The 53,753-nt window shown below is 59.8% G+C and carries 55 protein-coding genes, 3 tRNA genes, 1 other RNA gene, 1 pseudogene and 1 riboswitch (1 of these 61 running past the window's edge); of the genes and pseudogenes, 29 read left to right on the forward strand and 31 right to left on the reverse strand.

Features of this window, described 5'->3' with window-relative positions; translation table 11 throughout:
• Nucleotides 1–628: D-alanyl-lipoteichoic acid biosynthesis protein DltD (locus ACOTXT_RS14550; protein ID WP_421625333.1), on the reverse strand; the 628-nt coding region annotated here is incomplete at its 3' end.
• 278 nt (nt 629–906) lie between these two features.
• On the opposite strand from ACOTXT_RS14550, the gene ACOTXT_RS14555 reads away from it, so the two are divergent.
• A tRNA-Ser gene (locus ACOTXT_RS14555) sits at nt 907–994 on the forward strand.
• A 44-nt stretch (nt 995–1,038) separates the two neighbouring features.
• Here the strand turns inward: ACOTXT_RS14555 and ACOTXT_RS14560 are convergent.
• The 3 genes from ACOTXT_RS14560 to hpxO are packed head-to-tail and all read right to left on the reverse strand — an operon-like array spanning nt 1,039 to nt 4,192.
• Nucleotides 1,039–1,974, reverse strand: coding sequence for a PDR/VanB family oxidoreductase (locus ACOTXT_RS14560; protein WP_023292848.1), 936 nt, complete (start codon nt 1,972–1,974; stop codon nt 1,039–1,041).
• A gap of 11 nt (nt 1,975–1,985) precedes the next feature.
• Entirely contained in the window at nt 1,986–3,020 is a 1,035-nt protein-coding gene (hpxD, locus tag ACOTXT_RS14565) for a molybdenum cofactor-independent xanthine hydroxylase subunit HpxD (protein WP_023292847.1), read from the reverse strand.
• A gap of 17 nt (nt 3,021–3,037) precedes the next feature.
• Complete coding sequence (gene hpxO, locus ACOTXT_RS14570; RefSeq protein WP_023292846.1) at nt 3,038–4,192, reverse strand: FAD-dependent urate hydroxylase HpxO; 1,155 nt, start codon at nt 4,190–4,192, stop codon at nt 3,038–3,040.
• Between the two features lie 239 nt (nt 4,193–4,431).
• Between hpxO and uraD the strand changes: the two genes are divergently transcribed.
• Together uraD and uraH are read left to right on the forward strand one after the other, a co-directional pair.
• The gene (gene uraD, locus ACOTXT_RS14575) at nt 4,432–4,932 is read left to right on the forward strand and encodes a 2-oxo-4-hydroxy-4-carboxy-5-ureidoimidazoline decarboxylase (RefSeq protein ID WP_032663850.1); all 501 of its coding nucleotides are present in this window, start codon (nt 4,432–4,434) and stop codon (nt 4,930–4,932) included.
• Nucleotides 4,929–5,252, forward strand: a complete 324-nt coding sequence (uraH, locus tag ACOTXT_RS14580) for a hydroxyisourate hydrolase (RefSeq protein ID WP_008499857.1) — start codon at nt 4,929–4,931, stop codon at nt 5,250–5,252. Before uraD ends, uraH begins: the two co-directional genes overlap by 4 nt.
• On the opposite strand, the gene guaD is transcribed toward uraH, so the two are convergent.
• Nucleotides 5,232–6,548: a guanine deaminase gene (gene guaD / locus ACOTXT_RS14585; RefSeq protein ID WP_023292844.1), complete on the reverse strand. Its 1,317-nt coding sequence runs from the start codon at nt 6,546–6,548 to the stop codon at nt 5,232–5,234. The genes uraH and guaD overlap by 21 nt on opposite strands.
• Before the next feature lie 102 nt (nt 6,549–6,650).
• Nucleotides 6,651–8,147, reverse strand: a complete 1,497-nt coding sequence (locus ACOTXT_RS14590) for an NCS1 family nucleobase:cation symporter-1 (RefSeq protein WP_055322196.1) — start codon at nt 8,145–8,147, stop codon at nt 6,651–6,653.
• A gap of 144 nt (nt 8,148–8,291) precedes the next feature.
• On the opposite strand from ACOTXT_RS14590, the gene ACOTXT_RS14595 reads away from it, so the two are divergent.
• The 3 genes and pseudogenes from ACOTXT_RS14595 (at nt 8,292) to puuE (ending at nt 10,695) form a co-directional block, all read left to right on the forward strand.
• Nucleotides 8,292–9,008, forward strand: a complete 717-nt coding sequence (locus ACOTXT_RS14595; RefSeq protein WP_021240830.1) for a GntR family transcriptional regulator — start codon at nt 8,292–8,294, stop codon at nt 9,006–9,008.
• Nucleotides 9,008–9,875: pseudogene (locus ACOTXT_RS14600) on the forward strand (aspartate/glutamate racemase family protein); the annotation flags it as partial. The gene ACOTXT_RS14595 and the pseudogene ACOTXT_RS14600, both read left to right, overlap by 1 nt.
• Nucleotides 9,763–10,695: an allantoinase PuuE gene (gene puuE, locus ACOTXT_RS14605; RefSeq protein ID WP_055322194.1), complete on the forward strand. Its 933-nt coding sequence runs from the start codon at nt 9,763–9,765 to the stop codon at nt 10,693–10,695. The pseudogene ACOTXT_RS14600 and the gene puuE, both read left to right, overlap by 113 nt.
• Before the next feature lie 115 nt (nt 10,696–10,810).
• On the opposite strand, the gene hpxZ is transcribed toward puuE, so the two are convergent.
• From hpxZ to hpxW, 4 genes are read right to left on the reverse strand one after another with little or no spacing between them, the layout of a single operon-like run.
• Complete coding sequence (gene hpxZ, locus ACOTXT_RS14610; protein ID WP_008499851.1) at nt 10,811–11,197, reverse strand: oxalurate catabolism protein HpxZ; 387 nt, start codon at nt 11,195–11,197, stop codon at nt 10,811–10,813.
• Complete coding sequence (locus tag ACOTXT_RS14615) at nt 11,194–12,591, reverse strand: AtzE family amidohydrolase (protein WP_055322193.1); 1,398 nt, start codon at nt 12,589–12,591, stop codon at nt 11,194–11,196. The genes hpxZ and ACOTXT_RS14615 overlap by 4 nt, the downstream gene beginning before the upstream one ends.
• Nucleotides 12,588–12,776 (reverse strand): oxalurate catabolism protein HpxX, encoded by a 189-nt coding sequence (hpxX, locus tag ACOTXT_RS14620; RefSeq protein ID WP_045334723.1) that lies wholly within the window; start codon nt 12,774–12,776, stop codon nt 12,588–12,590. Before hpxX ends, ACOTXT_RS14615 begins: the two co-directional genes overlap by 4 nt.
• A 10-nt stretch (nt 12,777–12,786) precedes the next feature.
• Nucleotides 12,787–14,370, reverse strand: coding sequence for an oxamate amidohydrolase (gene hpxW, locus ACOTXT_RS14625; protein ID WP_333165988.1), 1,584 nt, complete (start codon nt 14,368–14,370; stop codon nt 12,787–12,789).
• Nucleotides 14,371–14,512: 142 nt separating this feature from the next.
• Here hpxW and hpxU point away from each other — a divergent pair, with 142 nt between their 5' ends.
• The 7 genes from hpxU to hpxK all read left to right on the forward strand — a co-directional run bounded on the left by hpxU (nt 14,513) and on the right by hpxK (nt 20,851).
• Nucleotides 14,513–15,352 (forward strand): MurR/RpiR family transcriptional regulator HpxU, encoded by an 840-nt coding sequence (gene hpxU, locus ACOTXT_RS14630; protein ID WP_032674501.1) that lies wholly within the window; start codon nt 14,513–14,515, stop codon nt 15,350–15,352.
• Between the two features lie 191 nt (nt 15,353–15,543).
• Nucleotides 15,544–16,326, forward strand: a complete 783-nt coding sequence (locus tag ACOTXT_RS14635; RefSeq protein WP_008499846.1) for a transporter substrate-binding domain-containing protein — start codon at nt 15,544–15,546, stop codon at nt 16,324–16,326.
• 4 nt (nt 16,327–16,330) lie between these two features.
• Nucleotides 16,331–16,996 carry an amino acid ABC transporter permease gene (locus ACOTXT_RS14640; RefSeq protein ID WP_023343724.1) on the forward strand — a complete coding sequence of 222 codons (666 nt, stop codon included), beginning with the start codon at nt 16,331–16,333 and terminating at the stop codon, nt 16,994–16,996.
• Nucleotides 16,996–17,652, forward strand: coding sequence for an amino acid ABC transporter permease (locus ACOTXT_RS14645; protein WP_219283756.1), 657 nt, complete (start codon nt 16,996–16,998; stop codon nt 17,650–17,652). The genes ACOTXT_RS14640 and ACOTXT_RS14645 overlap by 1 nt, the downstream gene beginning before the upstream one ends.
• On the forward strand, nt 17,633–18,370 hold the full coding sequence (locus tag ACOTXT_RS14650; protein WP_023327069.1) for an amino acid ABC transporter ATP-binding protein: 738 nt from the start codon (nt 17,633–17,635) through the stop codon (nt 18,368–18,370). The genes ACOTXT_RS14645 and ACOTXT_RS14650 overlap by 20 nt, the downstream gene beginning before the upstream one ends.
• A 13-nt stretch (nt 18,371–18,383) precedes the next feature.
• On the forward strand, nt 18,384–19,625 hold the full coding sequence (locus ACOTXT_RS14655; protein ID WP_333165985.1) for an alanine--glyoxylate aminotransferase family protein: 1,242 nt from the start codon (nt 18,384–18,386) through the stop codon (nt 19,623–19,625).
• Nucleotides 19,622–20,851, forward strand: a complete 1,230-nt coding sequence (hpxK, locus tag ACOTXT_RS14660) for an allantoate amidohydrolase (RefSeq protein WP_023327071.1) — start codon at nt 19,622–19,624, stop codon at nt 20,849–20,851. Before ACOTXT_RS14655 ends, hpxK begins: the two co-directional genes overlap by 4 nt.
• 85 nt (nt 20,852–20,936) lie before the next feature.
• On the opposite strand, the gene ACOTXT_RS14665 is transcribed toward hpxK, so the two are convergent.
• Nucleotides 20,937–21,938 carry a magnesium transporter gene (locus tag ACOTXT_RS14665; RefSeq protein ID WP_021240818.1) on the reverse strand — a complete coding sequence of 334 codons (1,002 nt, stop codon included), beginning with the start codon at nt 21,936–21,938 and terminating at the stop codon, nt 20,937–20,939.
• 60 nt (nt 21,939–21,998) lie between these two features.
• Nucleotides 21,999–22,168, reverse strand: a riboswitch (M-box (ykoK) riboswitch).
• 159 nt (nt 22,169–22,327) lie between these two features.
• Here ACOTXT_RS14665 and ACOTXT_RS14670 point away from each other — a divergent pair.
• Complete coding sequence (locus ACOTXT_RS14670; RefSeq protein WP_045354428.1) at nt 22,328–22,831, forward strand: DedA family protein; 504 nt, start codon at nt 22,328–22,330, stop codon at nt 22,829–22,831.
• Between the two features lies 1 nt (nt 22,832).
• Here ACOTXT_RS14670 and ACOTXT_RS14675 read toward each other — a convergent pair whose 3' ends face one another.
• Entirely contained in the window at nt 22,833–23,582 is a 750-nt protein-coding gene (locus ACOTXT_RS14675; protein WP_021240816.1) for an SDR family oxidoreductase, read from the reverse strand.
• Between the two features lie 100 nt (nt 23,583–23,682).
• Here ACOTXT_RS14675 and ACOTXT_RS14680 point away from each other — a divergent pair, with 100 nt between their 5' ends.
• On the forward strand, nt 23,683–24,042 hold the full coding sequence (locus tag ACOTXT_RS14680; protein WP_055322187.1) for a winged helix-turn-helix transcriptional regulator: 360 nt from the start codon (nt 23,683–23,685) through the stop codon (nt 24,040–24,042).
• A 1-nt stretch (nt 24,043) separates the two neighbouring features.
• Here the strand turns inward: ACOTXT_RS14680 and ACOTXT_RS14685 are convergent, their stop codons facing one another.
• A complete protein-coding gene (locus tag ACOTXT_RS14685) occupies nt 24,044–24,838 on the reverse strand; it encodes an SDR family NAD(P)-dependent oxidoreductase (protein WP_023292827.1) in 795 nt (264 codons plus the stop codon).
• Nucleotides 24,839–24,963: 125 nt separating this feature from the next.
• On the reverse strand, nt 24,964–25,407 hold the full coding sequence (locus ACOTXT_RS14690; protein ID WP_008499834.1) for a winged helix-turn-helix transcriptional regulator: 444 nt from the start codon (nt 25,405–25,407) through the stop codon (nt 24,964–24,966).
• A gap of 152 nt (nt 25,408–25,559) precedes the next feature.
• Here ACOTXT_RS14690 and agp point away from each other — a divergent pair, with 152 nt between their 5' ends.
• Nucleotides 25,560–26,801 carry a bifunctional glucose-1-phosphatase/inositol phosphatase gene (gene agp, locus ACOTXT_RS14695; protein WP_008499833.1) on the forward strand — a complete coding sequence of 414 codons (1,242 nt, stop codon included), beginning with the start codon at nt 25,560–25,562 and terminating at the stop codon, nt 26,799–26,801.
• 35 nt (nt 26,802–26,836) lie between these two features.
• Here agp and ACOTXT_RS14700 read toward each other — a convergent pair whose 3' ends face one another.
• Together ACOTXT_RS14700 and wrbA are read right to left on the reverse strand one after the other, a co-directional pair.
• The gene (locus ACOTXT_RS14700; protein ID WP_008499832.1) at nt 26,837–27,064 is read right to left on the reverse strand and encodes a YccJ family protein; all 228 of its coding nucleotides are present in this window, start codon (nt 27,062–27,064) and stop codon (nt 26,837–26,839) included.
• A 20-nt stretch (nt 27,065–27,084) separates the two neighbouring features.
• The gene (gene wrbA / locus ACOTXT_RS14705; RefSeq protein ID WP_008499831.1) at nt 27,085–27,681 is read right to left on the reverse strand and encodes an NAD(P)H:quinone oxidoreductase; all 597 of its coding nucleotides are present in this window, start codon (nt 27,679–27,681) and stop codon (nt 27,085–27,087) included.
• Nucleotides 27,682–28,072: 391 nt separating this feature from the next.
• On the opposite strand from wrbA, the gene ACOTXT_RS14710 reads away from it, so the two are divergent.
• The 4 genes from ACOTXT_RS14710 to ACOTXT_RS14725 all read left to right on the forward strand — a co-directional run bounded on the left by ACOTXT_RS14710 (nt 28,073) and on the right by ACOTXT_RS14725 (nt 30,130).
• On the forward strand, nt 28,073–28,243 hold the full coding sequence (locus tag ACOTXT_RS14710) for a general stress protein (protein ID WP_013097201.1): 171 nt from the start codon (nt 28,073–28,075) through the stop codon (nt 28,241–28,243).
• A gap of 119 nt (nt 28,244–28,362) precedes the next feature.
• Nucleotides 28,363–29,280, forward strand: a complete 918-nt coding sequence (locus tag ACOTXT_RS14715) for a DMT family transporter (protein ID WP_023292825.1) — start codon at nt 28,363–28,365, stop codon at nt 29,278–29,280.
• A gap of 61 nt (nt 29,281–29,341) precedes the next feature.
• Nucleotides 29,342–29,611 (forward strand): DUF1778 domain-containing protein, encoded by a 270-nt coding sequence (locus tag ACOTXT_RS14720; RefSeq protein ID WP_008499829.1) that lies wholly within the window; start codon nt 29,342–29,344, stop codon nt 29,609–29,611.
• A gap of 6 nt (nt 29,612–29,617) precedes the next feature.
• A complete protein-coding gene (locus tag ACOTXT_RS14725) occupies nt 29,618–30,130 on the forward strand; it encodes a GNAT family N-acetyltransferase (RefSeq protein WP_032663845.1) in 513 nt (170 codons plus the stop codon).
• Nucleotides 30,131–30,212: 82 nt separating this feature from the next.
• Here ACOTXT_RS14725 and rutG read toward each other — a convergent pair whose 3' ends face one another.
• Genes rutG through rutA form a run of 7 tightly spaced genes read right to left on the reverse strand, consistent with a single transcriptional unit; the run spans nt 30,213 to nt 35,647 of the window.
• A complete protein-coding gene (rutG, locus tag ACOTXT_RS14730; RefSeq protein WP_008499826.1) occupies nt 30,213–31,535 on the reverse strand; it encodes a pyrimidine utilization transport protein G in 1,323 nt (440 codons plus the stop codon).
• 21 nt (nt 31,536–31,556) lie between these two features.
• Nucleotides 31,557–32,051 carry an NADH-dependent FMN reductase RutF gene (gene rutF / locus ACOTXT_RS14735; RefSeq protein WP_023292823.1) on the reverse strand — a complete coding sequence of 165 codons (495 nt, stop codon included), beginning with the start codon at nt 32,049–32,051 and terminating at the stop codon, nt 31,557–31,559.
• A 9-nt stretch (nt 32,052–32,060) separates the two neighbouring features.
• Nucleotides 32,061–32,651: a malonic semialdehyde reductase gene (locus ACOTXT_RS14740; RefSeq protein WP_023327079.1), complete on the reverse strand. Its 591-nt coding sequence runs from the start codon at nt 32,649–32,651 to the stop codon at nt 32,061–32,063.
• A 9-nt stretch (nt 32,652–32,660) separates the two neighbouring features.
• Nucleotides 32,661–33,461 (reverse strand): pyrimidine utilization protein D, encoded by an 801-nt coding sequence (gene rutD, locus ACOTXT_RS14745; RefSeq protein ID WP_023292821.1) that lies wholly within the window; start codon nt 33,459–33,461, stop codon nt 32,661–32,663.
• A 7-nt stretch (nt 33,462–33,468) separates the two neighbouring features.
• Nucleotides 33,469–33,855: a pyrimidine utilization protein C gene (gene rutC / locus ACOTXT_RS14750; RefSeq protein WP_055322186.1), complete on the reverse strand. Its 387-nt coding sequence runs from the start codon at nt 33,853–33,855 to the stop codon at nt 33,469–33,471.
• 11 nt (nt 33,856–33,866) lie between these two features.
• Nucleotides 33,867–34,556 carry a pyrimidine utilization protein B gene (gene rutB / locus ACOTXT_RS14755; protein ID WP_055322185.1) on the reverse strand — a complete coding sequence of 230 codons (690 nt, stop codon included), beginning with the start codon at nt 34,554–34,556 and terminating at the stop codon, nt 33,867–33,869.
• Entirely contained in the window at nt 34,556–35,647 is a 1,092-nt protein-coding gene (gene rutA / locus ACOTXT_RS14760) for a pyrimidine utilization protein A (RefSeq protein WP_055322184.1), read from the reverse strand. Before rutA ends, rutB begins: the two co-directional genes overlap by 1 nt.
• Nucleotides 35,648–35,892: 245 nt before the next feature.
• Between rutA and rutR the strand changes: the two genes are divergently transcribed.
• Nucleotides 35,893–36,531, forward strand: a complete 639-nt coding sequence (gene rutR, locus ACOTXT_RS14765) for an HTH-type transcriptional regulator RutR (RefSeq protein ID WP_008499819.1) — start codon at nt 35,893–35,895, stop codon at nt 36,529–36,531.
• On the opposite strand, the gene ACOTXT_RS14770 is transcribed toward rutR, so the two are convergent.
• Nucleotides 36,528–36,923 (reverse strand): lysozyme inhibitor LprI family protein, encoded by a 396-nt coding sequence (locus tag ACOTXT_RS14770; protein WP_333165996.1) that lies wholly within the window; start codon nt 36,921–36,923, stop codon nt 36,528–36,530. The two genes, rutR and ACOTXT_RS14770, sit on opposite strands and share 4 nt — an antisense overlap.
• Nucleotides 36,924–37,024: 101 nt before the next feature.
• On the reverse strand, nt 37,025–40,987 hold the full coding sequence (gene putA / locus ACOTXT_RS14775; protein ID WP_023292814.1) for a trifunctional transcriptional regulator/proline dehydrogenase/L-glutamate gamma-semialdehyde dehydrogenase: 3,963 nt from the start codon (nt 40,985–40,987) through the stop codon (nt 37,025–37,027).
• Between the two features lie 423 nt (nt 40,988–41,410).
• On the opposite strand from putA, the gene putP reads away from it, so the two are divergent.
• Complete coding sequence (gene putP / locus ACOTXT_RS14780) at nt 41,411–42,919, forward strand: sodium/proline symporter PutP (protein WP_008499815.1); 1,509 nt, start codon at nt 41,411–41,413, stop codon at nt 42,917–42,919.
• A 116-nt stretch (nt 42,920–43,035) separates the two neighbouring features.
• Nucleotides 43,036–43,455, forward strand: coding sequence for a DUF3574 domain-containing protein (locus ACOTXT_RS14785; protein ID WP_023292812.1), 420 nt, complete (start codon nt 43,036–43,038; stop codon nt 43,453–43,455).
• 70 nt (nt 43,456–43,525) lie between these two features.
• Here ACOTXT_RS14785 and ACOTXT_RS14790 read toward each other — a convergent pair whose 3' ends face one another.
• Nucleotides 43,526–44,710 carry a NupC/NupG family nucleoside CNT transporter gene (locus ACOTXT_RS14790; protein ID WP_021240801.1) on the reverse strand — a complete coding sequence of 395 codons (1,185 nt, stop codon included), beginning with the start codon at nt 44,708–44,710 and terminating at the stop codon, nt 43,526–43,528.
• Between the two features lie 251 nt (nt 44,711–44,961).
• Between ACOTXT_RS14790 and efeU the strand changes: the two genes are divergently transcribed.
• The 4 genes from efeU to phoH all read left to right on the forward strand — a co-directional run bounded on the left by efeU (nt 44,962) and on the right by phoH (nt 49,541).
• Nucleotides 44,962–45,795 (forward strand): iron uptake transporter permease EfeU, encoded by an 834-nt coding sequence (efeU, locus tag ACOTXT_RS14795; protein ID WP_008503506.1) that lies wholly within the window; start codon nt 44,962–44,964, stop codon nt 45,793–45,795.
• A gap of 40 nt (nt 45,796–45,835) precedes the next feature.
• A complete protein-coding gene (gene efeO, locus ACOTXT_RS14800; RefSeq protein WP_021240800.1) occupies nt 45,836–46,963 on the forward strand; it encodes an iron uptake system protein EfeO in 1,128 nt (375 codons plus the stop codon).
• Nucleotides 46,964–46,968: 5 nt separating this feature from the next.
• Entirely contained in the window at nt 46,969–48,252 is a 1,284-nt protein-coding gene (efeB, locus tag ACOTXT_RS14805) for an iron uptake transporter deferrochelatase/peroxidase subunit (RefSeq protein WP_047747681.1), read from the forward strand.
• 500 nt (nt 48,253–48,752) lie between these two features.
• Nucleotides 48,753–49,541 (forward strand): phosphate starvation-inducible protein PhoH, encoded by a 789-nt coding sequence (phoH, locus tag ACOTXT_RS14810; protein WP_008503509.1) that lies wholly within the window; start codon nt 48,753–48,755, stop codon nt 49,539–49,541.
• A gap of 153 nt (nt 49,542–49,694) precedes the next feature.
• Here phoH and ACOTXT_RS14815 read toward each other — a convergent pair.
• From ACOTXT_RS14815 to ACOTXT_RS14825, 3 genes are all read right to left on the reverse strand, one after another.
• Nucleotides 49,695–49,782, reverse strand: a tRNA-Ser gene (locus ACOTXT_RS14815).
• A gap of 147 nt (nt 49,783–49,929) precedes the next feature.
• Nucleotides 49,930–50,607, reverse strand: coding sequence for an isochorismatase family protein (locus ACOTXT_RS14820; RefSeq protein WP_023327087.1), 678 nt, complete (start codon nt 50,605–50,607; stop codon nt 49,930–49,932).
• 20 nt (nt 50,608–50,627) lie between these two features.
• On the reverse strand, nt 50,628–51,488 hold the full coding sequence (locus ACOTXT_RS14825; protein WP_023292809.1) for a pirin family protein: 861 nt from the start codon (nt 51,486–51,488) through the stop codon (nt 50,628–50,630).
• Nucleotides 51,489–51,597: 109 nt separating this feature from the next.
• On the opposite strand from ACOTXT_RS14825, the gene ACOTXT_RS14830 reads away from it, so the two are divergent.
• On the forward strand, nt 51,598–52,503 hold the full coding sequence (locus ACOTXT_RS14830) for a LysR family transcriptional regulator (protein ID WP_025912992.1): 906 nt from the start codon (nt 51,598–51,600) through the stop codon (nt 52,501–52,503).
• Nucleotides 52,504–52,636: 133 nt separating this feature from the next.
• Here ACOTXT_RS14830 and ACOTXT_RS14835 read toward each other — a convergent pair.
• Nucleotides 52,637–52,772, reverse strand: a non-coding RNA gene (locus tag ACOTXT_RS14835) — RtT sRNA.
• A 46-nt stretch (nt 52,773–52,818) separates the two neighbouring features.
• Nucleotides 52,819–52,906, reverse strand: a tRNA-Ser gene (locus ACOTXT_RS14840).
• Between the two features lie 232 nt (nt 52,907–53,138).
• Here ACOTXT_RS14840 and ghrA point away from each other — a divergent pair.
• Nucleotides 53,139–53,753, forward strand: partial view of a glyoxylate/hydroxypyruvate reductase GhrA gene (ghrA, locus tag ACOTXT_RS14845; protein ID WP_055322336.1) — the 5' portion only. It continues 324 nt past the right edge of the window; 615 of the gene's 939 nt are visible here — the first part of the coding sequence; its start codon is at nt 53,139–53,141; its stop codon lies off the right edge, out of view.

The following is a 53,753-nucleotide window of genomic DNA, read 5'->3' on the forward strand; positions in this document are numbered from 1 at the left end:
CCAAAATCAGCCACGAAGAGACGATTTTGGGCTGAAAATTGGAAAATTGAGCCACAGGACGTCGATAAAGGACGGTTTGGGGCGTCATATCGGGAGCTGCGGACCACTTAATCGCAACTTCCTTAACCAATATTGGGCGTGCCTGCGGATCCTTCATTAAAGGATTAAAAACAGAACCCGGGAAATTATCGGCATAGATAGCGGGAGGCAGGCCTTTTGAGTAAAAGCTGTCAGGTGCCAGCAGCAAAACAACTTTACTGTTTGCGTTAAGGCTATTTTTAAAACGTGAGAACAGTAAAAACTGCGTTTCGTCATCGACAAACGCATCGCCATACGCCACGACGGGTTTGTGCAATTGCTTATTAAAGTAATTATAGACAGCGTAATGTTCATCTTCTGAGGTCGCCACCTCAGACGCACCAATGAAGAATATCGCATTCCCTTCTAAGGCATGAGAAATAGTGGCAATTTTTTCCGCCTGTTCTTTAGGCGTGCCCGCCATTGATTTAATCAGCGGCTGGAAGGTAAGCGGCGGATCGAAGCTCGCCACCAGCGGGTGAATACAAAGAAACAAAATGGCCAGAAACGCCATCAGAAAATGTAAGCAAAGCGTATTTTTGATTTTCATCATCAACCAGTAACACTGCATGGCAGTAATGTCTTAAATCTGCGGAAATTCAGATTTATAACAATTACACAACAAATGGCCGTCTATTTTTGTGGCATTCTATACCAGAGCGATTTAAAAGGATGAGCGTTGCTATGTTACGGTATGTACAAGGTCGCGGAGAGTGAGTGGATATCAGCGTTTGGGTGACTTTTTGCGCAGTCAAACGCCCGTGGGGAAAAATCGAAAAATTCCTGCTTTACAAGGCGCTAATAGATGTTTATAGTGCGCCTCACTTTGGAAGCGTGGCCGAGCGGTTGAAGGCACCGGTCTTGAAAACCGGCGACCCGAAAGGGTTCTAGAGTTCGAATCTCTACGCTTCCGCCAAATTCGAAAACCCTGCGATAGCAATATCGCAGGGTTTTTTCGTTTTACAGCCCAATCACCAGCTCCCCGGAATAGCTTCGCGAACAGCACAGCGCCACCTGCTGGTCCGTTGCGTCTTTTTCCGCCTCCGACTGCACGCTATCCCGGTGATCCACCACACCGTCAATCACCGGCGTCAGGCAGGCGCCGCAGATCCCCATCTCACAGGAAAGCGGGACCGCCACGCCATTTTCCTGCAGCACCTGGGCGATGGTTTTATCCGCAGGCACCGGCCAGCGCTCCCCGGTGGAGGCCAGTTTGACCGTGAAGATCTCCCCGGCTTCACCGCCTGCGGCGGGCGCAACGGGCTGAAACGCCTCGCGGTGAAGATGGGCGTCATCCCATCCCTTTGCCGTGGCGACCTCACGCACTTTTTCCATAAAACCCGCTGGACCACAGACCCAGGCGTGAAGGCCCGATTCGGCCGCGGGGAGATGTGCCGCCAGCGCTGTGCGCGGGCTGGCGGTATGAATGAGGCACTCACCGAGCCGGGAGAGTTCGCGCTCAAACGCCGCGCTTTCCCGGTTTCTGACGTAATAATGCAGCGTGAACGGCGTTCCGGTCGCCTTCAGCTGCAGGGCCATCGCATACAGCGGCGTAATGCCAATTCCCGCCGCCAGGAGCAAAACCCGCTCTGCCTGCTGCAGCGGAAACAGGTTGCGTGGAGCCGATATCATCAGCTTCTGCCCGGGACGCAGCGTCTCGTGAACGTAGCGCGACCCGCCGCGCGAGGCGGTTTCACGCCCCACGCAAATAAGATAGCTCTCGTCCCCACATGCTCCGGTCAGGGAATACGGGCGCACCACGCCGCAGGGCAGGTGGACATCAACGTGCGCCCCGGGCTGCCACGGCGGCAGCGCTTCGCCGTTATCAGCCACCAGCCTGACGGCGAGGCTTTTGTCGCCCTCGCGCCACAGCCCGTCAACAATTACGCTCAGCATATTGGCCTCCGTCATACCAGGAAAAACTCGCCAAAGCCCATTTTCTTCAGCCCCCGACGATAGGCAATCGAGCTTTTATCCGCGGGGATATGCGCTTCCAGCGTCAGGTCCAGCGGCAGGTTTTCCGGGCGCTGGGTTTCCACCATCAGGCGATCCTCTTCAAAAATCCGCAGGTTAAAGGCATGCACATCCTCCACCGGAATATGCAGGTCAAAGTTGCGGGCAATAGGGGCGAACATGCGGGTCACGCGCGATGACACCGGCGACGCGGCGTTCATGATCACCAGCCGCGATTCACCCGGAAAATGAATCGTCAGGGTGGCGGTGAACGGCAGGTGCATTTCAAAATGGCGCAACCACTGGAACCCTTCTGGCGCCTGCACGGGGGAACTGGCGGGATAGTTGCTCACGGCGCTCCAGTAATCCGCCACGAAGCCGAACGGCGTCTCCTGTGGCTGATAGGCAGGCACAAGCTGATTATTGGGATCGGCAAAGGTTTCGGTGTGGATCCACGCAAAGTGCGCCACGTCCAGAAAACCCTCTACCTGACGTCCGGCAAAGCCGTTCACCTCAAACGCCGGGCAGTTAATCTGCTGAAATCCGTCGTCATCCCAGTGCGGCATGGTGGGCAGCGGCGCAGGGTTATCCGGATCAAAGGCCAGGCAGGTCCAGATCAGCCCGAACCGCTCTTCGACCGCGTAGTTAATCAGGTTCAGCTTCGCCGGAACGGGCTGGTCGGGGCTGGACGGAATACGGTTGCAGCGACCGTCTTCCCCAAAGCGTAAGCCATGATAGGGGCAGATAATCCCGTGCTCGTCGTGAAAGCCGAGCGTCAGCGGCACGCCGCGGTGCGGGCAAACGTCACGGGCGACCACGACCTGGTCGTTAATGCGGTAAATCACCAGCTGTTCATCCAGCAGCGTCGCTTTGACCGGCGCCGGACCGACGTCGCAGGCGCGCGCGACCGGATGCCAGCATTTCGCCAGACGCAGCCAGTCCTCTGGCTCAAACGTACAGTGGGCGGGTGGGGTCGGTTCTCTTTTCATCGTTGTCCCTCTTGCGTTCAGCCTAACGGGCCGCCCTGAATGGTCTCGCACAGACCGTTGATGATGCGCTCTCCGGTCTCCTCTTTGAGCTCCTGATACCAGGCCTGCGTCAACGCCATATCTTTGCCGTGGGTGACGTCGCAGCGCTTGCGCGCCTTCAGCACCAGGTCGCGTACGCGGTCGCAGCGCAGCGCCTCGTACTGCCGCAGCGCCAGCGTGGTGTTGTGGTTTTCACGCAGGCATTCCCCCAGCACCACGGCATCTTCCATCGCCGCGCAGCCGCCCTGGCCGATATCCGGCGTGGTGCTGTGCCCGGCATCGCCCAGCAGCGCGACGTTGCCGCGCACCAGGTTGTCGAACGGCTCAATGTCGTGGATTTCAATCCGATTGGTCGTTTCAGGATCCAGCGCCGCGATAAGCTTCTGCACCGGCGGCGCCCAGCCGCGGAAGTAGCCCGTGAGATCGGCGCGCAGGGTGGTGCGATCCTCCGCCAGGCCTGCGGGCAGCGGCACGTCAAAAAAGAAATAGAAGCGTCCGCCGGAGACGGGCATCAGCGACACGCGTTTGCCTTCGCCAACGAAGGTGGTCCACTGGTGCGCCGGGGCGATCTCTTCGTCAATCTTCACCAGCCCGTTCCAGTTCACATAGCCCGCGTAGCGGCGCTCCGGGGTGTATCCCAGCACGTACGGGCGAACCGCCGAGTGGCTGCCGTCGGCGGCAATCAGGAAATCCCCGGCGGCGGTGGTGCCATCGGTGAAGGTCACGCTCACGCCCGCGTCGTCTTCATGGACGCCTTCGACGCGCTTGCCGAACTGCACCTTGTCGCGACCCCAGAAGTCCAGCATTTCGCGCTGAAGCTCAGCGCGCGAGACGGGGCAGGGGCGTCCGCCGGTACGCTCAACCAGCGGGGCAAGGCTAAAGCGGGTCAGGGTATCGCCGCGCCGGTAATCCTTGTAGGCCATAAAACGCATCGGCCCGCCCCAGGTCTCGATGATGTCGCCCATGCCGAGGTGCTGCATGCATTTCACGCCGTTAGGCCAGATGGAGATGGCCGCCCCGACGGGCCTGATCTCCTTTACGGCTTCAAACACGGTACAGTCGATGCCCGCTTTCTTCAGCGCGACGGCGGCGCTCAGGCCGCCAATACCCGCGCCAATAACGATTGCTTTCATGCTTCTCTCCTTTTGCAGGGTGTAAAGACAGTCAGCAATTTGCGTACCAGGCTGCAGCATGGCGAAAACGGCGTTGTAAGGGAGACGTTTGCACTGCTAAGGTGCGTAAACGCGGTGAGCGTGCCTTTTTATGAATCAAAAATTTCCTGGTCGACTTTGTGGAATCGACTGTTTCACGTCTGTGCTCAGGGTGGCGTGGTTTGTGCAATAGCCAGGAGAAGGACAATAAAGGAGACACTATGATCGCACTGCACGACTTCAATCATCTTCCCCATGAACAGGCGTTAGCGCTGATTCACCCCTGCGTGGCGCTTCCCTGCTGGGCCGATGCGCTGGTTCACGGGCGGCCTTACGCCAGCCGGGACGAATTGTTCAGTACGGCGAAATCGCTGATGCAAAACTGGGACGAAGCGGCGCTGGCGCAAGCCCTGAGCGCCCATCCGCGCATCGGGGAAAAGCCAGCGGGTACAGCGGCGGAGGCGGCGCTGTCGCGCCAGGAGCAGGGGGCGGTGAATGACCGCGATGATGCTCTTGCCCGGGCGCTGCGTGAAGGCAACGCCCGCTACGAAGCCCGCTTTGGACGTGTCTTTCTGATCCGCGCGAAGGGCCGCAGCGGCGAGGAGATATTACAGGCCCTGCACGCGCGGCTGGAGAACAGCGACGCGCAGGAAATCCGTGCCGCGCTGGAACAGCTGCGGGAAATTACGCTGCTGCGTCTGGAAGGAGTCATTCACGAATGAGCACACTCAGCACCCATATTCTCGATATTTCGACGGGCAAGCCCGCGGAGGGCGTGACGGTTCATCTGCAACAGGACGGGAAGACGCTGGCCACGGGCGTGACCAACGCCCAGGGGCGCATCGCCGCGTTCGTTCCCTCTCTGCCCGCGGGCCGCTATCGGCTGGTGGCGGAGATCGGGGCGTGGTTTAGCGATACTGGCCGGAAGACGATCTATCCCTGCGCGCACATTGAGTTTGTCACGGGAGAAACGGCAGACGAACACTTCCATCTGCCGTTTGTGATTGCCCCCGGCGGATGGTCAACCTACCGGGGCAGTTGACCACACCCGCTCGCCGTTGACCCAGGTCTCGCTGATGTTGCGCTCGTCGCCGAGGGTTATCAGCACGAAAAGCTGCTCGTAGATATCCTGACAGCGCCGATTGCGCAGGCGCTGCAGCGGCGTGACGTTGGGGTCGATAACCACGAAATCCGCCTCTTTGCCTGCCGCGAAGTTGCCAATCTTGTCATCCAGCCGGAGGGCGTGCGCGCCGCCCAGCGTGGCGTGATAAAACGCCTCGCTGGCGCGCAGGCGATAGCTCTGAAGCTGGCCGACCTTGTAGGCCTCTCCCAGGGTGCGCAGCATGCTGAAGGTGGTGCCCGCGCCGACGTCGGTGCCGATGCCCATCCGCACCCTGTGCTGCCAGCAGGCGGGCAGGCGAAACAGCCCGCTGCCGAGAAACAGGTTTGAGGTGGGGCAAAACGCCACCGCCGAGCCGGTGTCATGCAGGCACTGCCACTCGCTGTGGTGCAGATGGATCGCGTGGGCAAACACGCTGCGCTCGCCGGTCAGGCCGTAGTGGTGATACACGTCCAGATAGCGCTCATGCTCCGGCCAGAGATCGCTCACCCAGGCCACTTCGTTGGGGTTTTCGCTCAGGTGGGTCTGCAGCCAGGTATCCGGGAACTCCTCTCTGAGCAGGCTGACCGCCGCAAGCAGCTCGGGTGATGAGGTCGGGGCAAAGCGCGGCGTTATCGCATAGCCCAGCCGCCCACGGTGATGCCAGCGCTGGATCAGCGCCCGCGTCTGCCGGTAGCTCTGCTTCGCGTCTTCGCTCAGGTAGTCCGGCGCGTGCCTGTCCATCATCACCTTGCCGGCGATAAGGCGCATGTTCAGGCGCAGGGCCTCGGTAAACAGCGCCTCAACCGATTCCGGATGCAGCGTGCAAAACACCAGCGCGGTGGTGGTGCCGTTGCTCACCAGCTGCTGTATGAAAAATTCGGCGATCTCTTTCGCGTAGGCCTCATCGGCAAACTGGCTCTCCACCGGGAAGGTGTAGGTGGTCAGCCACTCCAGCAGCTGTTCGCCAAAGGCGCCGATCATCTCCGTTTGCGGATAATGGACGTGGGTGTCGACAAAGCCGGGCAGCAGCAGCCTGCCGCGCAGGTCGGTATAGCCTTTGTGCGGATCAAGATACTGCTCGCCCTCCTGCCACGGCATGTGCGCCAGAATTTTTCCGTTCTGTATAAACAGCAGGCCGTCCTCAAGGTAGCGCGCGTGCCGGGCAATGGCGTCTGCGCTGTCGCAGACCCGGGCAATATCAAAAAATGCACCGCGTATCGCAGTCTGGTATTCCATCATGGTTCCTGCCTTAGTGTGTGCGTAGCGGGGTGGGAAAGCTCAGCAAGAACGGTGCCAGAATGAACGGGCCGCAGATACGCTGCGGCCAGAGGGGAGGGGTTACTCTTTTTGCGTCGCCACGCGGGAGCCAAACGACGTCGCGCCTGCCGTCTCGCGCTCTTCCCGCGCCAGCCAGCGGTAGGTCACGCCGCCGAGGAAGACGCCGATAAACCAGCTGAAGTTTGCCACCTCATGCAGGGCCGGGATAAAGCTAATGACCAGGCCCACGGCAACGGACGGGATCAGGGCGCCAATGGCTTTCGGGTTAAAGCCGTTGCGGTACCAGTATTTGCCCTTTGGCGTGTCGTCGAACAGATCGTCAACCGATACCTTGCCGCGTTTAATCAGGTAGAAATCGGCGATCAGAATGCCGAACAGCGGGCCGATAAACGCCCCGAGCACGTCCAGGGTGTAGTGGATAAGCTCCGGCGAGTTGAACAGGTTCCACGGGGTGAGCAGGATCGAGCCGACGGCGGCAATCATTCCTCCGGTGCGGAAGCTGATTTTCTGCGGCGAGCAGTTAGAGAAATCAAACGCCGGTGAGACGAAGTTCGCCACGATGTTGATCCCGATGGTGGCGGTGATCATCGTCAGCAGGCCAATCGCCACGGCCAGATCGTTACCAACGCGGCTGACGGTCTCAATCGGGTCGGTGATCATGCGGCCAAACAGCGACTGGGTGCCGGAGACAATCACTACGGTGACGATGGAGAACAGCAGGAAGTTAAACGGCAGCCCCCAGCGGTTGCCGCGGCGGATCTCACCCATGCTTTTGCCGTAGCGGGAGAAATCGCCAAAGTTGAGCAGCGGACCGGAGAAGTAGGAGACCACCAGCGCCGTGGCGGTGATCATCTGCCAGGTCTGCTCGCCCGCGCTCAGGGATTTGCTGGCGAGGGTAAAGGAGATCCCGTCAAAACCGGTCTTGTATACAATCCAGCCGGCAAGGGCCAGCATTACCACATAGACCGCCGGACCGGCGATATCAATAAAGCGCTTGATGGCGCTCATGCCGTGCCAGAAGACCATCGCCTGCAGGACCCACATAATCGCAAAGCAGATCCAGCCCAGATGCGACAGGCCCAGGAATGCGCCGGTAGTGAGTGAAGAGAGCGATGGCCAGAACTTCAGCGCCACCAGCATCAGGGCGTTGGCGGCGAGATAGGTCTGAATCCCGTACCACGCAAAGGCAATCAGCCCGCGGATCACCGCCGGAATATTGGCCCCGAACACGCCGAACGCCTGACGGCTGATCACCGCATAGGGCACGCCCGCCATCTGGCTCGGTTTGGCCACCAGGTTGGCGCACAGCTGCACGAGGCAAATCCCCACCAGCAGGCAGAGCAGCACCTGCCAGCTTGCCAGCCCGAGCGTAAAGAAGCTCGCGGCGACCACATAACCCCCCATGCTGTGAACGTCCGACATCCAGAACGAAAAGATGTTGTACCAGCTCCAGTTCTGGTCACGCGTCGGTGCCAGATCCTCATTGCAAAGACGTGGGCTGTAAACCGCACCGGAATCAGCGGCCGTACCCTGCTGCGCGTTTTGACTGTTTGGCATGAAACCTGCTCCTGTGAATGAAAACCCGTTGAGTGGGAGTGCAAACGGTGTTGCAGGATCCAGGCCAAAATAATAAATCTTGTATGCAATATTTTATTTTTATGTATACGATTCGATAACGGAAAGTAAAATTCGGAATGGTGAATGAACAACATAAACGCCCTGCAGACCGCGCCAGACCTGCATGACAAAGACGAAACCATCTTCCAGGCGCTGATGACCGCGATAGTCGAACACCAGCTGCTGCCGGGGAGCAAATTGCCGGAAGAGGCGCTGGCCGAGGTGTTTGGCGTGAGCCGCACGGGCATCCGCAAGGTGCTTCAACGACTCGCCGCTGTGCAAATGGTCACCCTGACGCCCAAGCGTGGTGCACACGTCGCCAGCCCCACGGTGGAAGAGGCGCGGCACATCTTCCGCACCCGCGCGCTGCTGGAGGTCGCCAACCTGCCGGACGTGCTGGCGCACTGTCAGCCGCCGCACCTTGCCGCGCTGGAGGCCATTATTCGCCAGGAGCAGCAGGCGCACGAGGCCTATGACGGTCCGGCGGCAATTCGCCACTCCGCCAATTTCCACATTCAGCTGCAGGCTATCTCCGGCAACCAGGTGCTCACGGAGATGGTGACCGGCCTGAGCCAGCGTTCTTCGCTAGTGATCGCCACCTGGGGCGCGCCGTGGCGTCAGGGATGCCGCTGCAACGATCACGAACAGCTGGTGGATCTGCTGCGCCAGAAGGCCCTTGAGCCACTAAGCGATGCCCTCATGCACCATTTTGAACATATCGTCGCCAGCCTCTGCTTCGAGCGGGCGGGCGAGTGCCTGCCTGATTTTGCCCGGCTGTTTGCCGGCCACAAGGAGTCGTAATGTCTGTCTGTATACAAGTGATCAACCCCAACACCAGCCTCGCCATGACGGAAACCATCGGCGCGGCGGCCCGCGCGGTGGCGGCGCCGGGGACGGAGATCCTCGCGGTCTGCCCGAGCGCGGGCGTGCCGTCCATAGAAGGCCACTTCGATGAGGCCATCGCCGCCGTCGGTGTCCTGGAACAGATCAAAAAAGGCAGGGAGCAGGGCGTGGATGGTCACGTCATCGCCTGCTTTGGCGATCCGGGCCTGCTGGCGGCGCGCGAGCTGGCGCAGGGGCCGGTAGTCGGCATTGCGGAAGCCGCCATGCATATGGCGACGCTGGTGGCGACGCGCTTTTCGGTAGTTACCACGCTGCCGCGCACGCTGATCATTGCCCGTCATCTGCTGCACCAGTATGGCTTTCAGGACCATTGCGCGGCGCTGCATGCTATCGATCTCCCGGTGCTGGCGCTGGAAGACGGCAGCGGACTGGCGCAGGAGAAAGTACGCGCGCGCTGTATACAGGCGCTGCAAGAGGATGGCTGCGGTGCCATCGTGCTGGGCTGCGGCGGCATGGCGACCCTGGCGCAGGAGCTGACCCGCGAACTGCGCGTGCCGGTGATCGACGGCGTCAGCGCGGCGGTGAAGATGGTGGAATCGCTGGTGGCGCTGGGGCTGTCGACCAGCAAGCACGGCGATCTGGCGTTCCCGGAGAACAAAGCGTTAAGCGGACAATTTCAGGCATTGAATCCATTTTAAATTTTGGGGGTGGCATGGGGCTTTTCGAACAGGATTATCCGCGGGATCTGCGCGGCTACGCGGGCAACCCGCCGCACGCGCGGTGGCCGAATCAGGCGCGCATCGCCGTGCAGTTTGTGCTCAATTACGAAGAGGGGGCGGAAAACCACGTTCTGCACGGCGATGCCGGGTCCGAGCAGTTCCTGTCGGACATCATCGGCGCGGCCAGCTACCCGGACAAACACATGTCGATGGACTCCCTCTACGAATACGGCAGCCGCGCCGGGTTCTGGCGAATCCACAATGAATTTCAGAAACGCGGCCTGCCGCTGACGGTCTTCGGCGTGGCGATGGCGCTGGCGCGTCACCCGGAGATTGTTGAGGCGATCAAAGCGGCGGATTACGACGTGGTCAGCCACGGCTGGCGCTGGATCCACTATCAGAATATGGACATCAGCCAGGAGCGCGAACACCTGCACAAGGCGGTGCACGTTCTGACCGACCTGTTCGGCAAGCCGCCAACCGGCTGGTACACCGGGCGCGACAGCCCCAACACGCGCCAGCTGGTGGTGGAGCATGGCGGCTTCGACTACGACAGCGACTACTACGGCGACGATTTGCCCTTCTGGACGGAAGTGGCCTGCAGCGACGGCACCCGCAAACCGCACCTGATTGTGCCCTACACGCTGGATGCAAACGACATGCGCTTCGCGACGGCGCAGGGATTTAACACCGCCGAGCAGTTTTATACGTATCTGAAGGACAGTTTTGACGTGCTGTACGAAGAGGGGGAAAGCGCGCCGAAGATGATGTCCATCGGCATGCACTGCCGCTTGCTGGGACGACCGGGGCGTTTTCGGGCGCTGCAGCGGTTCCTGGATTATGTGCAGCAGCACGAGCGGGTGTGGGTCTGTACCCGCCAGCATATTGCCGACCACTGGCGGGAAGTGCATCCGTTTCAGAAGTAAGTGTGCGATGTTTTGCCGGGTGGCGGCTGCGCCTTACCCGGCCTACAGGGCCCACAGGGCATACGGAACATCGTAGGCCCGGTAAGCGCAGCGCCACCGGGCAGGTTTTTCAGCGTTACACCATCAAACTCACCTGCGCCGCCACGATGCGCCAGCCGTAGGCAAACCGCACCCACGTCTGCTGCTGGCGGCCAATGCGTTCCGTGCTCTCGCGGGTAAACTCGGTGCTGCACACGGCATAATCCTCCCCGAAGGTGGTGATGACGGTGTGGCGCAGCGTCCGCTGCAGCCCGGCGGCGGGGCGCGCCGCACGAAAGGCGCGGATTTCATCGATCCCGTACAGGTTTTCACCCGCCCCCAGCCGCACCGTGTTTTTGTCGTGCCAGAACAGCTCGTCCAGCACCGCAACATTATTGCTCACCAGCGCGTCCTCATAGCGGTAAAACGCGGCCGTCACCTCGGCAACCACCCACGGAAGGTTAATGTCATCGTGATTCATCATGCTGCTATCTCCGCCGGGTGGGCATCGGTGATGCCGCTCTCTTCCAGAACCCGCGCGACGCGCAGGCAGGCCTGCTCGTTAAACGGCGCGGCAATCAGCTGCAGGCCAATGGGCGCGCCCTGCGCGGTGCGCAGCGGAACGGTGGTCACGGGCAGGCCTAAAAACGAAATCGGCTGGGTCAGCATCCCCATGCTGGCGCGGATGGGAAGCGGCTGACCGTTAATCTCCATGGTTTGCTCGCCGATCCGCGTGGCGCTGCGCGGCGTTGCCGGGGCAATCAGCACGTCGGCCCGTGCAAACAGCGCGTGAAACGCCTGCCGTGCCTGCGCGCGAAACCGCTGGGCCTGAATGTACCAGGCAGAGGGGATCATCGCCCCGGCCAGCAGGCGTTCGCGGGAGTGCGGCTCAAAACGCTCGGGCTCCCGGCGAAGCGCGGGCAGGTACTGATTTCCACCCTCGGAGGCGCTGATGATAAACGCCGCGGAGCGCGCCAGATCGGCGTCAGGAAACTGAAGCTCATCCTGCACGTCGAGCGCCTTCGCCACCCGCGCCACGGCGTCTCTGGCGTCCGCGTCGCACCAGGTGGTGAAGTAGCCGCCGAGCACCGCGCAGCGCAGGCCGTCAAGCCCGCGGTCAAGCAGGGGGCGCGTCTGTTCGCGCGAGCTCTCTGCCTGAAAACCGTCGCTGGTGTCCCGGCCCTGCAGCGCGTCGTACACGGACGCCAGGTCGCATACGCGGCGCGCAAAGGGCCCGATATGATCCAGGCTCGCGACAAACGGATGGCTGCCGGATCGCGACAGGCGGCCAAAGGTGGGCTTCAGGCCGTAGATGCCGCACAGGGAGGCCGGAACGCGAATCGAGCCGTTGGTGTCGGTGCCGAGCGAAAAGTGCACCAGCCCGGCGGCCACCGCGGCGGCTGAACCGCCGGACGACCCGCCCGCAATACGCGTCAGATCGTGCGGGTTACGCGTCGCGCCGTAGTGGCTGTTCTCGGTGGTAAAGCCGTAGGCGTAGGCGTCCATATTGACCATCCCGGTCAGCAGTCCGCCCGCGCTGCGCAGCTGGCGCACGGCGAAGCTGTCGGCGGCCGCGGCTGGGCGCTGGCTGAACAGCTCTGCCCCCGCGAGGGTGGTATGTCCGGCAACGTCGAACAGGTTTTTCACCGCGTAGGGCACGCCCGCCAGCGGCGGCAGGGGGCGCTTCTCGCGCCGCAGGGTGTCGATGTTCTCAGCCTCGGCGAGCATGCGTGCTTCCGTCACGGCGGTCCAGGCGTTGATCTGCGGGTTAACGCGCGCAATGGCCTCCAGCGTCTGGCGGGCAATCTCGCGAGCGCTCAGCTCGCCCGCGCTCAGCGCCTGCTGGATCGCGCTGATACTCATCTCGTGTAGCGTCATGCTTTATACACTCCTGCAATCTCCAGACGGTCGTCGAGCGGCAGCGCCATCAGCGGGGCGGCCATGGTGGCTATGCGGCTAAACTGCAGCTGCAGCTCGGCGCGGCGGGCGTCATCCAGCGTCACGCCGAGTACGGTTTCCATCTGCGCCAGGTACGCCTGCCAGTCGGGTTGGTGTGTCGTCATTATTTTCTCCTCAGAATCCGGCGGCCGTGCCGTTGCTGCGCGGGTCAAATGCCCCTTCAAACAGCCCGTTGGGGTGGCGAACAATGGCGCCCGCGTGGCCCATGGCTTCACTAAAGTCAGGGAATAGCTCCACCTCGTGACCGAGTGCCCGCAGGCGCGCGACCGTCTCGGGTGAAAAACGCCCTTCAAGCTTTAAGGTGTCCGAGGTTTGCCCCCAGGTGCGCCCCAGCAGCCAGCGTGGGCGGGAAATGCTTTCCTGTAAAGGCACGCCCTGAATCGCGTAGCGGGTAAAGAGCGCGGCCTGGGTTTGCGGCTGGCCGTCGCCGCCCATCGATCCGTACACCATCACGCGCCCGTCCTTCAGACGCGCCGCCGCCGGGTTCAGGGTGTGGAACGGCTGTTTGCCCGGCGCGAGGGCCAGAAGATGGGCGGGATCGAGGCTGAAGGATGCGCCGCGGTTCTGCCAGACGATGCCGGTATCGGGCAGGACAACGCCGCTGCCGAACTCGTGATAAAGGCTCTGGATAAACGACACGGCAAGCCCGCTGCTGTCCATCACCCCCATCCACACCGTATCGCCGGGGCCTTTTCCGGTTCCCCACGGCGCGGCGCGGCCGTCGTCAACCCTGTCGGCAAGCGCCTGCAGGGCGGCGGGATCCAGCAGTTTCTGAACATCGGTTTTCAGCGCGCGCGGGTCGGTGATGTGGGCATCGCGCAGGCCAAAGGCCAGCTTGGTGGCTTCCACGATGCGGTGAAGGGTGTCGGCGTCGTCGGCCTCCGCCATGTTCAGGCGGTCGGTGATGCCGAGTATCGCCAGCGAGACCAGCCCCTGCGTTGGCGGGGCGTGGTTAAAGATCTCTCCCTGCTGATGCTCCAGCTTCAGCGGCGTGGTGCGCCGGGCCGCGTGGGCGTTGAGATCGGCCAGCGTTACGGGGAGACCCAGCGTCTCCATGCCGTGCGCCAGGACTTCCGCCAGCGGGCCGCGATAAAAGCTGTCGAGACCCTCTTCCGCCAGGCGCGTCAGGGTCGTGGCCATGGCGGGCTGGTAAAACCGGCTCCCGACCTGCGGCGGCTTACCGTCCACCAGCCAGGTTTCCGCGAATCCGGGGACGTCCTTCAGCTCGTCGAATTTGCTGGCCGTGGCGTGGGCCTGAGAGGCCGTGACCGGCGTGCCGTTCTGCGCATAGTCAATGGCGTCGGCCAGCAGGCGGGCCAGCGGCAGCGCCTTGCCTGTCATCTCACGCGAGACCTTCAGCGCCTCGTCCCAACCGCTTACCGTGCCGGCGACGGTCAGCGCCGCACGGGGCCCGCGATGGGGGATATGCGCCAGACCGTCGTAGGCGGCAAGCGTGGCGCGCGAGCCCGCCGCGCCGCTGGCATCGATGGCGATGGGGTCGCCTTCCGGCGGCACGATAAGCCAGAAGCCATCGCCGCCCAGCCCGTTCATATGCGGGTAAACCACGGCGATGGTGGCCGCTGCCGCGACCATCGCCTCTATCGCGCTGCCGCCTTCGCGCAGCACCGCCAGCGCGCTCTGGCTGGCAAGATTGTGGGGCGCAACGGCCATGCCGTGCGTGGAGACATTACTTTGCATGAAGCGTCCTCGTAACTCTTAAAGTCACAAGGTGCTGCAAAAGCTGTTCCAGTTCTGAAAGAAAAGTTTCAGTAAACTGGCACGTATAATGAATACATACAAAAAAGGTACAATGTAATGAAACAAAAGTTACAGAGGCGCTATGGAACAGTTAGATGAACGTCTGAAAGCACAATACCCGTCGCTGTCGCCGCAGGAGCAGCGGGTGGCGGACTTTATATTCGACCATTTTGACGATCTGATTAGCTACAACAGCGCCGAGCTTGCGCAGCTGAGCGGGGTGTCGAAAGCCACGGTGAGCCGTCTGTTTAAGCGGCTGGGCTATGAGAAATATAAGGACATGCGCGACGAGCTGCGCACCCTGCGCCAGAGCGGAATGCCGCTCACCGATAACCGCGACGCGGTGCAGGGCAATACGCTGCTGGCGCGCCACTATAAGCAGGAGATGGCAAACCTGACCCAGTGGGTCAATGCCCTCGACGCGCAGCAGTTTGCCGACGCCATAGCCTGCATGGTGAAGGCGCGGCGCATCGTCATTATCGGCATGCGTAACGCTTATCCGGCGGCGCTTCATCTGCGCCAGCAGCTGCTGCAGGCGCGCGGTCAGGTGCTGGTCCTGCCGCAGCCGGGGCAGAGCCTGAGCGAGGAGCTGGTGGACTTAACGCCGGACGATCTGGTGGTGATGATGGCCTTTCGCCGTCGCCCGCGCATCATCCGCCCGCTGCTGCAGCAGCTTCAGAGCAGCGGTATTCCGGTGCTGCTGATGTGCGAGCCGCAGGCCCACAGCCTGTTCCCGCTGGCGAGCTGGCAGCTCTGCACCCCGCTGGACAGCGTCTCCGCCTATGACAGCTATTCGTCGGTCAACAGTCTGATCAACCTGCTGGCGAACGCCTTCCTGCATGACATTCTCGATAAGGGCCGCCCGCGCATTCACGAGATTGCCTCCCTCTACCAGCAGCTGGACGAACTCGAACAGCGATAATGGGGCATCAGGCTGGTGCTTTGCATTAAAATGGTGCATAAGGGCGGGGCGAAAATGGAGAGCATTTTCGCCCCGCCCGCGTTTTATCAGGCTTTAAGAGAAAATTCCCCGCTTCGCCTTATCTGGCACATTAGTTGCAAAATCACCTTCAAAGAATCTTTTGTTTCATGTTAACGTTACGGGGAAGCACCATGAAAAAACTGTTAATTGCACTGGCCGGGGCCGCATGCCTCTTCACGCAGCTGCCGGCAAAGGCTGACCAGCTTCAGGATATTGAGAAGCGCGGCACCATCCGCATTGCCGTTCCGCAGGATTTCCCGCCGTTTGGCTCGGTGGGGACCGATCTGCAGCCGCAGGGCTACGACATCGACATGGCGCGCTATCTCGCTAAACAGATGAAGCTCAAGCTGCAGCTGGTGCCGGTGACCAGCGCCAACCGCGTGCCGTACCTGCAAACCGACAAGGTGGATCTGGTCATTTCCAGCCTCGGTAAAAACCCGGAGCGCGAGAAGGTGATCGACTTCAGCCGCGCCTACGCGCCGTTCTTCCTCGGCGTGTTTGGCCCGAAAGGGGCTGAACTGAAGGACGCTGCCGCGCTGAGCGGAAAAACCATCGGCGTGACGCGCGGGGCGGTGGAGGACATGGTGCTGACCGGCCTGGCGCCGAAAGACGCGGACGTGAAGCGCTACGAAGACAATAACACCACGCTGTCGGCATATCTGTCCGGCCAGGTCCAGTACGTGGCGACCGGCAATCTCGTGGTGGCGGCCATTTCGCGTCAGAATGCGGCGAAAGCACCGGTGCCGAGCTTTATGCTGAAAGATTCGCCGTGCTTTATCGGCCTGAAGAAAAACGAACCGGCCCTGAAGGCAAAAGTGGACGCGCTGATTGAGCAGGGTATTAAAGACGGCACGCTGAACGGCCTGTCCGAGCAGTGGCTGAAGGCCCCGCTGCCGGCAAACCTTGGCGCCTGAGCCGATGACGGAGCAACTTGATTTTTCAGCCCTCTGGCCGCACTGGCCGGCGCTGCTGGCGGGATTGTGGGTCACCGTTCAGCTGACGGTAATGGCCACCGTCGGCGGGCTGGCAATCGGGATTTTCGGGGCGGCGATCCGCAGCGGACGCACCACCTGGTTCAGCCGTATCTGGGGCGCGTACGTGGAAATCATCCGCAACACGCCGTTTGTGGTGCAGCTGTTTTTCATCGTCTTCGGCCTGCCGAATCTTGGCCTGAAGATGACGGCGGGGGAAGCGGCGCTGCTGGCCATGGTGGTGAACCTCGGCGCCTACAGCACCGAAATTATCCGCGCCGGCATTCAGGTCACGCCGAAAGGGCAGTGGGAGGCCGGGCGCGTGCTGGGGCTGACCCGCCTGCAGACCTTTATCCGCGTGGTGCTGCCGCCCGCGCTGCAGCGCATTTACCCGGCGCTGGTGAGCCAGTGCATCATCGTGATGCTCGGCTCGTCGGTGGTGTCGCAGGTCTCGTATGAAGAGCTGACCTTCGCCGCCAACCTGATCCAGTCCAGAACGTTTCTGAGCTTTGAGGTCTATCTGGTGACCACCGGGATTTACTTAGCGCTGTCGATTACCCTGCGCCAGCTGATGATGGCGGCAGGACGCAAATGGCTGGGGGTGCAGGCATGATGACCACCTTTACCGACTGGGACATTATTCGCAACCTGCTGCTGGCCGGGCGCTGGACGATACTGCTGTCGCTGGTGGCGTTTGTCGGCGGGGCGGCGGTGACGCTGCCGCTCCTGCTGCTGCGCCTGACGGGCGGGCGCACGGTGAAGCGCATTATCCGCGGCTATATTGAGCTGTTTCAGGGCACGCCGCTGCTGATGCAGCTGTTCCTGGCCTTCTTCGGCGTGGCGCTGTTCGGCATCGACGTCTCGCCGTGGACCGCCGCCTCGCTGGCGCTGACGTTTTACACCAGCGCGTTTCTGCTCGATATCTGGTACGGCAGCATTCGCGCGCTGCCGAAGGGGCAGTGGGAAGCGTCGCGCTGTCTGGGGCTGACCTTTGGCCAGACCCTGTTTCGCGTGGTCGCTCCGCAGGCGCTGCGCATCGGCATTGCACCGACGGTCGGCTTTGCCGTGCAGGTGATCAAAGGCACCGCGCTGGCGTCGATCATCGGCTTTGTCGAGCTGACCAAGGCCGGGACCATGCTGACCAACGTGACCTATCAGCCGTTTAAGGTCTTTGCGCTGGTGGCGCTCGGCTACTTTATTCTGTGTTATCCGCTGTCGCGCTACAGCCGCTATCTGGAGACGAAATTCAATGCCTCTCATCACCATTAATCAGGTGCAGAAATACTACGGCGATAACCACGTGCTCAAGGGCGTCGATCTGGATATCGACATGGGCCAGGTGATCTCCATCATCGGGCGCAGCGGATCGGGCAAAAGCACGCTGCTGCGCTGCATCAACGGCCTGGAAGGCTATCAGGACGGCAGCATCAAGCTGGGCGGCATGACCATTACCGACCGGGATTCCCAGGCGCGCGAAATCAGCCGCTCGGTGGGGATGGTGTTCCAGAGCTTCAACCTGTTCCCGCACATGACGGCGCTGGAAAACGTGATGCTCGCCCCGCGTCGGGTGCTGAAGAAAAGCGCCGCCGAATGTCGGGCGCTGGCGCAGCAGATGCTGGAGAAGGTTGGCCTCGGCGACCGTCTGGATTACTACCCGTCGAGCCTCTCCGGCGGCCAGCAGCAGCGCGTGGCGATTGCCCGCGCGCTGGCGATGTCGCCGAAAGTGTTACTCTGCGACGAGATCACCTCCGCCCTCGACCCGGAGCTGGTGGGCGAAGTGCTCAAGGTGCTGGAGCAGCTGGCGGCCGAGGGGATGACGCTCATACTGGTTACCCATGAAATGAATTTTGCCCGCGAAGTGGGCGACCGCGTGGTGTTTATGCACCAGGGGAAAGTCTGGGAGCAGGGCGACAGCAAAACGCTGTTCGCCAACCCGCAGACCACGGAACTGAAGCAGTTCATCTCCTCCGTGCGCGGCCTCAACTGATAAGGACTGAACAATGGATATCGCACACTTTCCGCAAATCAACCCGCCGCAGCGCCTGCTGATGGGGCCGGGCCCGATCAACGCCGACCCGCGCGTGCTGCGCGCCATGTCGAGCCAGCTGATCGGCCAGTACGATCCGGCCATGACCCACTACATGAACGAGGTGATGGCGCTCTATCGCGGCGTGTTCCGCACCGAAAACCGCTGGACGATGCTGGTGAACGGCACCTCCCGCGCGGGGATTGAAGCCATTCTGGTCTCCGCCATTCGCCCGGGCGATAAGGTGCTGGTGCCGGTGTTTGGCCGCTTTGGTCACCTGCTGTGTGAAATTGCCCGCCGCTGCCGCGCGGAGGTGCATACCATCGAAGTACCGTGGGGCGAGGTGTTTACCCCGGACCAGGTGGAGGATGCGATTAAGCGTATTCGTCCGCGCCTGCTGCTGACCGTGCAGGGCGACACCTCCACCACCATGCTGCAGCCGCTCGCCGAGCTTGGCGCGATCTGCCGCCGCTACGACGTGCTGTTTTACACCGATGCCACCGCGTCGCTCGGCGGTAACGCGCTGGAGACCGACGCCTGGGGGCTGGATGCCGTCTCGGCCGGGATGCAGAAGTGCCTCGGCGGCCCGTCCGGCACGTCACCGATCACCCTGAGCGCGCGGATGGAAGAGGCAATCCGTCGCCGCAAGTGCGTGGAGGAGGGTATTCGCACCGACGCCCACCGCGACGGCGACGAGGAGATGATCTACTCCAACTACTTCGATCTCGGCATGGTGATGGACTACTGGGGGCCGGAGCGGCTGAACCACCACACCGAAGCGACCACCGCACTGTTTGGCGCCCGCGAATGCGCGCGGCTGATCCTGCAGGAGGGGCTGGATAACGGCATCGCGCGCCACAGGCTGCACGGCGATGCGCTGCTGAAGGGCATTCAGGCGATGGGGCTGGAGACCTTCGGCGACCTGAAGCACAAGATGAACAACGTGCTGGGCGTGGTCATCCCGCAGGGGATCAACGGCGACCTGGTGCGTAAGCTGATGCTGGAGGATTTCGGGATTGAAATCGGCACCTCGTTTGGCCCGCTGCACGGCAAAGTGTGGCGCATTGGCACCATGGGCTACAATGCGCGCAAGGACTGCGTGATGACCACCCTGAGCGCGCTGGAGTCGGTGCTGAACTACCTCAAATTCACCACCACCCAGGGGGCCGCCATGCAGGCCGCGTGGGACCACTATCGTCGCGAGACGCCGCAATGAGCCCGGCGGCAGAGCGAGTGATGGCGCGCGCCGACGCGCTGGCCGCCATCAGCGAAACCCCGGACGGCCTGACGCGGGTCTATCTCTCCACGCAGCATCTCCAGGCCAACCAGCTGGTTGGAGAGTGGATGCGCCAGGCGGGCATGACCGTCTGGCAGGACAGCGTGGGCAATATCTGTGGACGCTACGAGGGCGCGCAGGAGGGGGCGCAGGCGGTGCTGCTCGGCTCGCATCTGGACACCGTACGCAACGCCGGGCGCTACGACGGCATGCTCGGGGTGCTCACCGCCATCGAAGTGGTGGACAACCTGCACCAGCAGGGGCGGCATCTGGCGCAGGCCATCGAGATTGTCGGCTTTGGCGACGAAGAGGGCACCCGTTTTGGCATCACCCTGCTGGGCAGCCGTGGTCTGACGGGCACCTGGCCGCAGGGCTGGCTGGAGACGTGCGATGCCCAGGGCATCAGCGTGGCGCAGGCGATGGTGCAGGCGGGGCTCGATCCCACTCGCGTGGCGCTCGCGGCACGCCATCAGGAGGATTTCAGCGCCTGTCTGGAACTGCATATCGAACAGGGACCGTGTCTGGAGCAGGAAGGGCTGGCGCTGGGCGTGGTGGAAGCCATCAACGGCGCGCGCCGCCTCAACTGCCGCTTCACCGGCGAGGCCGGGCACGCCGGTACCGTGCCGATGAACCATCGTAAGGATGCTCTGGCCGCCGCCGCCGAGTGGATGGTGCTGATTGAAAACACCACCCGGCAGCAGGGCGGCAACCGGGTGGCAACGGTCGGAGAACTGCGCTGCCTGCCCGGCGCGGTCAACGTCATCCCCGGCGAGGTTGCGCTCTCGCTGGATATTCGCGGCCCGCAGGATGCCCCGCTGGACGCGCTGCTCGCTGAACTGCTGGCGCAGGCGCAGGCGATCGCCGCCCGTCGCGGGCTGAGCTTCAGCGCCGAGGAGTTTTACCGGATCGCCGCCACGCCGTGCGATGCGCGTTTGCAGCGCCTGCTGGGCGACGCGGTTGAATCGGTGCAGGGGCGCTCGTTATCTCTGCCCAGCGGCGCCGGGCATGACACCATCGCCCTGGCGGAACGCTGGCCGGTGGGGATGCTGTTTGTGCGCTGTAAGGGCGGGATAAGCCACCATCCGGCGGAATCGGTGATGGCTGAGGATGTTGCCCTGGCGATTGAGGCATTTGGGCAGGCGGTGAGAGCGCTTGGTGCGATCTGATTGTTGCCCGGCGGCGCTGCGCTTGCACGGGCCTACGGGATGGGTAGGCCGGGTAAGCGGCAGCGCCACCCGGCAAGGAATCACATCACTCCAGCCCCAGCGTATATTGCGCGATCTTAAAGTAGATAATCAGCCCGGTACCGTCGATCAGCGTCGCGATAAACGGCGCGGAGACGACCGCCGGGTCAATGCCGCAGCGCTTGAGCACCATCGGAATGACGGACGACACGATCGCGCTCCAGAGCGTAATGCACACCAGCGTCAGGCTGACGATGAGCGTAATCTCCAGCCCGATCCCCATCATCCAGGCGCGAATGCACCCGGCAATGCCGAGCGTCACGGCAATCATCAGCGAGGTGGTCATCTCTTTGCGCAGCACGCGGCCCACGTCGCGCAGATGAACTTCACCCAGCGCCATGGCGCGCACCAGGGTGGAGGTGATCTGCGTCCCGCTGTTGCCGCCCGTGCCGATCAGCAGCGGAATAAAGAACGCCAGCGCGATGGCGGACTCCAGCGCCTCTTCAAAATGCTGAATGACCGAGCTGGTGTAGGCTTCGGCGACAAACAGCAGCAGCAGCCAGACGGAGCGTTTCTTCCACAGGCTGAAGGCGCTGGTTTCCAGATAGGGCTTCTCCAGCGGCAGCGTCGCCCCCTGAAGCTGGGCATCTTCGGTGACGTCATCTTCCAGCAGATGGGCAATTTCGCGCTCGGTCAGGCAGCCGACGAGTTTGCCGTGGGTCACCACGGGCACGACATCTGCGTCGCCGTGCGCCAGCAGCCCTGCAACATCGGCACGTTCATCCTCCGGTTTGACCTGCAAAAACTGCGAAATCATCAGGCTTTTAATTGGCTGTACGGTATCTGTGGTCTGTAGCAGCTTGCGCACGGCAACCATCCCCGCAAGGCGGCCATTGTCTTCAATAAAAATATGCGACGGAATATCATCGTCTTTTAATTTTTTGAAGAATTGCTCGCGCGCCAGCGCCACGCATAATGCAATATCGAGGACGATAAAATCGGTATTCATATATTGCGCGACCGCGCTGTCATTGAATGCCAGGTTTTGGTTGTGAATAGCGTAAGACATAGTGAATTCCCTTTGAATAATAACATCTCTCAGGGGCGAGCAAGACAGGGCATGTCGAAGAGGAGATCCCCACGTCCTGGGTTCAGCACTGTACACCGTATCCCGCAAGGGAAGTTATACTGACAAAGCCTTGATTCGACAGTGCCTGTTTTACCCTGTGCCGGTTCTCTCGAACCTACCAGAGCGATAACGTGTATTTGTACAGGAGCCTCGCCATAACGAGATCGTTGTAAAACGAGATGGATAATACGCCTGTTTAAATTTAGCGCTCAGAAAATTAAATAATGTTTAAGAACGGTTTAGATAAATCTTATTAATAAAATGTTGAGGGTTTATTTAAGGTTATTCATTTTAAATGGAGAATTAAATAATTAACGGGGGAGAGGAAAATGGCGTGGCTTGATAATCTGCTGAATCATTTTGCGCTGTATCCGGCACATCTGTTCGCGCTGTTATTCGTGATGGCGCTGAGCAAGTCCACGGTGCTGATCTCCTCCGTGCTGCCGCCCGCCTCGGTGATGCTGCTGGCGGGCATTACCGTCAGCCAGGGGAACATGCACCCGGCGCTGGCGTGGCTGGCCGTGGTGATGGGGGCGACGGCAGGTTCGATGCTGAATTACCATATCGGCCAGCTGATGGGGCACACCCGGCTGGTCACGCGCTTCACGGCGAAGCATGCCGCTACGTTTTTACGGGTCCAGCATCAGCTACAAAAGAACGGCGTCATCGCCCTGTTTACGTCGCGCTTTCTGGCGGTGTTGCGTTATGTCGTGCCGCTGGCGGCGGGTATGCTCAGGCTGAACGCCGTCAAAGTCTACGCCGTCAGCCTGCTTTCCGCCTGCGCGTGGGCGGCGCTGTATGTCGGCGCGGTCACCGGCATCAGCGCCTTTTGAATTACAGACTTCCCATGCCGCCGTCCACCAGCAGCTCCGTTCCCACCGTGTAGCTCGACTCGTCGGAGGCCAGATAGAGCGCGGCTTTTGCCAGCTCCGTCGTCGAGCCCATTCTGCCGAGCGGCACCAGCTTGATGATTTCCGCCATCATCGCGTTAAGCGCCTCGTCGCTTAAGCCCGTTTTCGTAAACGCCGGGGTCTCCACCGGACCGGGGCTCAGGCCGTTGACGCGGATCCCGCGCGGCAGCAGCTCCGCCGACAGCGTGCGCGCCAGCGACAGCAGGGCGGCCTTGCTCGCGGCATACACGCTGCTGGTGGGCAGGCCGATGCGCGCGCTCACGGAGCCGCAGAGGATTATCGAGGACGGGTTGTTCAGCAGCGGCAGCAGCGCCTGGATTAAAAAGAACGGCCCCTTCAGGTTGATGTTCATCAGACGGTCCCAGGCCTCTTCCTGCCAGGCTTCCAGCGGCGCGTGCGTCACGTCGCCGGCGTTGAGAAACACCGCGTCCAGGCGCGGCCAGCGGGCGGCGAGGGTTTCCGCCAGCGCTTTTTGCGAGGTGATATCGCCCGCATCGGTCGGGATCACCCAGGCCTTATCGCCCAGAATGCGCTCAGCTTCGGCGAGGGTGTCCGGGTTGCGTCCGGTCACGGCGACGCGGGCGCCTTCGGCGATAAACGCCTGCGCGGTGGCAAGACCGATGCCGCTGGTGCCGCCGGTAATCAACGTATACTTATCGGTTAAACGACCCATGTTCTTCTCCTGAAATGTCACTGGAGAAAGCACTATAGAAACGTTAGTATCGAAAGGAAACCAGGTACCAAATGGATACTAACGAGGCAAGAGGTGTGCTATGGCAGAAATGCTGGGTGAGTGCTGTGAAAAAAAATCTGAGGCCTATACCTGCCCGATGACGCAGTTTGTCAACCTGATTTCCGGCAAATGGGCAATCCCGATCCTTTATCGTCTTATTGTGATTAACACGCCTGTCCGCTTTGGCGATCTGCTGCGGGCGGCTGCACCCATCACCCAGAAAGAGCTGACGAAGCAGCTGCGCCTGTTTGAGCAGCGCGGGCTGGTGACGCGGACGGTCTACCCGGAGATCCCGCCGCGCGTGGAGTATCAGATAACCGAGCTGGGGTTAACCCTGCAGGATGCACTCTCACCGCTGGCCGCCTGGATGAGCGAGTACGGCGACCAGCTGGAGCGTTAGGCTACTGCTTTACGTAGCGCGGAGCCGGGATGCCGGTGCGCGCGCTGTTAAACAGCTCGAGGCGTGCCGCTTCGTAGCGGTCCCACAGGCTGACGTCATGCATCGGCGGGATGGTGATCGGTTCGCCCTGATCCAGACCCGCCAGCGACGCATCCACCATATCGTCGGTGGTCATCACCGATCCTTCCGGCAGATCGTTCACCGTGACGCCAGAATGGCTCCAGATCTCCGTCGCGGTCGCGGCGGGCAGCACGGCCTGAATGCGCACGTTGCTGTCGGCAAATTCTTCCTGCAGTCCGCGGGTAAAGCTCAGTACCCAGGCCTTGGTGGCGCTGTAGAGCGCGCTGCCCGCACGGACATGGAGCGATAACACCGAGGCGATATTGATCAGCGTGCCGCGATTGTTCCGCGCCAGTCGCGGGAGAATGGCGTAGGTCAGCCGCATCAGCGCCGTGGTGTTGAGGGTATTGATGGCCTGATGCTGCGCCACCTCGCCCGCGAGGAACGGCGCCATCTGCGCGGTGCCCGCGTTGTTAACCAGCGTATCAATGGCGGTATTGCTGCGCAGTTCCTCTTCCACCGCCCGGATCCCGGCTTCATCGGTGAGATCGGCCACCAGAATATCGACGGCCACGCCGTAGCGCGCGCGCAGGTCGGCGGCGAGGGTTTTCAGGCGATCCTCGCGGCGGGCGACCAGGACCAGGTTGGCACCGCGCGCGGCAAGGCGATCGGCATAGACGGCACCGATCCCGGAAGAGGCACCCGTGATCAGGGCGGTGGTGATTTGCGTAGTCATAATGCATTACCTCAGGCAAAGTGGGTTATTTGGTTTCAATATGAAACTGAATTAACTCTCTGTCATTTGGTTTTATAATGCAACCACATTGGCGAGATTTTTTTGCTTTTGCCTGGCGGGTGAGCTCAGGAGGGGAGTTTGGCCACGATCTCTTCAGGCGTCAGTTCGCGCCCGTCGTCGGCGATAAGCATCAGTTTTCGCAGCGGTTTGCGCTGTTCGCTATCGACGAGAACGGTGCCGCATTCGTTTTCCGCGAACAAAAATTCATTGCCCCACTGGGACAAGGCAACCAGCACGGTTTGCAGGGCGCGTCCCTTGTCGGTCAGGACATATTCCTGCCAGGCGCTGCCGTCGGAGGCGGGCTGAAGCCGGAGGATGCCTTCGTCCACCAGCAGCTTGAGCCGCGTGGTCAGCATGTTTTTCGCGATACCGAGGCTTTTCTGAAACTCGCCGAAGCGTTTAATACCGCGAAGCGCGTCTCGAACGATCAGCAGCGACCACCAGTCGCCGATGATATCCAGTGAACGGGCAACGGGGCAGGTGCTCTCTTCAAGGCGGGTACGTTTCACAGCGAATTCTCCGGTGGGGTGTGGTTTTATTATAAAACTAATTGGCACACTCCGTAAGCACGTTAATCATCAGTTTGAGAAATGCTTCCCGGAAAATTGTGACGAACCTGTCACACTGAACGCGACATTTTAAAACGAGTGAGGAATTAGGGATGAGAAAAGCACTACTCGCGCTGGCAGTCGCCGGTTCCATTTCAGCAACGTTTGGCGTACAGGCGCAAGAGACGCCGGAAGGGTATCAACTGGAGCAAGTTTTAATCATGAGCCGTCACAACCTGCGCGCGCCGCTGGCCAATAACGGCAGCGTGCTGGAGCAGTCCACGCCGAAGCAGTGGCCGGAGTGGGAGGTGCCGGGCGGCCAGCTCACCACCAAAGGTGGCGTGCTGGAGGTCTATATGGGGCACTACATGCGCGAGTGGCTGGCGCAGCAGGGGATGGTGAAGACGGGAGAATGTCCACCGGCGGATAGCGTTTATGCTTACGCCAACAGCCTGCAGCGCACCGTCGCCACCGCGCAGTTCTTCATTACCGGCGCGTTCCCGGGCTGCGATGTGCCCGTGCACCACCAGGAAAAAATGGGCACCATGGACCCGACATTCAATCCGGTGATTACCGATAACTCGCCGGAATTCCGCGAAAAAGCGCTCAAGGCGATGGAGTCCGAGCGGCAGAAAATGCAGCTTGGTGAAAGCTACAAGCTGCTGGAGCAGATGACCAACTACGCCGACTCGCCGTCCTGCAAAGAGAAAAAAGTCTGCTCGCTGGCGGACGCGAAAGATACCTTCAGCGCCGACTATGAAAAAGAGCCTGGCGTATCCGGGCCGCTGAAGGTGGGCAACTCGCTGGTGGACGCGTTCACGCTGCAGTATTACGAAGGCTTCCCGGCCGACCAGGTCGCCTGGGGCGAAATCAAAACCGACCAGCAGTGGCGCGTGCTGTCGAAGCTGAAAAACGGCTATCAGGACTCGCTGTTTACCTCTACCGAGGTGGCGCAAAACGTGGCGAAACCGCTGGTGAAGTATATCGATAAAACGCTGGTCACCGAGCAGGCGAAAGCGCCAAAGATCACCCTGCTGGTGGGGCATGATTCGAACATTGCTTCCCTGCTCACCGCCCTCGATTTCAAACCGTACCAGCTGCACGACCAGCAGGAGCGCACCCCGATTGGCGGCAAGATTGTCTTCCAGCGCTGGCATGACAAAAATGCCAACCAGGAGCTGATGAAAATTGAGTATGTCTATCAGAGCTCAGAGCAGCTGCGCAACGCCAGCGTGCTGTCGCTGCAGTCTCCGGCGCAGCGCGTGACGCTGGAGCTGAAGGGCTGCCCGGTGGATGCGAACGGCTTCTGTCCTGTCGATAAATTCAATGCGGTGATGAATAACGCGGCGAAGTAAGAGAGAACCCCCCGCGTGATGGCGGGGGGAAACGCTTAAACGTTTTTACGTTCGATGGTTTGCTCACCCCAGAAGAGCGAGTCTTTGTCCGTTTTTTCGAAGGCGCGCACCAGCACTTCATCGTTGCCTTCTTCCCAAATCTGCTCGGCCAGCTTTTCATCGTATTTCGCGACTTCAAAGATAGCTTCGGCAATCTCCGGAGAGGTGTTGCGTAAACTTGCCCATTCGCCCACGTGGTGAGCTTTGGATTCTTGAGTTGGCATGCTTGTCCTCCTGTTGGGTGTTAGCCGTTGAGTTTTTTGGCCAGACCCGCGACGTATTCACCCTGATAGCGGGCGATAGACAGTTCTTCATTGCTTGGCTGGCGTGAACCATCCCCACCGGCAATGGTGGTTGCACCATACGGCGTACCGCCGCGCACCTGGGAAATATCAAACAGCTCCTGCGCGCCGTAGCCAATTGGCACAATCACCATCCCGTGATGAGCAAGGGTAGTCCAGGTTGAGGTAATCGTCTGCTCCTGACCGCCGCCGGTCCCGGTAGAGCTGAATACGCTGGCGAGTTTGCCGTAGAGCGCCCCGGATGCCCAAAGTCCGCCGGTTTGATCGAGGAAGGTGCGCATCTGGCCTGACATATTGCCGAAGCGGGTTGGGGTGCCGAAGATAATGGCATCATAATCCGCCAGCTCCTGCGGGGTGGCGACCGGGGCGTTTTGTGTTTTTCCCCCGGCTTTCGCGAAGGCTTCCGCCTGCATGGTTTCCGGTACGCGTTTCACCACAACCTCAACGCCGTCAACCCTGTTTGCACCTTCTGCTACCGCGTGAGCCATGGTTTCAATGTGTCCATACATGGAATAATAGAGCACCAGAACTTTTGCCATTTTGCTTCACTCCTCGTTGGTTTCTCTGACAGCGGATCGCTGCGCTCTTTTAAAGATATGTCATCACAGCCAGACTGCAAAAATGAACGCCATTTATTTGATTTATAACAACATGAGGAGAAAAATGGCTTTGTAGCAAAATGATACAACTTTCCCGGTGCGGATTTTTAAAATGATAAGAAAGGCTTATGAATTACCGCCGCGTCATCTCACCCGAAAGACTGAGATCATGTTGCAGGATATTACCTTCGGCTTGCCGGATAACCTCATTCCACTAAGCTTAGTTTCACGCGGCACAGATAAAGGCGTTGTCTTTGAGCCGCGAGGTGAAAGAATCCTCTTTTACTGAATGCAATATGATGTCTAATGTTTCACACTCTGGAGGTTAGAGATGGCAAACCATCGTGGTGGTTCAGGTAATTTCGCAGAAGACCGTGAAAGAGCATCAGAAGCAGGCCGTAAAGGTGGCCAGCATAGCGGGGGGAATTTTAAAAATGACCCTCAGCGCGCATCTGAGGCTGGCAAGAAAGGGGGGAAAAACAGCCATGGCGGTAATAAGTAATTCGCCGGGTTGACTCCCTGCCGCCGGGTTTCCCCCGGCGGTTTTTTTTATTTCTGCAACATTGAACTGTAACCAAAGGCAACGCACACTACAGAATTGTTCTCATTTCCTGGTGCCGCATGTCTGTCTCACGCTTTAAATTCTCCGTAAAACCACAGGAAGCCATCCTCATTCTCATCACCATGTTTTGGGGCGGGACGTTTCTGGCCGTTCAGTACGCGGTGACCCTCAGCGATCCGTTCTTCTTTGTCGGCCTTCGCTTTGCGACGGCGGCGTTAGCCGTGGGGCTAATATCCCTTAAAACGCTGCGGGGTCTGACGCTGAAAGAGCTTAAGGCGGGCGTGGCGATTGGGGTGGCGATAGCCATGGGCTACAGCCTGCAGACGTGGGGATTGCAGACCATCTCCAGCAGCAAATCCGCGTTTATCACTGCCATGTATGTGCCGCTGGTGCCGCTACTGCAATGGCTGTGCCTGGGGCGGCTGCCGGGTCTGATGTCCTGTATTGGCATCGTGCTGGCGTTTATCGGTCTGATCTTACTGGCCGGGCCGGAAAACAATCTTCTGGCGCTGGGGCCGGGCGAGATCATTACCCTGATTGGGGCGATTGCCATTGCGGCGGAGATTATTCTCATCAGCGCGTGGGCGGGCAAGGTCGACGTCAAACGGGTGACGGTGGTGCAGCTCGCCACGGCCTCGCTGGTGGCCTTTGCGACGATGGTGCCGGCAGGGGAGTCCGTGCCGCCGATGTCCACGGGCCTGGTCGTGGTGGCGCTGGGGCTGGGGATTTTCAGCGCCATTATCCAGGTCACCATGAACTGGGCGCAGCGCAGCGTATCGCCAACGCGAGCAACGGTCATCTACACCGGCGAGCCGGTCTGGGCAGGGATTTTTGGGCGACTCGCCGGGGAACGTCTGCCGCTGCTGGCCCTGGTGGGCGCGGCGTTTATTGTCGCCGGGGTGCTGGTGAGCGAGTTGAAGCTCAGAAAGCGTCGGAACCCGGTGAGCGACATGACTGCTGAAGAAGGTTTAGATTGAAAAAATAGACGGGTTTATCTACGATGTGTACGGATAAATACCGTACACGGTGAAGTAAACCATGCCAGCACTGAAAAAACAGCGTATCGATCTTCGCTTAACGGACGAAGACAAAACAATGATTGAAGAAGCGGCAGCGATGACGAATCAAACGATCACCCAGTTTATGGTGAACAGTGCGTCAGAGCGGGCAGCGGAAGTCATCGAGCAGCACCGCCGTCTCGTATTAAACGAAGCATCCTGGAATGCGGTGATGGATGCCATCGACAATCCACCAGAGCCAAATGAACGCCTGAAGCGAGCGGCGAAACGTCTTCGAAACATGGAGTGAAGCGTCGTGGACAATCTCACGATCGAAATGTTTTCAGAGGGAAAAGACTATGATTTCAGGGACTTCGATTGTGGTGAACCCTCGCTAAATGTCTTCCTCACAGAACATCTGGTGCGTCAGCACAATGGGCGTATTTTACGAGGCTATTTGCTTAAAGATCGCGATGGTCCGCGAGTCCTGGGCTATTACACGTTGTCTGGTAGTTGCTTTGAAAAAGCGATGCTGCCTTCTAAGACTCAGCAGCGTCGGATCCCTTATAGCAACGTACCGAGCGTAACGCTGGGACGTCTGGCGATACATAAAGACTTACAGGGGCTGGAGTGGGGAACGACGCTCGTCACGCATGCCATGCGGGTTGTCTATCTGGCATCGCAGGCGGTGGGCGTACACGGAATATTTGTTGATGCACTCAACGACCAGGCAAAACAATTTTATCTGAAGCAGGGCTTTATTCCGCTGACGGGTGAAAACAGCCATTCTCTTTTCTTTCCTACAAAATCTATCGAACGACTGTTTTAGCAGGTGTGATTGCCTGACATAAAGGTGTTCTTAGCGAACATAAAGGTCGGGTAAGGCGTCGCCGTCACCCGACATTGAGATTTCACGACTCCTGACGCACCACCTCGCCCTGCGGCGCAGCGGCCATCCGGCGGCTCAGCAGGGCGTTAAGCAGGATCGCGCCGAAGGTCGCCGTGCCAATCCCGCCGATCGTAAACCCGCCCAGCGTCAGGGCAAAATCGCCCGCGCCCAGCACCAGCGTGACCGCCACCATAATCAGGTTGCCATTCTGACTAAGGTCGACGCGATGCTGCACCCAGATGCGCGCCCCGGCCACGGCGATCAGCCCAAACACCACGATTGATGCCCCGCCGATGACCGGTGACGGAATGGTATGGATCAGCGCGCCGAATTTCGGCGAGAAGCCGAGCAGCATCGCCATCACCGCCGCCGCCACGAAGACCAGCGTCGAATAGACTTTGGTCACCGCCATCACGCCGATATTCTCGGCATAGGTGGTAACGCCGCTGCCGCCCACGGAACCGGAGAGCATGGTCGCCAGCCCGTCGCCGACGAACGCGCGGCCCATGTACGGGTCCATGCTGCGTCCGGTCATTCCCGCGACCGCCTTCAGGTGGCCCAGATTTTCCGCCACCAGGATAACTGCGACGGGGGCGATAAGCATCATCGCCTGGGTGTTAAAGGTGGGGGAGGTGATCTGCGGCAGGCCGAACCAGGCGGCCTGATGCAGCAGCGTAAAATCAACCGGCTTGCCGAGACCAAAAACGTTCGCCAGCAGGGCATATACCAGACAGGCGACAATCAACCCGACCAGGATCAGCAGCCGCTGGATCATGCCCCGCGTAAAGACCGCCACCAGACCGATGCACAGCACGGTCACGACGGCCATCCAGCTTTCAAAGGGCGAGCCGGAGACGCTTTTCACCGCAATCGGCGCAAGGTTCAGACCGATCGCCATTACTACCGCGCCGGTGACGACGGGGGGCATCATGCGTTCGATCCAGCGCGTGCCGATCTTCATCACCACCAGACCAATCAGGGTATACACCAGACCGCAGGCGATGATGCCGCCGAGGGCCACGCTCAGGTTGGGGTTGATTCCCTGGCCGTTAAACCCGGTGGTGGCGATCACCACGCCGACAAAGGCGGCGCTGGATCCCAGATAGCTGGGCACGCGCCCGCCGGTGACAAAAAAGAACAGCAGGGTGCCGATACCGGACATCAGAATCGAGAGGTTGGGATCGAGTCCCATCAGCATCGGCATTAGCACCGTGGCGCCAAACATGGCGACCGCGTGCTGGACGCCCATCACCATCGTCTGCCCGAGCGGGAGGCGTTCATCCGGCGCGACCACGCCAGCTTCTGTGGAGGTCGATTTCAACTGCCAGTGGGGAAATCCGAACATGGTCTGTCTCCTTAGAGCGCCTTAACAGGCGGGTCGCATTAGCGCGTGGTAGCCGCGGTCAAACCACACCAGCCCTTGCGGCGCCGGGTGGCGAATAATCGAAACGATGTCGCAGAACAAAATGTCATGGGTGCCGACGCTCACCACCTGGCTGATGCGGCAGTCAAACGAGGCCAGCGCATCCTCCAGACGCGGACATCCGGTGTCGCCCGTCTGCCAGCGGGCGGCGGCGAAGCGTTCTTCCATTGGCGTTTTGCCGCCAAACAGGTTTGAGAGCGGCTCCTGTCCGGCGCTGAGGGTATTCACGCAAAGGGTGCGGTTTTCGCTGAACGTCGGCCAGACGGACGCGCCGCGGTTCAGGCACACCAGCAGGGTGGGCGGTGAATCCGTAACGCTGCACACCGCGCTGGCGGTGAAGCCTGCCAGCCCCGCCGGGCCGTCGGTGGTGATGATGTTCACCGCCGCGCCAACGCAGGCCATGGCGTCGCGAAAGGTTTGCTTATCCGGTGTCGTCATGTTCGCTCCTTACGCCAGCCCGCAGGCATCGTCGAAGGTCAGGCGCGGCAGGCGCCCGTAAAGTTTGCCCGGGTCGCCGTAGCCAATGTTGATCAGCAGATTGCTTTTAAGCGTCGTGCCGGTGAAAAAGGCCTCGTCGACCTTTTGGCGGTCAAAGCCCGACATCGGGCCGGTGTCCAGCCCCAGCGCGCGACAGGCGAAAATCATGTAGGCGGCCTGCAGCGAGCTGTTGCGAAAGGCGGTTTCTTCCGCCAGCGCGGGGCTTGCGGTAAACCAGCTTCTGGCATCGCCGTGCGGGAACAGTTCAGGCAGGCGCTCGTAGAATTCACTGTCCCAGGCGACAATCGCCGTGACCGGGGCGGTGAGCGTTTTCTCCAGGTTGCCGCTGGAGAGCGCCGGGCGCAGCTTCTCTTTTCCCTCCGCGCTTCGCACAAACACAATGCGCGCAGGGGAGCAGTTGGCCGAGGTTGGCCCCCATTTCATCAGGTCGTAGATTTCGCGCAGCGTCTCGTCGCTGACGGCAATATCCTGCCAGCCGTTATGGGTGCGGGCGCCGGTGAACAGCGTTTCCAGCGCGGTGGGATTAATGGCTTCGCTCATTACAGCTCCTTATAAAGCGGGTTCATGACTGTGCAGCAGGCTGGCCAGCCCGTTAAGCAGCAGGGTGTTAAAGGTGTCCGGCTCGGTGACGTTGCAGGCATGGCCGCCCTGACGCATCACCGCGCTGTGGCTGTGCGGGATGGCCGCCTGCAGCTCAGACGAGCAGACAGAGGGCACCAGCATGTCGTCGGCGGAACAAATGATCTGGACCGGGCAGCGGATGCGCGCGGCGTGGCGGCTGAAGTCGGCCTTTTTCAGGGCGCTGAGCCGGTGCAGCAGGTTGGCTTTTCCCTGAAAGTGGGCCAGCGCCAGCGCTTCTTCGGCCTCCAGACGGGGGGCGCGAGCGGCCATCCAGTCTGCCGGGTAGAGAAACAGCGGCTGCGCCTCAACCCATGCCTGCGGGCCGCCGTAATGCAGCAGGCGCTCGCGGATCTGAAAGCAGCGGCGGGTATGCGCGCTGAGGGTCAACCAGCCGTTGACGCATACCAGCGCGGTGAGGGCGTCGGGGTGGTCGAGGGCCAGCTGCAGGCCGACCAGTGCCCCCAGCGCATGGCCGACGACGCTGTAGCGGGCAATCCCGGCCTCAGCCAGCGCCTGGGCCAGTTCGTCCGCCATCTGTGCCAGGCTGTATCCTTCCGGCAGGGCGTCGGGGTTAGTGCCCGTTCCGCGCTGGTCATAGCACACCACCTGATACTCGGGTTCCAGCGCGGCCAGCTGGGGCAGCCAGTAGCTGCCGCTGCCGCCGAGACCGGCAATAAGGACCACCACGGGCGCACCCTCATACGGGGGCGGTGAGACGGAGAGTTTCATGGCCGCCTCACTTCGCGATGTGCGCAACGGTGGCGATCTCAACCAGCGCGTCTGGCTTCACCAGCCCGCACTGAATGCAGAACCGGGCCGGCTTATCGCCGGGGAAGAACTCCGCGTAGATTTCATTAATCGCGGCGTAGTTTTTCCAGTCGGTGATAAAGATGCTGTTGAAGGTCACATCCTCCATCGTGCCACCCGCCGTTTCGATCACGGTTTTGATCGTCTCCAGCACGTGGCGGGTTTGCGCCTTTGGGTCGTTGATAAACACCACGTTGTTGTCTTTATCAAACGGCAGCGTGCCGGAGACATACACCACGCCGTCGGCGAGCCTGCCGGGGACAAACGGGGCGATGGGCGTGCTGGTGCCCGGCGGGATGATTACGGATTTCGGCATCGTGTGTTTCCTCAGGCGATACGGGCGAGCGGAGGAGTCAGGGCGTCGCAGAACTCCGCAACGTTACTGACCCAGCCAAAAAAGGTTTCGATATTGAACAGGGCCGCCTTCTGGGCGAAATCCGGCCCGGCCTGATGGGTCGCGTCTTCCAGCACCACGCCGAAATACTCGAGGAAAAAGCCGTCGCGCAGGGTCGACTCCACGCAGACGTTGGTGGCAATGCCGGTGAAGACCAGGTGGCGAATGCCCCGGCTGCGCAGCAGGCTGTCGAGCGGCGTGTTGAAAAAGCCGCTGTAGCGCGGTTTCGGCAGGACGATATCACCCGCCTGCGGGACCAGCTCATCCACCAGCTGATAATCCCAGCCACCCTTCGCCAGCAGCTTGCCCTGCAGTTCGGGCCGTTTACGCATGGTTTTCAGGGCGTTCGACTTGTGGAAGTTCGGTGAACCGGGGCCACCGGCCTCAACGTACTGGTCATCCCAGCCGTTCTGGAACCATATGATAAGCATGCCCGCGGCGCGCGCCGCGGCGACGGCGGTTTTGATGTTCGCGATCACCGGCCGGGTGGCGGAGACGTCGAACCCCGCCAGATCCAGATAACCGCCCTGGCTGGCGTAGGCGTTTTGCATGTCCACCACGATCAGTGCGCTCTGCTTCGGCGCAAAGGTGATGGCTTCCGGGCGTGCGTTAAGGGTTGTCATTACGCTACCTCCTTCGTGACGGCAGGGATGTGGGCGCGGCACTGCATCAGCGGCTGGATGCGCTCGCCGAAGGTTTCCACGCCGGTGAGGAAGTCATCAAAGGTCAGCAGGACGCCTTCCGCCCCGGGAACGGCTGCCACTTCGTCCAGCATCCTGGCGACGCTGGCGTACGAGCCGACCAGCGTGCCCATGTTGATATTGATCGCGGAGGTCGGGTCGGCCATCTGGCGAACGTTGGTATCCGCCCCGGAGCGGGTGTCCTTCTGGCTCTGCTCGGTGAGCCAGCTCAGGGCCTCCTCGTCGGCGCCGTCCTTATAGCGCTGCCATTTGGCGCGTGCGGCCTCGTCGGTTTCGTCGGCAATGACCATAAACAGCACGTAGGAGCCCACGTCGCGCCCGGTTTTGTCGGCGGCTTCTTTCATGCGCGCGGCGGTCGGGGCGAAGGCGGCAGGCGTGTTAACCCCTTTACCGAAGCAGAAGTTGAAGTCGGCGTATTTCGCCGAGAATTCCATTCCCGCGTCGCTCTGCCCGGCGCAAATCACCTTCATCGGCACCGACGGCTGCGGGCTGACGCGGCAGTCGTTCATGGTGAAGAAGTCGCCCTTGAAATCGCTTTTGCCGGTACCCCACAGGTCGCGGAGCACCTGCACGTACTCGGTCAGGTAGTCGTAGCGGCGAGAGAAGTAATCGTCGCCCGGCCAGAGACCCATCTGCTCGTACTCCGGTTTTTGCCAGCCGGTAACCAGGTTGACGCCAAAGCGTCCGCCGGAGATGGAGTCGATGGTGGAGGCCATGCGCGCCACGATCGCCGGGGGCAGGGTGAGGGTGGCTGCGGTGGCGTAGATCTGGATCCGCGAGGTGACCGCGGCCAGCCCGGCCATCAGGGTGAAGGACTCTAGGTTGTGATCCCAGAATTCGGTTTTGCCGCCGAAGCCGCGCAGCTTGATCATCGAAAGCGCAAAGTCGAAATGGTAGTGCTCCGCTTTCTGCACGATGGCTTTATTCAGCTCAAAGGTCGGCATGTATTGCGGTGCAGTGGTCGAGATAAGCCAGCCGTTGTTGCCGATGGGTACAAATACGCCAATTTTCATCACGAACCTCTCTTCATTACGTCGCAGGTGTAACGGTGTTTTTGCAAAGGCAGTGCCAGTTTAGAAAATGGCAGTGTTATTAATGTGTTAATCAGAGGTTGGTGGTTTGATACGATTAAATGTGGACTAACTGGTCAAAAACATTGCACAGAAAACAGGCATTCATGCGCGATCGGAGTGCAGGATGTCGTGGCGAGACGGGGGTTTTGCTATGCTGAGGGCAACGCAGAATAAGGAGAGCGGGAATGACACAAGGCGCAGTGAAAACACCAGGTAAACGTTCGCAGGCGGTGAGCGCCAAGAAGCAGGCGATCCTCAGCGCGGCCCTGGAGACCTTTTCGCAGTTTGGCATTCACGGCACGCGCCTGGAGCAGGTGGCGGAGCAGTCCGGGGTGTCTAAAACCAATCTGCTCTACTATTACCCGTCGAAAGAGGCGCTGTATGTTGCGGTGATGCAGCAGATCCTCGATATCTGGCTGGCGCCGCTGAAAGCGTTCCGCGAGGAGCTGGCCCCGCTGGTGGCGATCAAAGAGTACATACGCCTGAAGCTGGAGGTGTCGCGCGATTACCCGCAGGCATCACGGCTGTTTTGTCTTGAGATGCTGCAGGGGGCGCCGCTGTTGCAGGCGGAGCTGACCGGAGATTTAAAACAGCTGGTGGACGATAAGTCGGCCATTATTGCCGGATGGGTGGCCAGCGGAAAGCTGGCTCCGGTCGATCCGCATCATCTGATCTTTATGATTTGGGCCTCCACCCAGCATTACGCTGACTTTGCGGCCCAGGTCGAGGCGGTGACCGGTAAAACGCTCCAGGACGAAGCGTTTTTCCACAGCACCCTGGAGAACGTGCAGCGGATGATTATCGAAGGGATCCGCTTGCGCTAGTTCCCCGGTGGGAGAGGGCAGCTTAAATCGCCCTCTTCACACTGCATCAGCGAGGCCAGAAACGCCTCGCGCTCCACGGTTTTCTCCGCCAGGCACTGATTCACGATCATCGGCTGAACGCTGCCGCCTTCCGTCCCCGAACCGATAAACGCACAGTCCGTGTCGCGCAGGGCAATCCAGGCCTGCTGCGCCTTTTTCAGCAGCTCGCGCTGAGGGGCTTCCGCACGCTTGACGGCGGCCTGATAGGTCTGGTTGAGCTTTTTGTCGGCAGCCTGGTACTGCTGCACGCTACAGGTATTCAGTTCAACCTGGGTGGTCGCTTTGTCGCACTCGTCGGCCAGCGCGCTGGCGCTCAGCAGCAGCGCTGCGCCTGCGAGAAATACTCTTTTCATCATCCCCTCCGTGTAAAAAAGCCGGATGCGCTGCGCTTATCCGGCCTACGGTTGTTTTGTAGCCCCGGTAAGCGTAGCGCCACCGGGGAAAGTTTACACGATTAACCGATGGTCATCAGGCTGGCGTTACCGCCCGCTGCAGCGGTGTTGACGCTGAGCGAGCGCTCCACGTACAGGCGTTCCAGCAGCAGGTTGGTTTCGCCGCGCGCGAAGCCCTGCACCGAAACAATCGCCCCGCTGCGGGCCGCAACCTGCTCGCAGAGCTCGCGCAGCTGGTCAGAATCACCGTGGTAAATGACGGCATCGAACGGCTGCGTCAGGAGCGCATCGGCTTTCGCGAAGTGAATGCGGGCCGAGACCGCTTTCGGCAGCTGTTTGGCCAGGTCGCGATGCAGCGCATCGTCCGGCCACAGCACTTCACACCCGGTGGCCATCGCGGCGGCCAGCTGTACCAGCGCGTCCTGCTCGTTATCCGCCACGCACAGAACGCGCTCGCGCGGCATCAGCGTCCAGGTATTGCGCTCGCCGGTCGGCCCCGGCAGCAGACGCTGCGTACCGGCCTGTGCCAGCTCGCCGTACTGCTGCGCAATCGCACGCAGCTCTGGACGATTATCAGCCCACTTAATCAGCGCGTCCAGCGGCTGGGTCAGCACGGTTTTCAGCTGCGCATCCACCGGATACTCCGCATCCTGACGCGCCAGGGTAACGCCCAGCGCGTTCTCAGGACGGTTCGCCAGCAGACGGTACAGGTAGAGCGGACCACCCGCTTTCGGGCCGGTGCCGGAGAGGCCTTCACCGCCGAACGGCTGCACGCCCACGACCGCGCCAACCATGTTGCGGTTGACGTACAGGTTGCCCACTTTGGCGCTGCCGGTCACCTGCGCGATGGTCTCGTCGATACGGGTATGCACGCCGAGCGTCAGGCCATAGCCGGAGGCGTTGATCTGCTCAACCAGCTCGTTGAGGTTGTTACGGTTGTAGCGCACCACGTGCAGCACCGGACCGAAGACCTCTTTTTTCAGCTCGTCGAAGCTTGCCAGCTCGATAAGCGTAGGCGGCACAAAGGTGCCGGAACGCCACTCGCGGGCGTCTTCGCTGTTGTCTCGCACCGCCTGGAACACCGGACGGCCTTTCGCGCGCATGGCCTGAATGTGGTTTTCAATATTGGCTTTGGCTTCCGCATCGATCACCGGCCCGATGTCGGTGGTGAGACGGCCCGGGTTGCCCATGCGGCATTCGGCCATCGCGCCGCGCAGCATTTTCAGGGTGTGGTCCGCCACGTCATCCTGCAGGCACAGCACGCGCAGGGCGGAGCAGCGCTGACCGGCGCTGTCGAAGGCGGAGGCCAGAACGTCAACTACCACCTGCTCGGTGAGGGCAGAGGAGTCGACGATCATGGCGTTCATGCCGCCGGTTTCCGCAATGAGCGGCGTAGGACGACCCTGCGCATCCAGACGGGTGGCAATATTGCGCTGCAGCAGCGAGGCCACTTCGGTCGAACCGGTAAACATCACGCCGCGCACGCGGTTATCGGAGGTCAGTTTGGCGCCCACGGTTTCACCGCGGCCCGGCAGCAGCTGGACCACGCCCGCCGGTACGCCTGCCTCCAGAAGAATGTTGATGCCCTGTGCGGCAATCAGCGGGGTCTGCTCCGCCGGTTTTGCCAGCACGCTGTTGCCTGCGGCCAGGGCAGCGGCAATCTGGCCGGTGAAGATCGCCAGCGGGAAGTTCCACGGGCTGATACAGACGACCGGGCCGAGCGGACGGTGGGTTTCGTTGTCGAAATCATCGCGCACCTGACCGGCGTAGTAGTGCAGGAAGTCGACCGCCTCGCGCACTTCGGCGATGGCGTTGCTGAAGGTTTTACCCGCTTCGCGCACCAGAATGCCGATGAGCGACTGCATCTGGTCTTCCATCAGCACCGCCGCGCGTTCCAGAATGGCGGCACGCTCCTGCGGCGGGGTGGCGAACCAGATAGGGGCGTTATTCACCGCGCTGTCCAGCGCCTGATCCACCTCCGCTTCGGTGGCTTCACGCACGTAGCCGACGATATCTTTTGGCTCCGCCGGGTTGATGACCGGCTGCATGTCGCCGTCAGCAACGGGCTGCTCCAGCATCGGTTTGGCCTGCCACTTCTGCAGCGCGCTGTTGAGCAGGGCAGAGGAGAGGGACGCCAGACGGTGTTCGTTGGCGAGATCCAGCCCCGCCGAGTTGACGCGCCCCTTGCCGTACAGCTCGCGCGGCAGGGCAATCTTCGGATGCGGCAGGCCAATCTGGCCTTCCTGCGCCGCCATCTTCTCAACGGCCTGCACCGGATCGGCGACCAGCTCGTCGAGCGGCAGGGTGGTGTCGGCGATGCGGTTAACGAAGGAGGTGTTCGCGCCGTTTTCCAGCAGGCGACGCACCAGATATGCCAGCAGGGTTTCGTGGGTACCTACCGGGGCGTAAATGCGGCACGGGCGGTTAAGCTTGCCGTCCGCCACTTTACCGGTCACCTGCTCGTACAGCGGTTCACCCATGCCGTGCAGGCACTGGAATTCGTACTGGCCCGGGTAGTAGTTCTGCCCGGCCAGGCTGTAAATGGCCGCCAGGGTGTGGGCGTTGTGGGTGGCGAACTGCGGATAGATCAGGTTCGGCACGCCGAGCAGCTTTTTCGCGCAGGCGAGGTAAGAGACGTCGGTATAGACCTTGCGGGTGTAGACCGGATAGCCTTCCAGCCCTTCCATCTGGGCGCGTTTGATTTCGCTGTCCCAGTAGGCCCCTTTCACCAGGCGGATCATCAGGCGACGGCGGCTGCGGCTGGCCAGGTCAATCAGGTAATCAATGACGAACGGGCAGCGCTTCTGGTAGGCCTGGATCACGAAGCCAATGCCGTTCCAGCCCGCCAGCTCCGGTTCGAAGCACAGTTTTTCCAGCAGATCGAGGGAGATCTCCAGACGGTCGGCCTCTTCGGCGTCGATGTTGATGCCGATATCATACTGGCGCGCCAGCAGGGTCAGGGACTTCAGGCGCGGGTAGAGCTCTTCCATTACCCGATCGTACTGCGCGCGGCTGTAGCGCGGGTGCAGGGCGGAAAGCTTAATGGAGATGCCCGGGCCTTCATAAATACCGCGACCGTTGGACGCTTTACCGATGGCGTGGATCGCCTGCTGGTAAGAAACCATGTAGGCCTGCGCGTCGGCGGCGGTCAGCGCCGCTTCGCCCAGCATGTCGTAGGAGTAGCGGAAACCTTTATCTTCCAGCTTGCGGGCGTTCGCCAGCGCTTCGGCAATGGTTTCCCCGGTGACGAACTGCTCGCCCATCAGACGCATCGCCATGTCCACGCCCTTGCGGATCAGCGGCTCGCCGCTCTTGCCGATGATGCGGTTCAGGGAGCGGGAGAGGTTGGCTTCGTTATGGGTCGAGACCAGTTTGCCGGTGAACAGCAGGCCCCAGGTCGCGGCGTTGACAAACAGCGACGGGCTGCGGCCAATGTGCGAATGCCAGTTGCCGTTACTGATCTTGTCGCGGATCAGCGCGTCGCGGGTGGCTTTATCCGGAATACGCAGCAGCGCTTCCGCCAGGCACATCAGCGCCACGCCTTCCTGTGAGGAGAGGGAAAACTCCTGCAGCAGACCCTGAACCATCCCGGCGCGGCCGGTGGCGGTTTTCTGGTTACGCAGTTTGTCAGCCAGCTGGTACGCCAGGCTGTGCGCCTGTGCGGCAATAGCTTCCGGCAGACGGGCCTGCTCCAGCAGCATCGGTACGGCGTCGGTTTCGGCGCGACGGTACGCACCGGTGATGGCGGCACGGCTGACGGACTGCGGCAGGATCTGCTCGGCGAATTCGAGGAACGGCTGATGGCTTTCATCGCCAGCGGCAGGCGCGTCCTCGCTTTCATTGGCGGCACCGGCGAGCAGGGCAGGCAGCTCCGGCAGGCCCTCGTCGCTCTCGAGTCTTTCGAGATAGTTAAAAATCGCCTGCTTAATTAACCAGTGCGGCGTGCGATCAATGCGGGTTGCTGCGGTCTTAATCCGTTCGCGGGTCGCGTCATCCAGCTTAACCCCCATGGTGGTCATACCCATGCCAAAGCTCCTGTTGTGCTTTCATCGTGTTTGGTCGTTAGCGTGAAATATCCACCATGTTGCAACTTTGTGCAACCGTGTTAAATGTGACCTGGTTTGCAACCCAGAAAATGAATGGATTGTTAACGAATGGTTAGCTGGAAAAACGTGCTGGCTTTGTCGCGGAAAGCCTGGTTTTATGCGGGAGTTAACACTTTTCAAAGGTGCAACCCGTAAAAGCGTGAGCGAGTGCAACCTATAGGAAACTCGTATCAAACCGGGGATGAAATTGATGTAAATGCAGTGTTAAATCGTTTGTCAGCGGAGGGCGCATACGGCAGGATAGCGCGCCCAACCGAAACACAAGATACCGTCACCTCGTTCCGGTGATCATATAACAAGGCAACCCGGATGGTTGTCGCTCGACACTTTTGGAGAATTTGAATGGCAATTAGCACACCGATGCTGGTGACATTTCTCGTTTATATTTTTGGCATGATCCTGATAGGGTTTTTGGCGTGGCGTTCCACGAAAAACTTTGACGATTACATTCTGGGCGGACGCAGTTTAGGCCCGATGGTGACCGCACTCTCCGCGGGCGCATCGGACATGAGCGGATGGCTGCTGATGGGTCTGCCGGGTGCGATTTTTATCTCCGGTATCTCTGAAAGCTGGATCGCCATCGGTCTGACCGTGGGCGCGTGGATCAACTGGAAGCTGGTGGCGGGCCGTCTGCGCGTGCATACCGAGGCTAACAATAATGCCCTGACGCTGCCGGACTACTTCACCGGACGCTTTGAAGATAACAGCCGCATTCTGCGCATTATCTCTGCCGTGGTTATCCTCCTGTTCTTTACCATCTACTGTGCCTCCGGCATCGTGGCGGGCGCGCGCCTGTTCGAAAGCACCTTCGGCATGAGCTACGAAACCGCCCTGTGGGCCGGTGCGGCGGCGACCATCCTCTATACCTTCGTGGGCGGGTTCCTGGCGGTAAGCTGGACCGACACCGTGCAGGCGAGCCTGATGATCTTTGCCCTGATCCTGACCCCGGTGATTGTGATTTTCACCGTTGGCGGCTTTGGCGAATCGCTGGAAGTGATCAAGCAGAAGAGCATTGAAAACGTCGACATGCTGAAAGGGCTGAACTTTGTCGCCATCGTCTCCCTGATGGGCTGGGGCCTGGGCTACTTCGGTCAGCCGCACATTCTGGCGCGCTTTATGGCGGCAGATTCTCATCACACCATCGTTCATGCGCGTCGCATCAGCATGACGTGGATGATTTTGTGTCTGGCGGGCGCGTGTGCGGTCGGTTTCTTCGGTATCGCCTACTTTAATAACAACCCGGCGCAGGCGGGCGCGGTGAACCAGAACGCCGAGCGCGTGTTCATCGAACTGGCGCAGATTCTGTTTAACCCGTGGATTGCCGGTATTCTGCTCTCTGCGATCCTGGCGGCGGTGATGTCCACCCTGAGCTGTCAGCTGCTGGTCTGCTCCAGTGCAATCACCGAAGACCTCTATAAGGCCTTCCTGCGTAAAAACGCGAGCCAGAAAGAGCTGGTGTGGGTAGGGCGCTTTATGGTGCTGCTGGTGGCGCTGGTGGCGATTGCGCTGGCGGCCAACCCGGAAAACCGCGTGCTGGGTCTCGTGAGCTACGCGTGGGCGGGCTTCGGTGCGGCGTTTGGTCCGGTCGTCCTGTTCTCCGTCATGTGGTCCCGTATGACCCGTAACGGCGCGCTGGCGGGGATGATTATCGGTGCGGTGACCGTTATCGTCTGGAAACAGTTCGCCTGGCTGGGCCTGTACGAAATCATTCCTGGCTTCATCTTCGGCAGCATCGGTATCGTGGTCTTCAGCCTGCTGGGTAAAGCACCGTCTGCCTCCATGCAGAAACGCTTTGCGGAAGCCGACGCGCATTACCACTCCGCGCCGCCGTCTAAGCTGCAGCCGGAATAATTTTCTCACGCAGTACCGTAGGCCGGGTAAGCGCAAGCGCCACCCGGCTTTTTTCTTGCCAAAATCCGTCTTTTCCTGTGATATCCATGTGCTTATAACAATGAGGATAGCGAAGCATGACAATCAAAACAGGGTTAATGGCGGCGGCATTATTGATGCTGGCGGGCTGCAACGCGCCATCGCAACACGCGGCGGTGGAGACCTGCAAAGCGGATAGCCAGATGCAGCAAACCACGCTCTATTTCGGCTTAAACCGTCCTGCCGGGGCGCAGATTACCAGCAACGAGTGGCAGCAGTTTGTTGACCAGGACGTGACGCCGCGCTTTCGCGATGGCTTAACGGTGTTTGATGCCCGCGGGCAGTGGCTGGGGAACGACGGAAAAGTGGCGCGCGAGCCAAGCAAGGCGCTGATGCTGATCCACGGTAAAGATGCGCAGAGCGAGAAGAACATCGAAGCGTTACGCGGGATTTATAAGTCCCGCTTCGCGCAGGAGTCGGTGATGCGTGTCGATCAGCCGGTGTGCGTGCAGTTTTAATGAAAACGGCGGGAATTCCCGCCGTTGTTGTTTTGTAGGCCGGGATCGCTGCGCGCCACCCGGCATTGCATCAGAGCACCAACCCCGCAAAGCTCGCCGACAGCAAACTCACCAGCGTCGCGCCGTACACCAGACGCAGCCCGAAACGCGATACCACGTTACCCTGCTGCTCGTTCAGGCCCTTAATCGCCCCGGCCACGATGCCGATGGAGGCAAAGTTCGCGAACGAGACGAGGAAGACGGATAAAATCCCCAGCCCGCGCGGGGACATCTGGTGGGCTATTTTCTGCAGCTCAATCATCGCCACAAATTCATTCGCCACCAGCTTGGTCGCCATAATGCTGCCCGCGTTTAAGGCATCGCTCAGCGGAATCCCTACCAGCCACGCCAGGGGATAAAATACATAGCCCAGGATCTGCTGGAAGCTCATGCCAAATACGCTGGAGAAGAGGGCATTAACGGCGCTAATAAGCGCGATAAAGCCAATCAGCATCGCCAGAATAATCATCGCCACCTTAAAACCGGCCAGAATATACTCGCCGAGCATCTCGAAGAAGCTCTGGGATTCATGCAGTTTTTCGAGCTTAACATCCGGTTCCGCTTCCGGGCGCGCCGGGTTGATGACTGAGAGGATAATAAAGGTGCTGAACATGTTGAGAATCAGCGCCGCGACGACATATTTGGCGTCGAGCATGGTCATATACGCCCCGACAATCGACAGGGAAACCGTCGACATGGCCGTGGCCGCCATGGTGAACAGACGACGCGAGGAGAGATCGCCCAGCACGCCTTTGTAGGCAATGAAGTTTTCCGACTGGCCGAGGATCAGCGAGCTCACCGCGTTAAAGGATTCCAGCTTGCCCATACCGTTCAGTTTTGACAGCAGCGTACCGATTACCCGAATAAAAATTGGCAGGATCCGCCAGTGCTGAAGAATACCGATCAGTGCGGAAATAAAAATAATCGGACAAAGCACGCCGAGGAAAATGAACGCCAGCCCTTTTTCACCCATACCGCCAAAGACGAAATTGGTGCCTTCGCCAGCAAATTTGAGCAGTGACTCAAAAAATCCTGAGACGTATTTAATCAGGAATAACCCGCTTTCGGCGTGCAGGAAAAAGAACGCCAGCGCAATTTCAATAACAATCAGCTGTAAAACAAAACGAACCCGAATTTTCCGGCGGTCAAAACTCGTAAGCCAGGCGAGCGCAAGAATAATCACCAGCGCCAGCAGGAAATGGACAATTTTAAACATGGTTTATTTTCAGTTAGGTTGTGAGGCGGATATTTAGCCACAGCCCTGAATCAGCGTAAATGGGCATTTTCGTTATAACTTATAAACCTGAACGTTACGTACGTCACTATTATCAGGCTTTGCGTTTACAACTCGTCATCAAAACACCGCACATTTCGCTTGTTTTTCTTTCCGTCGTAATGATAATCACTATCACAAGAATTTACCTTTCTTTGCATCAGTTGACCGCGATAAACATTTAAGGTGTCGGCATGTTTGTTCCATTTCTCATTATGTTACGTGAAGGGCTCGAAGCCGCCCTTATCGTGAGCCTCATCGCCAGTTATCTGAAGCGAACCCAGCGCGGGCGGTGGATTGGCGTCATGTGGGTCGGGGTATTCCTTGCCGCGGCGCTCTGCCTGGGCCTGGGCATTCTCATTAACGAAACCACCGGCGAGTTCCCGCAGAAAGAGCAGGAGCTGTTTGAAGGTATCGTGGCCGTGATTGCGGTGGTGATCCTCACCTGGATGGTGTTCTGGATGCGTAAAGTCTCGCGTAACGTGAAGGTGCAGCTGGAGCAGGCGGTGGATAACGCGCTGCAGAAGGGGAACAACCACGGCTGGGCGCTCATTATGATGGTCTTTTTCGCCGTCGCGCGTGAAGGGCTGGAGTCTGTTTTCTTCCTGCTGGCAGCGTTTCAGCAGGATGTGGGGATCTGGCCGCCGCTGGGGGCCGTGCTGGGCCTCGCCACGGCCGTGGTGCTCGGCTTCCTGCTGTACTGGGGCGGTATCCGCCTGAACCTGGGCGCCTTCTTCAAGTGGACCAGCCTGTTTATTCTGCTGGTGGCGGCGGGTCTGGCGGCTGGGGCGATTCGCGCCTTCCATGAAGCGGGCCTGTGGAACCATTTCCAGGACGTGGCGTTTGACCTCAGCAACGTTCTCTCCACGCACTCTCTGACCGGAACCCTGCTCGAAGGTATCTTCGGCTATCAGGAAACGCCGAGCGTCAGCGAGGTGGCGATGTACTTCATTTATCTGGTTCCGGCGCTGGTGCTGTTCGCAATGCCGCCGCGTACCGGCACGCAGGCGTCGCGCGTTGCGCCGTAATTTTTGATTTAGTGACAACATACTTTTAAAGGGAAGAGTCATGGCAATTCAGTTCCGTCGTAGTGCGTTATGCGCAGGCATTGCCGCGCTGTTCGCTTCTGCTTTCTCCGCCTGGGGCGCGGATGTTCCTCAGGTCAAAGTCACCGTCAATGATAAGCAGTGTGAGCCGATGACCCTCACGGTGAACAGCGGCAAAACCCAGTTTATTATTCAGAACCACAGCCAGAAGGCGCTGGAGTGGGAGATCCTGAAAGGCGTTCTGGTGGTGGAAGAGCGTGAAAATATCGCCCCTGGCTTTAGCCAGAAGATGACCGCCAACCTGCAGCCGGGCGAGTATGAGATGACCTGCGGCCTGCTGACCAACCCGAAAGGGAAGCTCATCGTCAAAGGTGAAGCGACGGCCGATGCGGCGAAAGGCGCTGCGGTGCTGAGCCTGGGCGATGCAATTACCGCGTATAAGGCGTACGTCACGAAAGAGACGGCGGAGCTGGCGACGGCAACTAAAGCCTTTACCGATGCGGTGAAGGCCGGGGATATCGAAAAAGCGAAATCCCTCTATGCGCCAACCCGTCAGCACTACGAGCGCATCGAGCCGATCGCCGAGCTGTTCTCTGACCTTGATGGCAGCATCGATGCCCGTGAAGATGATTTCGAGCAGAAGGCTGCCGATCCGAAATTCACCGGTTTCCACCGTCTGGAGAAAGCCCTGTTTGGCGACAACACCACCAAAGGGATGGAGAAATACGCTGAGCAGCTGAACAGCGACGTGCTGGAGCTGCAAAAGCGCATCAGCGAGCTGGCCTTCCCGCCGTCTAAAGTGGTGGGCGGCGCGGCCGGTCTGATTGAAGAAGTGGCCGCGAGCAAAATCAGCGGCGAAGAAGATCGCTACAGCCATACCGACCTGTGGGACTTCCAGGCAAACGTCGACGGCGCGCAGAAAATTGTTAACCTGCTGCGTCCTCAGCTGCAGAAAGAGAACGGCGAGCTGCTGGCCAAGGTGGACGCCAACTTCAAAAAGGTCGACACCATTCTGGCGAAGTACCGTACCAAAGACGGCTTTGAAACCTACGACAAGCTGACCGATGCCGACCGTAACGCGCTAAAAGGCCCGATTACCGCCCTGGCGGAAGATCTCTCCCTGCTGCGTGGCGTACTGGGTCTGGACTAAGCACGATGAATAAGCATAACGAGAGCGACGTGGCAGAGCCCTCACGTCGTCGGCTGTTAAAAGGGGTAGGGGCGCTGGGAGGCGCGCTTGCTCTGGCTGGCGGGTGTCCGGTGGCGCACGCGGCGAAACCGCAAAGCGCGCCCGGCACGCTGTCACCCAACGCCCGCATGGAGACGCAGCCGTTTTATGGCGAGCATCAGGCGGGCATTCTGACGCCGCAGCAGGCGTCGATGATGCTGGTGGCCTTTGATTCGCTGGCCAGCGATAAAGCCGATCTGGAACGCCTGTTCCGCCTGCTGACGACGCGCATCGCGTTTCTGACCGCCGGTGGACCGGCGCCCGATACGCCGAACCCGCGTCTGCCGCCAATGGACTCCGGCATTCTGGGGCCTTTCATCGCCCCGGATAACCTGACCATTACCGTTTCGCTGGGTGAATCGCTGTTTGACGCGCGCTACGGGCTGGCAAAACAGAAGCCGAAGGCGCTGCAAAAAATGACGCGTTTCCCGAATGATTCCCTGGACGCCGCCCTCTGCCACGGCGATCTGCTTCTGCAGATTTGCGCCAATACGCAGGACACGGTAATCCACGCCCTGCGCGACATCATTAAGCACACGCCGGATCTGCTGAGCGTGCGCTGGAAGCGGGAAGGGTTTATCTCTGACCACGCCGCCCGCAGCAAAGGGAAAGAGACACCGGTGAACCTGCTGGGCTTCAAGGACGGCACGGCCAACCCGGACAGCCATGATAGTGCGCTCATGAAGGAGGTGGTGTGGGTCACTGCCGATCAGGGCGAACCGGCATGGGCGGTCGGCGGTAGCTATCAGGCGGTGCGCATTATTCAGTTCCACGTGGAGTTCTGGGACCGCACGCCGCTCAAAGAGCAGCAGACGATCTTCGGTCGCGATAAGCAAAGCGGGGCGCCGCTCGGCATGAAGAACGAGCATGATGTGCCTGACTACGCCCGCGATCCGAATGGCGACGTGATTGCGCTGGACAGCCATATTCGTCTGGCCAATCCGCGTACCAAAGAGACGCAGTCCAGTCTGATGATGCGTCGGGGATACAGCTACTCGCTCGGCGTGACCAATTCCGGTCAGCTCGATATGGGGCTGCTGTTCGTCTGCTATCAGCACGATCTGGAAAAGGGCTTCCTGACCGTGCAGAAGCGGCTCAACGGCGAAGCGCTGGAAGAGTACATTAAACCCATCGGCGGCGGCTATTTCTTTGCCCTGCCAGGCGTGCGCGACAGCAACGCGTATCTCGCTCAAGGTCTTATTGAAGCCTGATAATTGTCCCTGCGACGATTCGCAGGGACATTATTTTTTCATATGACTATCCTGCTGTTATATTTCTGTAATATTTCTATATGAGACTGATTTCAACTGTAGGGACAGTCCTAAAAGTTGCATTCAGGTAAAATAAATGTTGCATTTATGATAACTCCTGATGTACTTAAGATAAGACAGCGGTAGTTCCCGGCAGTGATGCTGAATCACTATGGAGATCGCGAATGGTTGCGTCCTGTACTGGACAAGGTAAACATAACAACCGCAGCACCCGGCGCGGAGGCTCAGACTCCGGCAGCGATTTCCTCACCACTAAATTTTCCCCCCTCCCTCAAGAATCTGATTCGACCGACGTGCAGAACGGTGCGCGTAGCTGTTCCGTATCGTCATCCGATAGTGCAAGCAATGGCTTACAAGGAAGCCAACCCTCTGATGTTCGTGCGCATAATCGTGCCGACGCTGGCGCGTGTGATGAATACCAACAACTCAAGGTGCTATCCATGGGAAGACAAAAAGCAGTGATCAAAGCTCGTCGCGAAGCAAAACGTGTGCTGAGACGGGATTCACGTAGCCATAAACAGCGTGAAGAAGAATCGGTCACCTCGCTTGTGCAGATGAGTGGCGTAGAAGCAATTGGCATGGCCCGTGACAGCCGTGATAATTCTCCAATTGTGGCGCGCAATGAGGCTCAGGCGCACTACCTGAATGCTATCGAGAGTAAACAGCTCATCTTTGCAACCGGTGAAGCCGGATGCGGGAAAACCTGGATCAGTGCAGCCAAAGCGGCGGAAGCGCTGATCCATAAGGACGTGGAAAGAATCATTGTTACCCGTCCGGTACTGCAGGCTGATGAAGATCTCGGCTTCTTGCCCGGTGACATTTCGGAGAAGTTTGCCCCGTACTTCAGGCCCGTCTATGACGTGCTGGTGAAGCGGCTGGGTGCATCCTTTATGCAGTACTGCCTGCGGCCAGAGATTGGCAAGGTGGAAATCGCGCCGTTCGCCTACATGCGCGGACGTACATTTGAAAATGCGGTCGTCATTCTTGACGAGGCTCAGAACGTGACCGCTGCGCAAATGAAGATGTTTTTAACGCGCCTCGGGGAGAACGTGACGGTTATCGTTAACGGCGATATTACCCAGTGTGACCTGCCGTCCGGCGTGAAATCCGGACTGAGCGACGCGATGTCACGTTTTGAGGAAGATGAGATGATTGGGGTGGTACGCTTCACCAAAGATGACTGCGTGCGCTCGGCGCTCTGCCAGCGCACGCTGCAAGCGTATTACTGAGTGTGCAGTTGCGTTCAAGGCCCGGGAAACCGGGCTTTGTTTTATGTGCAGGCATGTTGTCGGGTGGCGCTGCGCTTACCCGACCTACAATACTGCATGCGTGCAATATGCGAAAAAAAAGCCCGCATTTTCATGCGAGCTCTTCTTTAAAGATGGCGGTGAGGGGGGGATTCGAACCCCCGATACGTTGCCGTATACACACTTTCCAGGCGTGCTCCTTCAGCCACTCGGACACCTCACCATATTGTTTTGCTGCCTGACCGCTTGGGGGGCAACGGGGCGCTACTATAGGGAGTTGCGCTGACACGGTCAAGCAGATTTTCAGCTTTAGTGCCTGTTCGGTTAAGCAATAATCAGCTCCACGGTTTTTACGCCGCGGAGCAGGGGATTAACGCTGTGAATCGAGCACTTCGCTGTTTTTAATCACTTCCTGCGCTTTGCTGTAGCTTTCGATCAGCAGCTGATAAGCCGGGAAGATGTGGGTGTACACTTCCGCCCACTCCGCCGCATCTTCACGGTTCCAGGTACGCTGGATCTCAGAGGCCACCGCCGCCGTATCCATCGGGACCACACCGGCCTGTACAACGCGCGCCAGCGTGATCTCCTGCGCCATTTTGCTGTAGGTGCCGGAGGCATCAATCACCGCAAACACCTTATACCCGTCCGCAACCGCGCTGATCGACGGGAAGGCCATGCAGACGCTGGTAATGGTACCCGCAATGATCAACGTCTTACGCCCGGTGGCTTTTACCGCCGCCACGAATTCCGGGTTATCCCAGGCGTTGATCTCGCCTTTGCGGGCAACATATTGCGCATGCGGCGCGTTGGCGTGGATCTCCGGGATAAGCGGTCCGTTCGGCCCTTGCGGGACGGATGCGGTGGTGATCACCGGGATCTTCGCCAGGGTAGCGATTTTTGCCAGCGCTGCCGCACGGGCACGCAGTTCCGGCATTGGCATATCACCAACGGTCTGGAACAGACCGCTCTGGTGATCGATAAGGAGCATCACAGCATCGTTCACATCGATGACCGGACGGGTTCCATTAAAGTTCGCAGGTGTAGACATGTTCTTCTCCTTTATTACGTTCAGAGCTGGCCGAAGCGGCCGGAATTGAAATCACGAATGGCTTCGTTGATTTCGGCTTTACTGTTCATCACAAACGGGCCGTAGCCCACGATCGGTTCATTCAGCGGCTCGCCGGCCATCAGCAGCACTTTTGCATCGCTGTTCGCTTCCAGGTGCAGTTTGTCGCCTTCCTGACTTAACACGACCAGCTGGGCTTCACCCGCCTGAGCGGTACCGTTTACCGTGATGCTGCCTTCAAGCACGACCAGCGCCGTGCTCCAGCCTTCCGGCTGAGCGAGCGTCAGATGGCTTCCCTGGTTCAGCGCGATGTCCCAGACGTTGAGCGGCGAGAAAGTGTGCGCCGGGCCGGTCACCGTGTCGTAGCGACCGGCAATAACCCGCAGCGTTCCACCGTCGTCAGGCAGCGTCACTACCGGGATGTCGGCTTTCGTAATGCTCTGGTAGCCCGGTGCGGCCATCTTGTCTTTCGCCGGCAGGTTGACCCAAAGCTGCATCATTTTGAGTTCTCCGCCTTTTTGCGAGAACGCGCTGGAGTGGAACTCCTCGTGCAAAATGCCTGCGCCGGCGGTCATCCACTGCACGTCCCCGGGGCCAATGACGCCGCCTTTCCCCGTGGAGTCGCGATGCTCCACTTCACCGGCATAGACGAGAGTGACCGTTTCAAAACCCCGGTGAGGGTGTTGGCCTACGCCGCGTTTCGCACCGTCTGCCGGAAAGGTGTATGGGCCCGCGTAGTCCAGCAGCAGGAACGGGCTGAGCGGCTCGCCGTGCGTCTGATAGGAGAACATTGAACGGACCGGGAAACCGTCGCCCACCCAGTGCTGACGAGGAGCGGTATAAACGCCAGTGATGTTTTTCATGATTAACTCCTGATGTTCTGTTGATGTAATTAGCTTATATTCAGGGTTAATATCCCGGTAGATAGTGAAAATGGCATTCACTGTTCTGAAAATAGAACGATGAGGATTTATGCAGGATCTCAATGACTTCGTCTGGTTTGTGAAGGTAGTGGAGTACGGGGGGTTTGCGGCGGCGGGAAGGGCGCTTGACCAACCCAAGTCCAAACTGAGCCGCAGGATCGCGCAGCTGGAGGAGCGGCTTGGCGTACGGTTGATACAGCGCACGACGCGGCAGTTTACGGTGACGGAAGTGGGGCACACTTTCTATCAGCACTGTAAGGCAATGCTGATAGAAGCAGAAGCGGCAGAGGAGGCCGTTGCTGCGCTGCAGGCTGAGCCGCGCGGCGTCGTCAGGATCACCTGTCCCGTCACGTTACTGCACGTCCACGTGGGACCGATGCTGGCGCGGTTTATGGCGCGCTACCCCGGGATTAATCTCCAGCTTGAGGCCACCAATCGTCGGGTCGATCTTGTTGGCGAAGGTATTGATGTGGCTATCCGCGTGCGTCCGCGTCCGTTTGATGACAGCGATCTGGTGTTAAGGGTGCTGGCTGACAGGGGGCATTGCCTGGTGGCAAGTCCGCAGTTGATTGAACGTATGGGTAAACCGCGAATGCCTTCCGAGCTCAGTGAATGGCCTGGATTAAGTATGGGGGCCGGTAAACAGGTGCATAAATGGGAGCTCAGTGGTCCAGAAGGGGCGAAAGCGGAGATCCACTACGCACCGCGCTTTATTACCACCGACATGCTGGCATTGCGGGAAGCAGCGATGGCGGGCGTGGGCGTTGTACAGTTGCCGATATTGATGGTGAAGGATCAGCTTGCGTCAGGGGAACTGGTACGGGTGCTGGACGCGTGGGAACCCCGACGGGAAGTGATTCACGCGGTTTATCCTTCGCGGCGCGGCATGCTGCCGTCGGTCAGGACGCTGGTGGATTTTCTGACTGAAGAGTATGCGAAGATGGTGGAGGAGTAGCTTTTTGTAGGTCGGGTAAGCGCAGCGCCACCCGACATAAAGAGCGCAGGGAGTTTCAAGGTTCGAATTCCCCCCTTTCGGAGAATATAAAAGAAAAAAGCCCGTACTTTCGTACGAGCTCTCATCTCGAATATGGCGGTGAGGGGGGATTGACTCGCTTCGCTCGCCCTGCGGGCAGCCTGTTCGCGACGCTCACAGTCTGTCCAACTGGCTGTCGCCAGTTGTCGAACCCCGGTCGGGGATTCTCATCCCCCCTGCATGCGTGCAATATGCGAAAAAAAAGCCCGCATTTTCATGCGAGCTCTTCTTTAAATATGGCGGTGAGGGGGGGATTCGAACCCCCGATACGTTGCCGTATACACACTTTCCAGGCGTGCTCCTTCAGCCACTCGGACACCTCACCATATTGTCATCCCGTTGTTGACGGGACGGGCGCTAATGTAAGGAAAAGCCGAACTGCCGTCAACTCACTTTTTCAGTAATTTAGCGCGTTTAGACAAACTTCAGGCAACATGATTCTTAATTGTGCTGAAAGCGTCTTTTTTATCAGCAACACAGCCGCGCAATAAATTTGTTATGCTGACAACCTCGTTAAAAAGCAAAATAAATCAGCGCAATAAAAGGCAGGAATGACTATGGATATACTTTTCTATCACCCCACGTTTGATACGGCCTACTGGATCGAGGCGCTCACGGCAGCTTTACCCGGGGCACGCGTTCGCGAGTGGAAGCGTGGAGATAACGAACATGCTGACTATGCGCTGGTCTGGCATCCGCCGGTAGAAATGCTCCAGGGCCGTAAGCTGAAGGCCGTTTTTGCCCTGGGGGCGGGCGTGGATTCCATTCTGAGCAAGCTGAAGGCGCACCCTGACATGCTGCCGGAAGCGATTCCCCTGTTCCGCCTGGAAGATACCGGCATGGGCCAGCAGATGCAGGAATATGCCGTCAGCCAGGTGCTGCACTGGTTCCGCCGTTTTGATGACTATCAGGCCTTTAAACAGCAGGCCCACTGGGAGCCGCTGCCGGATTACCGTCGCGAAGACTTTACCATCGGCATCCTCGGTGCGGGCGTGCTGGGCTCAAAAGTGGCTGAAGCTCTCGCTCCGTGGGGCTTCCCGCTGCGCTGCTGGAGCCGCAGCCGTAAGGACTATCCGGGCGTAGAGAGCTTTGCCGGCACGGATGAGCTTCCGGCCTTTCTGAACGGCACGCGCGTGCTGATCAACCTGCTGCCCAACACGGCGGAAACGGTA

Origin of the sequence: Enterobacter cloacae complex sp. IR5422, assembly GCF_049238165.1 — a bacterium.
Taxonomy (GTDB): domain Bacteria; phylum Pseudomonadota; class Gammaproteobacteria; order Enterobacterales; family Enterobacteriaceae; genus Enterobacter; species Enterobacter roggenkampii.

Bases quoted from the DNA above. Each gene is read 5' to 3' on its own strand.
- putP (WP_008499815.1), top strand. From the start codon at position 41,411: ATGGCAATTAGCACACCGATGCTGGTGACATTTCTCGTTTATATTTTT.
- efeO (WP_021240800.1), top strand. From the start codon at position 45,836: ATGGCAATTCAGTTCCGTCGTAGTGCGTTATGCGCAGGCATTGCCGCG.
- ACOTXT_RS14675 (WP_021240816.1), bottom strand. From the start codon at position 23,582: ATGGGTCGTTTAACCGATAAGTATACGTTGATTACCGGCGGCACCAGC.
- ACOTXT_RS14560 (WP_023292848.1), bottom strand. From the start codon at position 1,974: ATGCTGAGCGTAATTGTTGACGGGCTGTGGCGCGAGGGCGACAAAAGC.
- ACOTXT_RS14670 (WP_045354428.1), top strand. From the start codon at position 22,328: ATGGCGTGGCTTGATAATCTGCTGAATCATTTTGCGCTGTATCCGGCA.
- ACOTXT_RS14645 (WP_219283756.1), top strand. From the start codon at position 16,996: ATGACCACCTTTACCGACTGGGACATTATTCGCAACCTGCTGCTGGCC.
- ACOTXT_RS14615 (WP_055322193.1), bottom strand. From the start codon at position 12,591: ATGACGCTACACGAGATGAGTATCAGCGCGATCCAGCAGGCGCTGAGC.
- hpxZ (WP_008499851.1), bottom strand. From the start codon at position 11,197: ATGATGAATCACGATGACATTAACCTTCCGTGGGTGGTTGCCGAGGTG.
- ACOTXT_RS14740 (WP_023327079.1), bottom strand. From the start codon at position 32,651: ATGAGCGAAGCCATTAATCCCACCGCGCTGGAAACGCTGTTCACCGGC.
- efeB (WP_047747681.1), top strand. From the start codon at position 46,969: ATGAATAAGCATAACGAGAGCGACGTGGCAGAGCCCTCACGTCGTCGG.
- ACOTXT_RS14720 (WP_008499829.1), top strand. From the start codon at position 29,342: ATGCCAGCACTGAAAAAACAGCGTATCGATCTTCGCTTAACGGACGAA.
- rutR (WP_008499819.1), top strand. From the start codon at position 35,893: ATGACACAAGGCGCAGTGAAAACACCAGGTAAACGTTCGCAGGCGGTG.
- ACOTXT_RS14680 (WP_055322187.1), top strand. From the start codon at position 23,683: ATGGCAGAAATGCTGGGTGAGTGCTGTGAAAAAAAATCTGAGGCCTAT.
- ACOTXT_RS14655 (WP_333165985.1), top strand. From the start codon at position 18,384: ATGGATATCGCACACTTTCCGCAAATCAACCCGCCGCAGCGCCTGCTG.
- hpxK (WP_023327071.1), top strand. From the start codon at position 19,622: ATGAGCCCGGCGGCAGAGCGAGTGATGGCGCGCGCCGACGCGCTGGCC.
- ACOTXT_RS14830 (WP_025912992.1), top strand. From the start codon at position 51,598: ATGCAGGATCTCAATGACTTCGTCTGGTTTGTGAAGGTAGTGGAGTAC.
- ACOTXT_RS14790 (WP_021240801.1), bottom strand. From the start codon at position 44,710: ATGTTTAAAATTGTCCATTTCCTGCTGGCGCTGGTGATTATTCTTGCG.
- rutF (WP_023292823.1), bottom strand. From the start codon at position 32,051: ATGACGACACCGGATAAGCAAACCTTTCGCGACGCCATGGCCTGCGTT.
- rutC (WP_055322186.1), bottom strand. From the start codon at position 33,855: ATGCCGAAATCCGTAATCATCCCGCCGGGCACCAGCACGCCCATCGCC.
- efeU (WP_008503506.1), top strand. From the start codon at position 44,962: ATGTTTGTTCCATTTCTCATTATGTTACGTGAAGGGCTCGAAGCCGCC.
- rutA (WP_055322184.1), bottom strand. From the start codon at position 35,647: ATGAAAATTGGCGTATTTGTACCCATCGGCAACAACGGCTGGCTTATC.
- uraH (WP_008499857.1), top strand. From the start codon at position 4,929: ATGAGCACACTCAGCACCCATATTCTCGATATTTCGACGGGCAAGCCC.
- putA (WP_023292814.1), bottom strand. From the start codon at position 40,987: ATGGGTATGACCACCATGGGGGTTAAGCTGGATGACGCGACCCGCGAA.
- hpxX (WP_045334723.1), bottom strand. From the start codon at position 12,776: ATGACGACACACCAACCCGACTGGCAGGCGTACCTGGCGCAGATGGAA.
- ACOTXT_RS14715 (WP_023292825.1), top strand. From the start codon at position 28,363: ATGTCTGTCTCACGCTTTAAATTCTCCGTAAAACCACAGGAAGCCATC.
- ACOTXT_RS14710 (WP_013097201.1), top strand. From the start codon at position 28,073: ATGGCAAACCATCGTGGTGGTTCAGGTAATTTCGCAGAAGACCGTGAA.
- ACOTXT_RS14595 (WP_021240830.1), top strand. From the start codon at position 8,292: ATGAACAACATAAACGCCCTGCAGACCGCGCCAGACCTGCATGACAAA.
- ACOTXT_RS14590 (WP_055322196.1), bottom strand. From the start codon at position 8,147: ATGCCAAACAGTCAAAACGCGCAGCAGGGTACGGCCGCTGATTCCGGT.
- ACOTXT_RS14770 (WP_333165996.1), bottom strand. From the start codon at position 36,923: ATGAAAAGAGTATTTCTCGCAGGCGCAGCGCTGCTGCTGAGCGCCAGC.
- ACOTXT_RS14685 (WP_023292827.1), bottom strand. From the start codon at position 24,838: ATGACTACGCAAATCACCACCGCCCTGATCACGGGTGCCTCTTCCGGG.
- hpxU (WP_032674501.1), top strand. From the start codon at position 14,513: ATGGAACAGTTAGATGAACGTCTGAAAGCACAATACCCGTCGCTGTCG.
- hpxW (WP_333165988.1), bottom strand. From the start codon at position 14,370: ATGCAAAGTAATGTCTCCACGCACGGCATGGCCGTTGCGCCCCACAAT.
- uraD (WP_032663850.1), top strand. From the start codon at position 4,432: ATGATCGCACTGCACGACTTCAATCATCTTCCCCATGAACAGGCGTTA.
- rutD (WP_023292821.1), bottom strand. From the start codon at position 33,461: ATGAAACTCTCCGTCTCACCGCCCCCGTATGAGGGTGCGCCCGTGGTG.
- agp (WP_008499833.1), top strand. From the start codon at position 25,560: ATGAGAAAAGCACTACTCGCGCTGGCAGTCGCCGGTTCCATTTCAGCA.
- phoH (WP_008503509.1), top strand. From the start codon at position 48,753: ATGGGAAGACAAAAAGCAGTGATCAAAGCTCGTCGCGAAGCAAAACGT.
- ACOTXT_RS14665 (WP_021240818.1), bottom strand. From the start codon at position 21,938: ATGTCTTACGCTATTCACAACCAAAACCTGGCATTCAATGACAGCGCG.
- ACOTXT_RS14825 (WP_023292809.1), bottom strand. From the start codon at position 51,488: ATGAAAAACATCACTGGCGTTTATACCGCTCCTCGTCAGCACTGGGTG.
- ACOTXT_RS14635 (WP_008499846.1), top strand. From the start codon at position 15,544: ATGAAAAAACTGTTAATTGCACTGGCCGGGGCCGCATGCCTCTTCACG.
- guaD (WP_023292844.1), bottom strand. From the start codon at position 6,548: ATGGAATACCAGACTGCGATACGCGGTGCATTTTTTGATATTGCCCGG.
- ACOTXT_RS14785 (WP_023292812.1), top strand. From the start codon at position 43,036: ATGACAATCAAAACAGGGTTAATGGCGGCGGCATTATTGATGCTGGCG.
- rutB (WP_055322185.1), bottom strand. From the start codon at position 34,556: ATGACAACCCTTAACGCACGCCCGGAAGCCATCACCTTTGCGCCGAAG.
- rutG (WP_008499826.1), bottom strand. From the start codon at position 31,535: ATGTTCGGATTTCCCCACTGGCAGTTGAAATCGACCTCCACAGAAGCT.
- wrbA (WP_008499831.1), bottom strand. From the start codon at position 27,681: ATGGCAAAAGTTCTGGTGCTCTATTATTCCATGTATGGACACATTGAA.
- ACOTXT_RS14820 (WP_023327087.1), bottom strand. From the start codon at position 50,607: ATGTCTACACCTGCGAACTTTAATGGAACCCGTCCGGTCATCGATGTG.
- hpxD (WP_023292847.1), bottom strand. From the start codon at position 3,020: ATGAAAAGAGAACCGACCCCACCCGCCCACTGTACGTTTGAGCCAGAG.
- hpxO (WP_023292846.1), bottom strand. From the start codon at position 4,192: ATGAAAGCAATCGTTATTGGCGCGGGTATTGGCGGCCTGAGCGCCGCC.
- ACOTXT_RS14640 (WP_023343724.1), top strand. From the start codon at position 16,331: ATGACGGAGCAACTTGATTTTTCAGCCCTCTGGCCGCACTGGCCGGCG.
- ACOTXT_RS14700 (WP_008499832.1), bottom strand. From the start codon at position 27,064: ATGCCAACTCAAGAATCCAAAGCTCACCACGTGGGCGAATGGGCAAGT.
- puuE (WP_055322194.1), top strand. From the start codon at position 9,763: ATGGGGCTTTTCGAACAGGATTATCCGCGGGATCTGCGCGGCTACGCG.
- ACOTXT_RS14650 (WP_023327069.1), top strand. From the start codon at position 17,633: ATGCCTCTCATCACCATTAATCAGGTGCAGAAATACTACGGCGATAAC.